The sequence below is a fragment of the Ruegeria sp. CE9 genome, from assembly GCF_056537425.1.
Window position 1 is genome coordinate 1 of sequence record NZ_JBQFRO010000013.1, and the last position, 55,283, is coordinate 55,283.

A 55,283-nucleotide genomic window follows, 5' to 3' on the forward strand; every position below is an offset into this window, starting at 1 on the left:
AATGGATACTGAACAGGCATCTCCCAACCCGCAAAATCAACCAACTTACCACCCAACTCAACATGCAAAGAATGGAGTGGCGTGCGTTTTAGTTCGGTCATCAGACTAACCTTTCAATCAGCGGGATTGGTCGCGAACGACGGTCACGGTGCAGTGTGCGTTCCGCACAACACGGGCCAGGTTCGGGCCAATCTCATAATTCGGGAAATCGCCTTTGGTCGATGCCATGACGATCAGATCGAAGCCTTCCTTATGGGCAAGCTTCAGGATTTCGCGGTAGACACTGCCTTCTTCGACATGAATCGTCACGTCGGAGGCGTCGCCATGATCCAGAATGGCCTGAACCGCACCCCGCACATGGTCTTTGGCACCGGCACCATAGTTGGCAGGCAGGTTCGGCAGCTGGATGATCTCAGGAATGACAGCAACGGCGTGCAGTTCAGCACCGTAGAACTTGGCCTGTTCCAGCGCGAGCGGCAGGGCGTTCTTCCACGAGCGGTCGTCGGTGTGATCAATGGGCAGCAGGATTTTCGTGGCCATCACGTCTCTCCTCGAGAAATGGAATTTGGTTTGAAGCCGGGGGGCCGGGATGGCCCCCCGTATTTTCATCCGAGATTATTCGGCAGGTGTGCCGCCCGGTTCTTCGGATTGACCGCCAGAGGCGAAGAACTCTTTCGTCAGTTTGAAGACGATCGGGCTCAGCAGCGCCAGGGCGATCAAGTTCGGAATGGCCATCATCGCGTTAAGCGTATCTGCCAGCAGCCAGATGAAACCCAGATCCGCTGTCGCACCAAAATAGATCATGACGATCCACAAGACGCGGTAGGGGATCAAGGATTTCACGCCCAGCAAGAACTCGACACATTTCTCGCCATAGAAGGACCAACCCAGGATGGTGGTGAAGGCAAAGATCGACAGAGCGATGGCGATCAGATACCCACCGATACCCGGCAGAGACAGCTCGAACGCGTGGCTGGTCAAGGCTGCACCGGATTCACCCGAAGTCCAAGCACCCGAAGCGATGATTGCCAGACCGGTGATCGAGCAGACGATGATGGTATCGATGAACGTACCCAACATCGCGATCAGGCCTTGGTTGACCGGGCCTTTGGTCTCGGCTGCGGCGTGTGCGATCGGGGCGGACCCTAGACCGGCTTCGTTCGAGAAGACACCACGTGCAACACCAAAGCGGATGGCGGCCCAGACGGCGGCACCCGCAAAACCACCTTCGGCGGCCGATGGAGTGAAGGCGTAGGTGAAGACCAGCGACACCGCGTGGCCGATATTACCAATGTTGATCAACAGAACCAGCAGACCGGCGATGATGTAGGCAACGGCCATGAAGGGAACCAGTTTACCGGCAACCGCACCGATGCGAGTGATGCCACCCAGGATCACGGCTGCGGTCAGAACCATCAGGACAACACCGGTGACCGAGGTGTTCAGACCAAAGTTGGCCTCTAGCACCTGTGCAACACCGTTGGCCTGCACGCCGTTCCCGATGCCGAAGGCAGCGATCGCGCCGAACAGGGCGAATGCCACGCCCAGCCAGGCCCATTTCGCGCCGAGGCCGTTTTTGATGTAGTACATCGGGCCGCCGACATAGTTACCCAGCTCGTCTTTCTCACGGTACTTTACCGCGCAGACGGCTTCGGCATATTTGGTGGCCATGCCCACCAGGGCGGTCATCCACATCCAGAACAAGGCGCCCGGACCGCCCAGGAAGACAGCAGTGGCCACACCGGCGATGTTACCTGTACCGATGGTCGCCGACAGCGAGGTCATCAGCGCGTTGAACGGGCTGATCTGCCCATCGCCCTGACCTTCACGGCCTTTGAACAGCAGGCTAAAGCCTGTGCCCACACGCAGGATCGGCATGAATTTCAGCCCCACCTGCAGGAAGAAGCCAACGCCAAGAATGAGAACCAGCATCAGCGGCCCCCACACGACGCCATTGATGGCCCCTACGATTGAATTTAACGCTTCCATGGATTTCCTCCCATTTGCGTTAGAGTTATGCCCTGTTCGCCAAAGCCCGCTGACGGGCTTGCTTGAGGGCGGCAAAGTCTTCGTCCGCATGGAACGACGAACGGGTCAGCGGGGTGGCCGACACGTGCAAAAAGCCCTTGGAACGTGCGATCTGTTCCAGTTGGGCAAATTCTTCCGGCGACCAGAACCGGTCGATCGGGTGATGTTTCGGGGTCGGTTGCAGATATTGACCAACGGTCAGAAAATCGACATTGGCGGCGCGCAGGTCGTCCATAACCTGCCGGACGTCATTCAGGTTTTCACCCAGCCCGACCATCAAGCCGGATTTAGTAAACAGCTCGGGGTTTGCGCGCTTGGCATCGTCCAGTAGCCGCAATGAGGTGTAATAGCGGGCACCCGGGCGTACCGTCGGATAAAGATGCGGCACAGTTTCCAGATTGTGGTTGAATACATCCGGTGCCGCCTCAAATACGATATCTGAGGCAGTGCCTTTGCCCAGGAAATCCGGTGTCAAAACCTCGACCGTTGTACCAGGGTTCTGGTGGCGGACTGCCCGGATGGTCTGTGCGATATGTTCGGCTCCACCATCAGCCAGATCATCGCGATCGACAGAGGTGATCACCACGTGGCGCAGGCCAAGTTTCTTGACTGCTGCGGCCACCCGACCGGGTTCAAACACATCCAGAGCATCCGGACGGCCTGTTGAGACATTGCAGAACGAACAGCCCCGCGTGCAAACCTCGCCCATGATCATCATGGTGGCGTGGCGCTTGGACCAGCATTCGCCGATATTGGGGCAGGCGGCCTCCTCGCAGACGGTTGCCAGACTATGCTCGCGCATGAGGCGGCGGGTTTCGTAGTATTCTGCGCTATCACCCTTTTTCTTGCGAATCCACTTGGGCTTACGCGGGATGACACTGTCGGCCTTTTTGGCTTTCTCCGGGTGGCGGGGGCGAAGCTGGACGGTCATCTGGCTGGTCTCCCTTAGGCGTGGATCGCGCGGCCCAGGGCGTCGAGGCAGGCCTCTTTGACCGCCTCGCCCATCGCCGGGTGCGCATGGCACGTTGCTGCAACTTCGGACACGGTTGCGCCCTTTGTCATCGCCAGAACCAGTTCTGCGATCAGATCGCCGCCATGGGCACCGCAGATATGTGCGCCTAAAATCTTGCCGCTCGGGTCGGCCAGGACTTTGACCGCACCGTCGGTTTCACCGGTCGAGCGTGCGCGCGAGTTCGCCATGAACGCAAATTTCCCGACGGAATACTCAGCCCCGGCTTCTTTCAGTGCTTCTTCGGTCAAACCGACCGAGGCGACCTCGGGGTCGGTGTACACAACGCCGGGGACGGTGTTGTAGTCGACATGACCGGTTTCGCCTGCCAGCATCTCAACACATGCAACACCATCTTCTTCGGCTTTGTGGGCCAGCATCGGTCCGGGAACGCAGTCGCCGATCGCGTAGATGCCGGGAACGGACGTTTGGAACGTGTCATCGACCTCGACGAAGCCGCGCTGATTTACAGCGACGCCAAGCACCTCCAGACCAAGGCCGCGGGTGACAGGGCGACGCCCGACAGCGATCAGAACCTTGTCGGCCTCGATCACTTCTTCCTTGTCCTTGCCGACGCGATCCACGGTCAGGGTTAGCCCAGCATCAGACTTCTCGACCGATTTCAGCGCGCGGCCCAGTTGGAATTTCAAACCGCGTTTGGACAGGGCGCGCTGCGCCAGTTTGGCAATCTCACCATCGATGCCGGGCAGCACCCGATCCAAATACTCGACAACGGTGACCTTGGCACCCAGTCGCGCCCAGACCTGACCCAGTTCCAGACCGATCACACCTGCACCGATAACCACCATATGTTCCGGCACGGATTCCAGCGCAATAGCGCCGGTTGAGCTGAGGATGTCCTGCTCGTCGATCTGGATTCCCGGCAACGAGGTCGGTTCAGACCCGGTTGCGATCAGGATATTTTTGGCCTCGTGGACAACATCTCCGACCTTGACCTGTCCAGCGGCGGGGATGCTGGCCCAACCTTCGATCAGATCGACACCGTTTTTCTTGAACAGAAAGGCAATGCCCTTGGTCAGATCGCCTACGATCTTGTCCTTGCGGCCCATCATTGCGGGTACATCAATGCTGGCCCCCTCGACCGCAATACCGTGGGAGGAGAGATGTGCAAGTTCGGCATACTTAGCCGAGGAGGTCAGCAACGCTTTGGAGGGTATGCACCCCACATTCAGACAGGTTCCGCCAAGAGCACCACGCCCTTCGACGCAGGCAACTTTCAGCCCCAGTTGTGCTGCGCGGATCGCGGCGACATAACCACCCGGACCGCCCCCGATGACAATAAGATCGTAAGTCATTTGGTATTCTTTCAGTAGATCGGGTGGCTTGCGCAGAGGGCGCGGACCTTTTCACGGGTTTCTTTTTCGACAGCCTCGTCCCCATCCGGCGATTGTGCCAGCGCGTCCAGCACATCCCCGATCATGTGGCCGATCTGCTTGAACTCTTCGGGTCCAAAACCACGGCTACACCCGGCGGCCGTGCCAAGACGGATTCCGCTTGTGACGGTTGGTTTCTCGGGGTCACCCGGAACGCTGTTCTTGTTGCAGGTAAATCCTGCACGCTCCAACGCGGCTTCGGCATCTTTGCCGGTTACACCAACGGGCCGCAGATCGACCAGCATCAGATGGTTTTCAGTGCCGCCCGAAACGATGTCGCATCCGCGCGCCATCATCACATTTGCCAAGGCTGCGGCGCTGTCGACAACGCGTTGCATGTATTCTTTGAATTCGGGCTGCAGCGCCTCGCCAAAGGCGACTGCCTTGCCTGCAATCACGTGCATCAGAGGCCCGCCTTGCAGGCCCGGGAACACAGCCGAGTTGATCTTTTTTGCCAGAGCTTCGTCATTGGTCAGAATGATCCCACCGCGCGGGCCGCGCAAGGTCTTGTGGGTGGTGGACGTCACAATATGCGCGTGTCCGATTGGCGAGGGATGTAGGCCGGTTGCAACCAAGCCGGCGATATGAGCCATGTCCGCCAGCAGCCATGCGCCAACCTCGTCGGCAATGGCGCGGAAGCGTGCAAAATCGATCTTTTGCGAATAGGCCGATGCGCCTGCAATGATCAGCTTGGGCTTCTCGGATTTCGCCAGTTCTGCAACCTGATCATAATCGATCAGCCCGGCCTCGGTCAGACCGTACTGGATCGGGCGGAACCATTTGCCGGATTGGGCAGGCTTCGCGCCGTGGGTCAGGTGGCCGCCCGCATCCAGTGACATGCCAAGGATTGTGTCACCGGGGTTAAGCAGCGCCAGCTTGACAGCGCCATTGGCCTGGGCACCCGAATGTGGCTGGACATTTGCATATTCACAGCCAAACAGTTTCTTCAGCCGGTCGATCGCCTCAACCTCGACCTCGTCGACATATTCACACCCACCATAATAGCGCCGACCGGAATAGCCCTCGGCGTATTTGTTTGTCAGTACGGAACCCTGTGCATCGATCACAGCCTTTGAGACGATGTTCTCAGACGCGATCAGCTCAATCTGCTCGGCCTGGCGTTTTCCTTCGCGCGAGATCGACGCAGCGATGACCGGATCAGCCTCGGTAAGCGGTGTTGTGAACATGATCTCCTCCTGTAATCTCGTTTCCAGTGTACGAAATTTTGTTTCCTATAGTGGAATTCTTGCCCTGAAGGCAACAAAAATCTCATCACAGAAATGTTGTTTGGTTGTGGGGAAATCGGTAAGCTTTGATAAAACAAGGAGATACCCATGTCTGACGACAGCCGGAACGAGGGTGCTGGGCCGGAAGAACAGGACGAAGGGGAGGCTTTGGGCCGCTCGATCCGGGATGCGCGTCGCGCAAAAGGCTGGACTTTGGAAGAGGCCGGGCGCGTTGCGGGAATCGGTCGGTCGACTCTTTCAAAGATTGAAAACAACCAGACTCGCCCAAGTTTCGATATTGTCCGACGGCTGACGCAGGCCCTGGACATGAACACACCTCAGCTGTTCTTGCAGTCCGCACAATCCGGAATTTCAGGGCGGCGTGATTTTACGCCCAGTGGCGAAGGTGAGATCAGAAATACGCCGACCTACATGCACGAGTTGTTGTGTTCCGAGCTGACCAGCAAACGAATGCTGCCCTATATCGCCACGATCAAGGCGCGGGACATATCCGAGTATGAGAACTGGATCCGACACACGGGTGAAGAGTTCATGTACGTCATCAGTGGTGAGCTAACCTTCATATCTGAACATTACCGCCCATTGGCTATGAAACCCGGTGACTCGCTGTACTACGATAGTGGTATGGGGCACGGCTGTATTTCTACCAGCAAAGAAGACGCCAAGGTTTTGTGGGTTTCGCTTGAATAACTGGTTGTGCGATGGCTCAGCAGCGTGGAAGACTGAGCAACAAACAACCAGATTGAACGGAAACACCTCATGGACCGGACTATTTTCACGGGGACGATGCCTGCCCTGATGACCCCTTGCAGAGCTGACCGGACACCGGACTTTGATGCCTTGGTTAAAAAGGGGAAAGAAATGATCGAGGCCGGAATGTCCGGCGTCGTCTATTGTGGCTCGATGGGGGATTGGCCGCTTCTGACCGATGCGCAGCGGATGGAGGGCGTTGAACGGCTGGTTGATGCAGGATTGCCTGTGGTTGTCGGCACCGGTGCTATCAACTCGAAATCCGCCGTCGCACATGCCGCACATGCGCAAAAGGTCGGGGCAGCGGGGCTGATGGTTATTCCAAGGGTGCTGTCGCGCGGTTCGTCTGTTGCCGCGCAGGAGAACCACTTCAAAGCGATCCTGTCCGCCGCACCGGACGTACCTGCGATTATCTACAACAGCCCTGTTTATGGTTTCGCCACACGAGCGGATCTGTTCTTTGCGCTGCGCGCCGAGCATCCAAATCTGGTCGGCTTTAAGGAATTCGGTGGAAAAAGCGATCTACGCTATGCCGCCGAGCACATTACATCGCGGGATAATCAGGTCACATTGATGGTTGGTGTCGATACCGAGGTGTATCATGGGTTTGTAAATTGCGGGGCAACTGGGTCGATCACCGGAATTGGGACCGCGCTGCCCAAAGAGGCGTTGTTGCTTGCGGCGCTGTCGAAGAAGGCTGCAGAAGGGCATGCCGAGGCACGGCTGCGCGCACGCGAGCTTGAAGAGGCCTTTACTGTTTTGGCGAGTTTCGACGAAGGCACCGATCTTGTTCTGTACTACAAACATATACTGGTTCTGAATGGCGAGGATGAATACCGCCTGCACTTCAACGAAACTGACGCATTGACCGACGCGCAAAGAAACTACTGCGAGCAACAATATAGCTTGTTCCGATCCTGGTTCGCTGACTGGATACGTCAGGGTGGGGTCATCGCAGAATGCATGTGATTGACAGCCATACCGGCGGAATGCCCACGCGGGTTATTCTGGACGGGGCTCCTGATCTGGGGTCGGGGACACTGGCTGAACGTGCGCAGCAATTGGCGACCACACATGAAGCATTCTATAAATCTGTTCTGTTAGAGCCTCGCGGGCAACCCGGATTGGTCGGCGCGCTGCTTGTTGAGCCGGACAATTCTGACTGTGCAACCGGGGTTATCTACTTTGACGCCGATGCAGTGCTGGGGATGTGTGGCCATGGAACGATTGGCATTGGCGTAACATTGGCGCATCTGGGACGGATTGATGTCGGAACTCATCGGATCGACACACCTGTGGGTGCAGTCACGATCGATCTTCAGGATGCCAATACCGTTCAGGTCACCAATATCGAAAGCCGCCGCGTTCATAAGTCGGTGACTATCGAGACCATTGAATTTGGCCCATTCACCGGTGACGTTGCATATGGCGGCAACTGGTTCTTTATCATCGACCCCAGTCCGATCCCGGTTGAACCTGGAAATATCCGCCATTTGACTGACGTGGCGATTGCAATTCGAGAGGCCTGTATTGCGCAGAGGGTCGGGGGTGAAAACGGCGAGCCCGTTGATCATGTAATCTTTCAGGGTGTGTCGCCGAATGCAGGTGTCCATAGCCGGAATTTCGTACTGTGCCCCGACAACGACTATGACCGCTCACCCTGCGGCACCGGAAGCTCGGCCCGGTTGGCATGTCTTGCGGCCAGCGGGAGATTGTCTGCCGGGGAAGAGATTGTGCAAGAAAGCATCATCGGCAGCTCGTATCGGTTGTCGTTTCAACCGGGGCAGGGTGGGGGCATTATCCCTCAGCTTACCGGTCAGGCGCATATCATGTCCGAGGGCAAGCTTGTCTTTGCGCCAAATGACCCGTTCCGATGGGGTATCGGTCGCTGACACGTAGGACCTTGAGGATGGGCTGGTTTCATGCACCGTGGTTTGAAGATTGTATCAGGTGGGCAAACCGGCGTTGACACGGCCGCGCTGGAATTTGCCCGCGCGCATGGCATCCCTTACGGGGGTTGGGTACCAAAAGGCAGAACCAATGAGGACGGGTTGATCCCTGACTACTTCAGCGGATTGATGGAATCCGATTCCCAAGATGTGGCAGTACGGACCAAGCTCAACGTGATGTCCAGCGACGCCACGCTGATTTTTGTAGATGGGTCAGCCAGCCCCGGTACGCAGAAAACTGTTGTGTTTGCTGTCGAGGCTCAAAAGCCGCATCTGGTGATCAATGTCAGACAAGGGGTTGCCGATTGCGCGCCACAGCTGCGGGCGTGGTTGGATGCAAACTCGATCGCTGTTCTGAATATTGCTGGCCCGCGCGCGTCCGAGGCCCCTGGAATCGGCCTGCGCGTGAGCGAGATATTGAGCGCCTGTCTGGACAGGTTCGTTCAACCCAAATAGTCGCGCAATGCCTGAGGCGGGTTTTCAAAGAGAGACGCTGTTCCTATCGGCGGGTGCGCGGTTTGATCCGCAACCAACACCGTTTGATCGGTTATTCGAAGAGCATCCTGAGGATCGTGGCTGACCATGAGCAGTGTGGTTTTTGTTTCAACGACCAATTCCGCTACCAAGTCCAACATTTCAGCTTTCAGAGCAGGACCCAAAGCGGCAAAGGGTTCATCCAGCAACAAGACCTGACGCCTTTGCACAAGTATTCTGGCCAGCGCTACGCGGCTTTGTTGACCGCCAGACAATTCTGCTGGTTTTCTGCCGCCCATGTCAGGCAAGCCGACACGTTCAAGAGCCGATTGAACGCGTTGCTGATCGTGTCCAGACATCCTTCCATTCGGGCTCAGCCCCAGCGCGACATTCTGCTCGGTGGTCAAGTGAGGAAACAAGTTCCCGTCTTGAAACAGCATTGACAATGGTCGTTTGCCAGGTGGCAAATCCGTCAGGTCATCTTTCTGCCAGAATATTCGACCGCTTCTTACGTCGCGAAACCCGGCGATGGATTCAAGAAGCGTCGATTTACCCGCCCCAGAGGGGCCAATTATCGCAACGCTTGATCCCGATTTGATCTCAAAATCAGCTCTCAGCAGGAAATTGCCGTTTGCGATAGTGCAGTCGTCAAGCTTCAGCATGCCAGCGCCCTCCTCGATCCAAAATCCAGAACGCACCCATTGACAACACCAGCAAAAGCAGCGAGCCGCCTGCCGCTGCTTGCATCTGATAGGCGCCCATCAGGCGATAAATTTGCAGGGGCAACGTTGCGATCTGAGCATCTGCGAACAAGGCGATCACCCCCAGATCACCCATAGACATCGCGGCGGTCAGCCCAGCAGCAAAGCCGATCTGGGCGCGCAATTGCGGAAGTATGACCCGCATGAAAAAGGACCAGTTGTTCATGTTCAGAGAAAGCGCCAAACGCCCGTGCCGCTCTAACGTATTGCGCGTCGCCGGGACCAGAATTCTCAGCGCAAAGGGCAGAGCCATGATTGCATTCACAATTGCGGTTACGGGCAGCGCAAGGCTGGTTGGATTTGCGAGAGGGCGGATCAGGATGAATAGGCCAGTACCGATGACCAGAGGCGAAGCCGCAAGCCCAAGCAGACCGCAAAGCTCTACGATCCCGAAACGACCTGTTGCGATTGTTGTCGCCATGGGCAGAGCGATAAGCAATAGGATTACCGTGCTGGTCGCCGCAACAAAGATGGATATCAGCGCAGAACGAAATACCAATATTGGCATTTCAAACAATCCTAGGACGCCTGAAATCGTGACCGAAGCCAAGGGCAGCAGAAGGAATGCAGCAGCTGTAATGATCCAGAACGCATCCAGCAATGGTGCTCCGCCGTCCCAACGCCGAATAGCGCGATCAAGCCCTGCGCCGAACCCATCCCCGCGCGAAAACCGCAGGGCCGCTAATGCAGCGGCAGCGGTCAGGACCAATTGCACCGCAGACAAAAGAGCCGCGCGCCCAAGGTCAAAGTCATAGGTGAAGGCCTGATAGATCGCGAGTTCGACCGTTGTTGCCCGAGGCCCACCGCCGAGCGTCAGTGCAACGGCAAAGCTGGTCAGGCAAATTGCAAATATCACCGCCAGCACCCCGGGTAAAATACGGCGCAGCATTGGCAGTTCGATCAGCCTGAACATGGCCATACCGTCACACCCCAGTTGCGCCGCGAGCCGAAAGCGCTCGGCCGGGATTTCCTGCCATCCCTGCAGGATCAGGCGCGTTGCCAGTGGCAGGTTGAAGAATACATGGGCCAGAACGACCCCGTGCAGCCCATAGATCTGAATGGGAGGCAGGCCGACAAGGCCCAACACATCAGATATCCATCCCGCACGCCCAAAGACTTGCAGAAGTCCAAGGATTGCAACGATCACGGGCAGGATGAATGGTGCACCCAACAGCGTGATCAGGGCGCGCCTACCAGTGAACCGGCGGCGGGCCAGTGCACGGGCGACCGGGATGGCCAGACCAGCGCTGAAAACTGCAGATAGCGTCGCCTGCAACAAGGTGAAGCGCAATGCGGCCCAATCGGCCGGGCCAAACCCGCCACCCGTTTCGGCGCGCATCGCCACCATGAATAGGGTTCCCAGTATCAGCGCGGCAACGATGGCTGCCGCGCTAACACCGGGTAATGGGTTTATTGGCTGAGTGCGCCCAACCATTCCGAAAGCGCCTGTTCCCGCGCAATTGCGGCTTCGTCCTGCTCAAACAGCAGAGATTTCTGAGGGGTGATGAGCGTCTCAAAACCTTCGGGCAGACCGGCAGATGGTGTTACCGCCGGGTACATCCAATTGGTCGTTGGGATGATCGACTGGAAGGCGTCAGACACCATGAAGTCCATAAACTGGTCTGCCAGCTCGGGCTGATCGGAATTGGCCAGCTTGGCCGCAACTTCGACCTGCATGTAATGGCCTTCATCAAAGGGTGCTGCCGCCTTGCTGACGTCTTCTTCGGCAATCAAGTGATAAGCTGGCGACGTGGTATAGCTGAGAACCATGTCCGCCTCACCCTCAAGGAACAGCCCATAGGATTCAGACCAGCCCTTGGTCACTGTCACGATGTTGTCTGCAAGACCTGCCCAAATCGCGGGGGCTTCGTCGCCATATGCAGCCTTGACCCACAGCAACAGACCCAGACCCGGCGTCGACGAGCGTGGATCCTGAATGATGATCTTGGTGTCGCTATCCGCCAGTTCACGGAAATTGCTGGGCGCAGGAGCACCGGAATTGTGGACAAACGCGAAATACCCCCAGTCATATGGGGCAAATACGGTGTCGGTCCACTCGATCGGCAATGCATAATCTGCAGTGACTGAGTGGGGGGTGAACAGGCCGGTTTCCTTAGCCGCAGACATCAAGTTTGTGTCCAGACCCAACACAATGTCGGCCTCGCTGTTTTCACCTTCAAGCCGAATGCGTGACAGCAACGCCGCGCCGTCTTCGACGCCGACCAGATTCAGGTCGCAGTCACATTGTGCTTCAAAGGCTTCTTCGACCTTCGGGCCTGGGCCCCAGTCCGAGACGAAGCTGTCATAAGTATAAACGGTCAACGTGGGCTTATCGGCTGCCACAGCCGATGTTGCAGTCAGTATTCCCGCAGCAATTGCCAGATGTTTCATATCATCCTCCAATGCGGCGAGAGGGCAAGGATGGATGAAACCTGTACCTTTCCCTCCGCCGGTTCTAGCCGGTTCAGGTTCAACGGGTTTGCCATTTGGCATCTCAGCGCAATCCTTAGCGCACCCCGAGGTAGGGCTGTGATTAGGGGGATAATGGGACGAATTCAACCGAAATCGTTAGGTTTGGTCCTGAAAAGCCATGATCGACTGACCTTCTTGGTCAGGAAGTATCTTTAGGATATATGCGCATATTTGACGCGCATATTATGTATTGCTATTCTTGGGCACATGGAGGCGAATGCAATATGAATGCTCAACCACGCAAACCCACCAATCTATCACTTGATAGCGCTTTGCTCACCGAGGCCAGAGCGCTTAACGTAAATCTTTCTCGCGCTGCCGAGGAAGGGGTTCGTGCCGCTGTTGCTGCGGCGAAGGCTGAGCAGTGGAAGGTTGAAAATGCCGAGGCCCTGCAAAGCTCCAACTCTTATGTAGAAAAGCACGGGTTGCCTTTGGATGGGTTTCGCCAATTCTGATGCCGAAATACGACGTGTTTCCCAATCCTTCGGGTGAAGGTTATCTGCTGGATGTGCAAACAGATCTTCTGAGTGATCTGAATACAAGAGTGGTCGCTCCGCTATTGCCGGCTGCGCACGCTCCACGACCTGCCGCGCGCTTGAACCCCGAATTTTTGATTGATGGGGAGCCTGTAATTATGGTGACGCAGTTCATGGCAGCGGTTCCAGTAGGAGTTCTCAAATCTCCGGTAGGCAATCTGACGGACGAATTTGAAAAGATCACAATCGCCCTTGATATGCTGATGCAAGGGTTCTGAGCGATCAGCATATGGTCAACCCCTTATGAAAAGGGGTCGAAGACGTGCCTCGTATGCTGAAAGTCGAACTCTTTAGACAATCACGGGAGGGTGCCGTCGCGGAGCGTCATAGCGCTGTTGGGCAAACCAGGTCATTGTCGGTTCGATATCACTCTGCGTATTGCCCCCCTGAAGCGTGTAACCCGCGGCAAGCCAGGTGAATCCGTCGTCAGCAACTTCGGCACAATTGGTGTAGTCACCCCATTTCCCAAGGCCAGGCGTATCCGTGCCGCGTCGGGCAAGGGCCAGGCGCCAGATCAGATCAATGTCGTCGTAGGTGCCGACCACATGACTTGGATGCAGGTTTCCTCCACCTGCAAAGACGGACAGACCCACATCACCAACCCTGTTGACCGCGGTAGATGGGTAGGCAAATGCGATTTGGCCGTTCCAGATATCCGGTTCGTCAATCAGCGACATGGTCGCTTCGTCAATGCGCACGGTTCGAATGAAAGGTCGTGGTCGGTTAGCCTGTCGGTTGGCTGCCCACATAAAACCCAACACACCTCGGCCCAGCCATCCGGCGGTAATGCGTGGATCGGTGCGCGACATCCAGTCCCCACCGGCGGTTTGCGCCGAATAGTTGCCCGCAAACCAAGGCGTGACATCAATATCGAACTCATCCACGTCAGGTGAGTTTTCGAGCCATCTGAAAACGCGGATTTGTGAATTGGTGTTGTGGCTGGCGAAATACATCGCACCACGCGCACCTTGCACGCATCTGAGGGAAAAGTTGTCTTCCGTCTCAAAAATGTCGAAGGACAACGATCCTCCAGCCACCAGTTCGTCCAGCGAAATTCGCAGAATGACCGATCTGGTAAACTGATTGGCCCCGGCCGAAAACACATTTGTGCCCGCGTACACGAAGTTCTCAGAAAGCGATACATGGTTGTAGTCAAACCACTCATTGGTCCAGGCCGGATCTAGGCCTGTTGGCGTGAAATCCCAGATATTCCATGTATCGTTGCCAAGCGTGCGGCCTTGCTTGACCGCGATCCTTAGGGTGTTGGTTCCGCCCTGTTCAATATATTGAAGCAGCCAGATCATCAGATCACGGCTTGGGTCATAGATCGTGGTCTGGTCGCAGCAGAATCCGCCATCCGCAGGGGGAAACAACGTAAATGGACTCATATGCGACCAGCTTTGGCCGCCGTCCAGTGACCGGCTGGCATACCAGTTGCCAGTTGCCAGTATCTGGTTTCCGTTATTGCAGACCGTTGGTTCGCCAACGGTCGATGTCTGGCCGTTTGTGTCGAAATCCGTAAGGTTTACTGTATTGAAAATCCTCGGTTGATGGGTCGAGGGCATGGCGGCCTCCGTAATTTATTCATGTCAAAAAATGAAAACAATTGATCAGTAATCCAGTTCAGTTGGGTCTGCTTCGCTGCCCGAGCGACCCGAGTTATCTTCTTCCAGTTCGGGCCCGCCTTTTTTGCGAACCTGAGAAACGCGCTCATCGCGCTCGCTCAGCATTTGCGGGGTCATTAGACCCGAAGCACCGGCCCGCTCTCCCAAGGCAGAATGGGCGGATGGTTGTGGCCGTACTTTGACTGTTCCCTTGCGGGTACTTCGCTTTCCACGTGCTTGATTTGCCATTCAACTCTCCTATCCGTTCGTAAATAAACGCATCCAAATTTGCAGGTCATCAGATGGTGTTGAATGCAATAGACATAGCAGATTTGAGCCGACTCTTCAATTGAAGCGGCCTTTTGAAGATGCTGATAAGTCTGATTTGGTCTCAGCTACTGGGGAACCATTCGCGACAATCGTCCCGATAGCGGGAACAAACAGGCCTGCAGCGAATGATAGATGTCAGGCTTGCCATCAAAGATAGATGTAACAATTTCGCCGCTCTGATCAACTGCAGGGAACCAACCGCCCTTCTGATGGTCTATCAGTGTTTCGTTGGCGTAGGTCCACAGCTTTCTGTACCAGATTTCATCCTCGGGCTTCTTGTCCAAAGCGATCAAAGCGCCGACCGCTCCGATTGCTTCTGAGACGGGCCACCAGAACCGCGATGCGTTGGCGACTTGGCCTCCAAAATCCAGCGTATAGGCCAAGCCACCATCGGGTAGCCACGCGTCTGCAAGAGCCCTCTCAATCAACCAGCGCGACGTTTCGGGTGCTCTCGAGTTGGGTCGGCCCGACAAATCCCAGTGCTGCAATTGAAGCCGGCCAAGCTCGAACGAATGTCCCGGAGTGGTGCCAGCAGGCCGAAACATGGGGTCGCCCGCATAGTCTCGATCAATCCGCCAGTCAGATGTGTAGTGCTCGGGCAACCGCCAGTTTTCGGTAGGTGCAATCCGGCCGATGAAGAAATCCAGGATGCGACCGGCGCGCGAAAGATAGATCTCATCGCCTGTTGCCTCATAGACCGCAAGCAAGGCTTCGACGCCGTGCATATTCGCGTTCATCCCGCGATAGGTGGAAAACGGGGTCCAATCCCGGTTCCATTCGTCACAGAACAAACCGGCCTCGTCGTCCCAGAAATGCTGATCAAGGATGCCTCGGATCTCGGCCAGCAGCTTGTCTGCATCCGGGTGCCCGGCTTGCTTGGCGCTGGAAGCGGCGAGCAAAACAAACACGTGACCATAGGCGAGCTTACGATCGTCCTTGATCTGATCTCCGTCCAATGCCCAGAGATAACCTGCGTGTTCCTTGTCTTTGTGGTGACTTTCTAAATAGACCATACCGTGATCGATGATCCGCTCAGCACCCTGAAATCCCATCAGGTGCCCCAATGCATAGGAATGCACCAGACGCGTTGTTGTGTGCAGTTCTTGAAGCCGATTGGGCAGGGGGCTGCCATCATAGTCGAGAATGAAAAACCCCGGCTCATCTCGGCAGCTTGTGCTGAAGAACTCTAGCTGACGCTGGGCCTGATCTTGCAGCCAAGCGCGGTGTTCTGGCGTATCAAGCCAGAAATCTGCATTGGAATTCGGGCCGGGTGGCAGCAGCTGATTGGTGTTCATCTTCATCGTCTCGCAAGAGGAATCGTTCGGTGCTTACTGGTACACCAACACAGAGTTGCGTCCACCAACGAATGAAGCAACAAGATCGATTGCGACCGGCAAATCCAGACCCCCTCAACGGTAATTACAATCATGACGCCGGGAAAGAGTGCGCGAACACGATGTTAGACTTGCTTGGTTCGGGGCATTGGTTTGGGACTGGCGGATGCCATGACACATGCTCCTTCGCTTCATGAAAGTGGTTTGCCTGCACTATGTGGCAGACGCGCTGCCGAGCCTAGGGTTCACGCGATTGCAGGATGGTGACAGCGATGATCTGGGTTACGTCTTCGGCGCTGCATCCGCGCGACAAGTCGTTTGCCGGTCTGGCAAGGCCTTGCAGAACAGGGCCGATTGCCAGGTATCCGCCCAGCCGCTCAGTCATCTTGTAGCCGATATTACCGGCATCCAGATTCGGGAAGATTTTGACATTCGACTGACCCGCAACAGAAGAACCAGGCGATTTGCGTTCGCCAATTGCAGGGACAAAAGCGGCATCAAATTGTAACTCTCCATCCACATGCAGTTCCGGATGCTTGGAGCGAAGGATTTCCGTCGCATTGACCACTTTGTCCACTGCAGGGTGTCGCGCGCTGCCTTTGGTCGAAAAGCTTAGCATTGCGATCTTCGGCTCTGCCTGCAGTAATGCACGCGCCGAAATCGCGGATGCGGCGGCGATGTTGGCCAGCTCTTCCGAGGTTGGATCAATCACCAAACCGCAGTCAGAATAGAGCATGGCGCGCGCGCCCTCGGGTGCGGTCTCGGGCGGATACATCAGGAAGAACGACGATACCATTCCTGCATCAGGCTTCATCCCAATGACCTGAATGGCCGTTCTGACCACATCGCCTGTGGTATGGACTGCCCCGCCAACGGTTCCAATCGCATGTCCCAACCGTACCAGCATCGCTGCGTAGACCAGCGGAGTTTCTGCGGCTTTGCGGGCCTTGGCTTCATCCACACCCTTGTGTTCGCGCAGTGTATGATACTCGGCGGCAAACGTATCGGTCAGATCCGACTGCGCAGGGTCATGAATGGCTATCCCGTCCCCGGCTGTTCCGCCTTCTGCCTGCAGTACGGCCTCAACCTCGGCCTCAGGCCCGACGAGGATAATGTCGGCCAATCCTGCCTTGCGGGCGGCCAGACCTCCGGCTACGACGCGCGGATCGGTGCCTTCGCTCAAAGCGACAACAGGGCGGGTTTCCGAGGCGCTGGCTGCCAACAACTCAATCGGTGTTTTTGTCATGCGTCTCGGTTCCTGAACGGCTGTTACACGGTATCAGAACAGGCCACGCTGAGTTTGACGGAGCGTCGTGTTGGTGCTGTCCCGATTTGATTTCTTGATTGCTTGGTTCCAGGTCACCGTCAAGCTATCGCCGATAGGTCCAGATGTGTCATCTGGCTATAGACGGCTGCTGTTCTGGACTTAGTGGCCTTCGGTCAGAATCTTGGTGGGTTCAGTCCAGCCTGAAACCAGTTGATGAACGTGACGATTGAAAAAACCGGCAAACCCGTTGCCTTTTGAATATCCGCTGCGTAAGGACACATATTCGTGCACTCCAGAACGATCGCGCCAAGTTCCGGGTTGCTTGACTGCAACGCCAGTGCCGCTTCGACATTGTCAGCGCGGGCTTTGTCCACATCCAGCGTTAATGCGTTTCCAAGGATGGCGGTCGTGAATTCGCTGCCGCCCTCGGTGCTTCCGATCGGAGTGCCTTCGGGGACGCGTGCCTTTCGCAGGTGCTGGTCGGTGAGAGTTGATGCAGAGATGGTGAGAATTCCGGCTCGTTTTCCGGCGGGAAGAATCCGATTAACCATATCGACCTGCATCATCGAAGATGTCGCAACCGGAACCGGTACTGCCTCGGCCAGCTCGTCCTGAAATAGAGAGAGAAAGCCGCAATTGGTGGTGATCCCATCCACACCGTCTTTGACAAGTTCCCGCGCGGCATCAATGAACGCGCCAAGCATCCCTGCGGCGCCTTGGCGAACCACAAGATTGGGCGAGGCATCACGAACGATGCGATAGAGCACGGGATATGGCCAAGTCTGTGCGTTGCCCATATCGCCGGGAATACGTGGAAACTGTGCGTCCAGCATCAGGATGCCGACAGACGCGCCATAAATGGATTTTCCGCCTTGCGCGATCATGGCTGTGCCTCCTGAATGATCCTGGTCGAGATATCGTCGGACCCATCCATATAAATGCTGGATATCCCATGACGCACTGCGTCCTGCACCTGATCCATCCGCTTGTTGATATGCGCGCCCAAGACCTGCGCAGCCTCATCCGCGTCGCGGTTCATCAAGGCCTGCATGACACGCTTATGTTCGTCTTTTGAGCGTTGAACCCGGTCAAGGCTCATTGAGATCCAGCGGATATAGCGAATACGCTCATTGATCCGTGTCAGGGTCTGCAAAAGCTCTTTGTTGCCGGAGAGTTTGGCAATACCCAGATGGAAGGCCTCGTCTCGGGCCACGGCCTCTTCAACTGTTAACCCGGTGATTTCGATACCAGTCGCGTACAGTTCGTCATGCAGAGTTTGCAGTTGTTCCGACGAGGCTTTGGTGCATGCCGCGCGGACGGCGGCTGTTTCGATAATTTGACGAAGCTCAAACAGGTCGAACACGCTTTGAGCGTCCAGTGGGCGGCAAAAGAAACCCTGTCCAGGACGGAAATCGAACAATCGCTCCGCAACCAGCCGGTTCAGCGCTTCGCGCAATGGGGTGCGGCTGACTCCCAAGTCCTTTGACAGAGCTACCTCGTTCAATCGATCACCGGGACGCAGACGGAATGAAACCGCCATCGCCTTCAACTGATCATAGATGTCATCAACGCGTGGACCCGCCATTGGTGCCGCCTTTGGTTCGTTGATTCACAGGTGCCACAGGCTAGGCTTGAAATCAATATACAAAACTGTATACAGCTCTGTGTGCAATTATAAGCAAAGGAATCGCAGACCATGACGGGAACGAATTACCTGACCGGAGCTGAGGCCATGGTGCGTATGCTTGAGGCGCATGGCGTGAAGCACATGTTTGGCCTTTGCGGAGACACAACTCTGCCATTCTATGACGCTCTGTCGCGCATGGATCACGGCATTCAGCATATTCTGACCCGGGATGAGCGTCATGCAGCCTACATGGCAGATGGCTACGCCCGGGTCACCGGCAAGCCGGGTGTCTGCGAAGGCCCGTCTGGGGGCGGTGCGACTTATATTCTGCCCGGTGTGGTCGAAGCCAACGAAAGCTCGGTCCCTATCTTGGCGATCACCTCAGATGTGGCAACAACCAGCCGGGGGAAATACCCGCTGACCGAACTGGACCAACCCGCGCTGTTCAAGCCTTTGGCCAAGTGGAATGCGTCACTGGACGATGCGACGCGATTGCCCGCCATGGTGCGCGCGGCGTTCCGCGCGATGACGACTGGAACGCCCGGGGCAACACATCTGGCCCTGCCATTTGACACGCAGAAAGCGCAGGTGGACGAGGCCGAGATTTGGGCGGATGCGCGGCACCGCAGCTACCCGGCGGAACGCGCAGGCCCCGATCTCGACGCGATCGAGGCGGCGGCAGAGATATTGTCTAAATCGAAATCCGCAGTTGCTGTTTGCGGCGGAGGCCCGGTCCTGTCAGGAGCCAGCGAGGCGCTGCGCCGGGTTGCAAACCTGTTAGATATGCCAGTCGCCACTACGGTGTCGGGGCAGGGGTCCATTGCCGAGACCGACCCACTGGCCCTAGGGGTCGTAGGATCAAATGGCGGTATACCTGCAACCCGTGCAGTGGTGGATGCAGCAGATGTTGTTCTGTTCATCGGGTGCCGCGCGGGTTCGGTCACGACCGAGCGTTGGAGAAGCCCCGCGCGCAATGCCACGATTATTCACATCGACAGCGATCCAATGGTGATTGGAGCCAACTATCAGACGGAAGTTGCAATATGTGCCGACGCCCGTCTGGCGCTGGAAGCACTTGCAGATGCGCTTGCAGCGCGGCAGGACCTTCCGCAATTGGGTGGTGCGGCCAAAGCCAGCGCAGCATGGGCGGCCAAAATGGCTGCATTCAAGCCACTTGCCGCAAGCCGAGAAACGCCAATCCGACCCGAAGCCGTTATGGCCGCGCTTATGGATATCTTGGATGATGACGCAATTGTTGTCGCTGATCCAGGCACGCCGTGCCCCTATTTCAGCGCGCATTACCGCTGGCAGAAACCGGGGCGGCATTTCATCACCAACCGGGCGCATGGGGCGCTGGGCTATTCTTTGGGTGCAGCTATGGGTGCGCATGTGGGGCTTCCTTCGGTCAAGACGCTGTCTGTTATGGGCGACGGCTCGTTTGGATTTACCTGCGGTGAGTTTGAAACCATGGTTCGGCACAACATGCCGATCACATCGATTGTGTTCTCGAATTCGGTCTTTGGCTGGATCAAGGCCGGTCAGGATGCAGGGTTTGGTCAGCGGTATTACAATGTCGATTTCAACCGCACCGACCACGCGGCCGTCGCAAGCGCCTTTGGTGTGAAATCATGGACCGTCAAAGACCCCGAGGACCTGCCGAAGGTGCTGAAGCAGGCGATTGAGCATGATGGCCCGACGCTGGTCGACATCCATTCACAACAGCTTCACGAGGCTGCGGCTCCGGTTTCGGAATGGGTTGCGTAGGATGCGATTGAGGGGGCCAACTGGGCCAGAAAATCTTGCGCAATCGCGGACAGGGGGCGCCCCTTGGCGGTGATGATTGCGAGGTCCAGCATGACTGCCGGTCGGAACGGGCGGGTTTGATACCCGCTTTCTCCGTCGAAGGTCACGGTGAAGGGGTCGATCATCGCGACCCCCATGCCCTGCTTGACGAAGCTCAGCAGGTTTTCTGACAGATGGGTGTGAATCTGGGTCCGCCATGTGCGCCCCGCAGTCTGGAAGATGTCCCGTGTGCGCCTGTGCGTCTGGTGTTCGGGGCCCATCACGATGAACGGTTCGTTTTCGAGGATTTCGGGCGTAAGCACCTCATATTCTGCCAGCGGGCTGTTTTCCGGAAAGGTTGCGAGCGTTTCGAATTGAAAGACCTCATAGTTCAGTGTGTCGTGTAGGATCGGCATTTCCACGATGCCGATCTCAAACAGGCCAGAAATCACCCACTCTTGAATCTTGGATGAATACTGCGATTGAAAACTGACCGAGAGGTTCGGGCGGCGTTTTGCAAAACGCGCAATCTCACGCGGCATGAAGCCGAAAGATAGCAGATGCGGAGCGGCGACCTGTAGTTGGCCCGGATGCTTGTTCTGCAGATCCGTGACAGCCTGCGCCACATGATCCAGCCCGCGCACGACTGTATCAACCTCGCGATATAAAAGCTCAGCCTCTGGGGTTGGCAGCAACCGACCTTTGTTGCGTTCAAATAACGGCAAACGCGCTTCGCGTTCCAGCTGCGCAAGAAGGTTGCTAATCCCCGGTTGCGATACTCCAAGCACCGATGCCGCGCCTGTTACGGTGCCGGTTTCCATGATGGCGTGAAAAGCCTGAAGCTGACGAAAGCGCAGAGACATCGTTTATACTATCATTTTTTCTGATGACCTCCCGAGAACATAGTATTTGAAATGATAACCCGGTCAAGGCAGGCTTTTGCCATTGGCAGGGGGCGCAATGGGCGATCTGACACAGAAAATCATTGGCTTTGATCTATGGCACCTTGAATTGCCCGTAACGTCCCGCCGTGATCATGGCATCGGGTCTGTTGAAGGATCGTGCGAAGTGGTTGTCCTGCGGCTGCGCTCCGAGGACGGCAGTGAAGGATTTGGCGAAGCCTCTCCCTGGTCTGTTTTCACAGGCACGCCCGAGGCCACTTTTGCTGCCCTTGACCGCTATTTGCGGCCTCTCGTTGTTGGCGCCAGGGTGGGCGATCGTTCAGCGATCATGGCGCAGGCCGCTTATGCCGTGGCTCATTGCACCGAGGCGAAGGCCGCATTGGAGACCGCTCTGCTGGATCTTGCAGGCAGGATCAGTGGGGTTCCGGTTTGGTCTCTTCTCGGTGGCAAGTGTCGGGATACCATTCCTCTCAGCTGCTCGATTGCGAACCCTGATTTTACTCAGGACATTGATTTGCTGGCGCGCTTGCAGGTGGATGGCGTGCGGCTCGTAAAGCTGAAGACCGGGTTCAAGGATCACGACTTCGACATCAAGCGTTTGGAATATCTTGCCCAGAACCATCCGGAAATGTCAGTCCGCGTAGACTACAATCAGGGCCTCAGCATCGAGGACGCTCCGGCGCAGGTGCGCGATGTCGCGCAATTCGCTCCGGATTTCATCGAACAACCCGTCCGCGCCCATCATTTCGGCATGATGGGCAAGTTGCGACAAATGATCGACGTGCCGCTTCTAGCTGATGAAAGTGTCTTTGGCCCGGAAGACATGGAGCGGGCCGCGCGTGAGGGTATCTGTGACGGGGTATCTGTAAAAATAATGAAATCGGGGGGGCTAACGCGCGGACAAACCGTTGCCCGCATTGCCGCAGCGCATGGTCTGACGGCCTATGGCGGCGATATGTTTGAAGCCGGATTGGCGCATCTGGCAGGTACGCATATGATCGCTGCGACCCCTGAGATCACGCTGGGCTGTGAGTTCTATCAGGCGTCTTATTTCCTGAAAGAAGATATTTTGGAACCCCCGTTCCAGGTCAGTGACGGTCAGGTTGTCGTCCCTGACGGGCCCGGGTTAGGCAACAGGCCCGAAATAGCCAAGCTGAACCATTATGCAGCGGCCAAGGCGGTGGCGGCGTGAGCGAGCAGAAGACTATAGCAATCATCGGCGCCGGAATCGTCGGTGTTTCAACGGCAATCTGGCTGCAGCGGGACGGTCACAAAGTCATTCTGATCGACAAGGCGGGACCGGGAGAGGGCACCTCGCACGGCAATGGAGGTGTTCTGGCATCTTGCTCGATCGTTCCGGTGACTGTTCCGGGGCTGCTCAGGAAAGCGCCAAAAATGCTGCTCAGCCCGTCTCAGCCGTTGTTTTTGAAATGGGGGTATCTTCCAAAGCTGGTCCCATGGATGACCCGCTATCTGAGTCACGCAAATGCCTCAGATGTGGAACGCATCGCGTCGGCCCTGACACCTATTGTTGGCGACAGCCTGAATGACCACAAAGCACTGGCCGAGGGTACAGGCGCTGAAAAGTGGATCGTGCCATCTGACTACCTGTTCCTCTACAAAGACCGCGCGCACTTCGAAGACGATGCTTTTGGTTGGGATATTCGGCGCAGGAACGGCTTTACTTGGGACGAATTGGAAGGTTCGAGCTTTCACGCCTATGACCCGGTCTATAGCGAAGATATCGGTTTTGCAGCGAAGCTTTCGGATCACGGCCATATCACCGACCCGGGCTGTTATGTCAAAGATCTGGCGGCCCATGTTGAGGCTCACGGGGGCACAATCCTGCGCGTGGCGGTCGATGATGTGGTTCAGGAAAACGGTCGCGTTACCGGTATACGGGCTGCTGGCGAAACCATCACATGTGATACGGCAATTGTAACCGCGGGCGTGTGGTCTGGGCCTTTGGCCAAGCGTTTGGGCATTACTGTTCCCCTTGAAACCGAACGCGGCTATCATCTTGAATTGGTGGAGCCTTCTGCCATGCCGCGCAGTCCGGTCATGGTGGTCTCGGGCAAGTTTGTCGCCACGCCGATGGATGGCCGCATCCGTCTGGCGGGTATCGTGGAATTTGGCGGGCTTGACGCGCCGCCGTCGCGCGCGCCGTTCGAATTGATGCGCAAGAACGCCCGGATGGCTTTCCCGGGTTTGACATGGAAGGAGGAAGTGGAATGGATGGGGCACCGCCCTGCACCAACAGACTCGATCCCGATCATTGGTGAAGCCCCAGGGATAAGTGGTGCGTATATGGGATTTGGGCACCATCATATTGGTCTGACAGGCGGGCCAAAAACGGGGCGACTTTTGGCCCAGATGATTGCCGGCAGAACCCCGAACACAGACATGAGCGTCTACGCACCCTCGCGTTTCGCAACATAGAAATGACTGGCGGAAAACGCCGGCGTCTCAACATCATAGGGAGAAACATGATGAAAAAATTGACAAGCCTTCTGACAGCAACCGCTCTGACCGCAGCCGCAGCAGCGCCAGTAATGGCGGAGAAATGGGATATGCCGATGGCCTATTCGGCATCGAATTTCCATTCGGCCACTGGCGCGGAGTTTGCCAAATGTGTCACCACAGGAACCGGTGGTGAGATTGAGATCGTCACGCATCCATCGGGTTCGCTGTTCAAAGGCGCCGACATCAAGCGCGCGATTCAGACCGGACAAGCCCCAATTGGTGAGCGTCTGCTGTCTGGTCACCAGAACGAAAACGCACTGTTCGGGTTTGACTCGATCCCGTTCCTGGCCACGTCATTTGATGACAGTGCTAAGCTTTGGGACGCCGCCAAACCTTCGATTGAAAAGCTGTTGGCTGAACAGAACCTGACCCTGCTTTATGCCGTGCCGTGGCCTCCGCAAGGGCTTTATTTCAAGAACGAAGTGAACTCGGTTGCGGATATGGAAGGGATCAAGTTCCGGTCCTACAACAATGCCACCTCACGCCTGGCCGAACTGACTGGGATGCTGCCCGTCACCATCGAGGCGGCTGAGATCAGTCAGGCCTTTGCCACCGGGGTGGCGGATTCCATGGTGTCGTCTGGGTCGACCGGCTATGACCGGAAGGTCTGGGAAAGCCTGAACTACTTCTATGAAGTGGATGCCTGGTTGCCGCGCAACTACGTGATGGTGAACTCGGATGTCTGGGCCGGTGTTTCGGACGCCAATAAGAATGTCATCAAAGGTTGTGCGGAACTGGCCGAGTATGCCGGTAACTGGCGCGCCAAGGAATATACCGGCTTTACGCTTCAGGGTCTGCGCGATGGCGGTATGACCGTTGGTCCCGCGTCCGAGCAGATGACGAATGAGCTGAAAGAGATCGGCGTCACCATGACCAACGAATGGCTTGAGGCCGCTGGTGACGAAGGCAAAGCCATCGTCGACGCGTTCAACTCTCAGTAACCATTCCAATGCGGGCGGCGGTCTAACCTGCCGCCCGCTTCCAATCTACAAAACACAGCGGGGACAGCATGGCGGCAATGCGAGGGCTCAGGTCCGTACTGGATTTCATCTATCTGGCAGCAGGGGTTCTGGCGGCGCTCAGCCTGATTGCCATTCTGGTGCTCATTGTGGTCCAAATGCTGGCCCGTTGGACCGGCGAAGTTTTTCCCGGCGCGCCGGATTATGCAGGATACGCGATGGCTGCTGCGTCGTTTCTGGCCTTCGCCAACGCCCTAAACCGGGGCAGCCATATTCGGGTTTCCATCCTTTTGAACGCGGTTCCCGATGGCTTTCGCCGAATTCTCGAAATCTGGTGCTTTGCCATCGGTTCTGCCGTCATGTGGTATTTCTGCTGGTACGCCTATCGATTTGTGTTCTGGAGTTGGAAGTTCAACGACATAAGCCAGGGGCAGGACAAAACCGCCCTTTGGATACCTCAATCAACCATGCTGATCGGAGCCGTCATTCTGGCCATCGCGCTGACCGATCACCTGTTCCACGTCCTGTTCAAGGGTGATCACCGCATCACCCGTGATCTGGCCGATCAGAGCCACGGAGAGTAAGAGCATGGAAAATATATCCGTCATTATCCTCTTTCTCTTTGTCCTCTTCACACTGCTAGGCACCGGGGTCTGGGTCGGGCTGGCCCTGATGGGCGTTGCCTGGGTCGGGATGGAGCTGTTTACAACGCGCCCTGTGGGCGATGTGATGATCACGACCATCTGGTCGGCGTCGTCATCCTGGACGTTGACCGCCTTGCCGATGTTCATCTGGATGGGCGAAATCCTCTACCGCACGCGATTATCCGAGGACATGTTCAAAGGCCTGTCCCCATGGATGGCGCCTTTACCCGGAGGTTTGGTACACACGAATATTGTCGGGTGTACGGTCTTCGCTGCGGTTTCTGGCTCATCGGCGGCCACTTTGACGACCGTTGGTAAGATGTCGATCCCGGAACTGCGCAAACGCAACTACCCTGAGCGAATGATCATCGGTACGTTGACGGGTGCGGCCACGCTGGGTCTAATGATCCCACCCTCGCTGACATTGATCGTCTATGGGGTGACGATCAATGAATCGATTACCAAGCTGTTCTTTGCAGGCATACTGCCCGGTCTCGTACTGGCAGCGATGTTCATGGGGTATGTCGCGATCTATTCCAAGATCGGTAAAGACTGGAACCCAAATGATGAGGGCAAACTGACCTTCTCCGAGAAGATCAAAAACTCTCGTTTTCTCTTGCCCGTTATCCTGCTGATCGTGGTTGTGATCGGGTCCATGTATCTGGGCTATGCCACGGCGACCGAGGCGGCGGCTTTCGGTGTGATTGGCGGGCTGCTGCTGGCGGCAGGGCAGGGATCTCTGAACTGGAAGACGTTCACTGAAAGCCTGATGGGTGCGACCCGCACGAGCGCCATGATCGCGCTGATCCTTGCAGGTGCTGCGTTCCTGTCGCTTTCGATGGGTTTCACCGGCCTGCCGCGTGGACTTGCGGATTTGATCGCCGGGTGGGAACTGACACGGTTCGAACTGCTGATGGTTCTGCTTGTTTTCTATGTCATTCTGGGTTGCTTCCTTGATGGGATTTCCTCGGTCGTGCTGACCATGGCCGTTGTTGAGCCAATGATCCGTGACGCCGGAATTGATCTGATCTGGTTTGGAATATTCATCGTGGTCGTCGTCGAGATGGCGCAGATTACGCCGCCCATCGGATTCAACCTGTTCGTGATGCAGGGCATGACCAATCATGAGATGAGCTATATCGCGCGCGCTGCGATACCGATGTTCCTGATTATGGTGCTAATGGTGTTTGTTCTGATCTGGTTCCCCGAACTGGCGACATGGCTGCCTGAAAACCTGCGTCAGGGCCCGGGTGGGTAGAGCGCTTTGAACCCACTCCGCCTCGCGGCACGTCACGGCCCCTATGTATTGGTGACGGGATTGGTCGCGGGGTTATTGCTGCCGGGGTTGGCCAAGCCGATGCGGCCATTCCTACCGCCCTTAGTCATGATCTTGTTGTTTCTGACGCTGCTTCGCATGAAGCCTGGTGCCATTGTAGGATCGTTCGCTGATCTTCGACAGGTTGGTGGAACGATTGTTGTTCTTCAACTCATCATGCCCTTGTTGATCGCATCGGTTGCTTTTGCGGGCGGGTGGACCGGCGTCCCGGTTATTCTATCGTTGCTGATTATGACCGCGGCCCCGTCGATTTCCGGTAGCCCCAACATGTGCCTGATGATGGGGTATCCGGCCGAACACGCAATGCGTCTGGTTGTGGTTGGAACCGCTGCTTTACCCGTTACCGCCTTGCCAATCTTTTGGATGATACCTGAACTGGGCGATATGCAGGCCGTCCTGATGACCACCCTGCGTTTGTTTCTTACAATTGTGGTTGCAATTCTAGCCGCAGTGGCATTGCGTAGGACGGTTCTTCGCGCACCGTCAGACGCCACTTTACAGAACCTTGAAGGCGCGGCGACTATCACGCTCGCGGTGTTTGTGGTCGGTTTGATGCCATCACTGAGTGCGACAGCGCTGGTTCATCCCAGAGTGGCGCTGTTCTGGATCGTATTCGCATGTGTGATCAATTTCGGTGCCCAGTTTGTCTCGTTCCGATTGACGCGAAAAAGGCTGGCCCCGGCAAAGGCGACAGCGGTTTCTTTGATCGCCGGAAACCGCAACATCGCAATCTTCTTCGTCGCACTACCGCCCGAAGTGACTGCGCCCATTATGGTATTCATTGGTGCCTATCAAATCCCGATGTATCTTACGCCTTTGATCATGCGCCGACTGTATCGACAGATAGCTTTTACAAATTCGAACTGACATTCCAAGCTGTCGAACCACTAAGCAATTTTATCAGATCATTCATTCAACAATCAGAGATTAAGTGTTCTTTCGCAAAATACTCCAAAGGCAGTTTAGGTAGAGCAGGAGAACCGATTAAGTTCCAACCCCAGCGGCTGTGTTCTGTGATGAGTGCGGGAGTATGAATGACATCCGCGATGGCTCGGACGGAGGCAAATTCTGTTTTTCGTTTTTTTGGCCACAAGTGTTTAAATTCTCGCGTTCCTTTCAAGTTCGTATTCGACATCGCGTGATTAGCCCCGCTTGGGAGGTTCAATTTGTTGGCGCAAAGCCTTTCTGGCTTTCGCTTGTCTCTGATCCGGGCGTCATGCGACTATTGGTAAGCGTTCGCTGCGTCGATCAGTGCCGTTTCAAGGCACGGCGCGCTGGGCGTTCTCGAGACCTGCAGTTTGTGGTGCAAATGGTTGTACAATGAAATCATTTGGAGATCTATTCGTGCAGTCATCCTGCGAAGCAAAGCTAGAACTCGCGCTCGCTGAAGAAAGCGCTTCTGCCGAAAACACTGAAAATTTTTCAGCCACCTGAGCTTTCGCCATGTGCCGGCGATCGCTACTCTGGCAGAGACTGCAATAACAGGTTGTTGCGATGGGTGTTTCCGAGCTTTCTCTGCTTCACGAAACCGAGCGGCTCCGCGCTCAGATCCGGGCTGGTCAGATCACGGGTCCGACTGCTGGGTTGGCCGCCGGTCGGATGCAAGCAAATCTGGTTGTGCTTCCACTAGAATATGCCGGTGCTTTCCGCAATTTCTGCCTTTCCAATCCGCAGCCATGCCCTCTGTTGGCGGTTACAGAACCGGGGCAATTCTCAGTGCCCACCCTTGGCGCAACAATTGATCTGCGCTCGGACCTGCCAGGATATAGGGTTTGGCAGGAAGGTGCGATTGTCGATACACCAACCGATGTAACTACGATATGGCGAGAAGATCTCGTTGCATTTGTGCTGGGATGCTCATTTGGCTTTGAAACCGCCGTGATGGAGGCGGGGATCGAACTGCACCATGTGACTGCCTCCAGAAACGTGCCGATGTATGACTCGAATATTCCGCTGCGTCCGGCCGGTCTGTTTGGAGGCTCCATGGTCGTATCCATGCGCCTCATTCCTGCTGATCGGGTCGAAGACGTTATCAGGATTTCCGGGCGGTTTCCGCAGTGCCATGGCCAACCGGTTCATGTGGGCGAGCCTTCGGAGATCGGAATTGTATCGATTAAGCATCCTGATTATGGCGATCCGCCGGTTGGTGACGGAGTGCCGATGTTCTGGGCGTGTGGAGTGACGCCGCAAGCAGCGCTTCGCCGGGCAAAACCGCCATTTGCCATTACTCACGATCCCGGAAAGATGTTGATCTGCGATGTTCCGGCGACTTGGGACCAAGTGTTGAATCCGGCGACATGAAACGGATCACGCTGGAAACTTTCATCGCGCTGGCGCATCTGCGCCATTTCGGCAAGGTGGCCCGGCAGTTGAACACCACGCAATCCACCGTTTCTGCGCGGATTGCATCGCTGGAGCAAGAACTGGGCGCCTCGTTGTTCACGCGCGCACCGCATTCGGTTTCCTTGACACCCAAAGGTCGCACGCTGCTTGAACACGCCGTGGAAATTGTGGCCAGTATGGACCGAATGTCGATGGCAGTCGGTAAGGACCCAAAGCGTGAAGGTACCCTTCGGTTAGGTGTTTCGGAAACGCTGGTTTCAACGATTGTGCCGTCGTTCTTTGCGTCGTTTTCCAGGAAATACTCGGCCTCCAGTTTAGAGATAATTGTAAACAACACGACATACCAAAGGGATCAGTTGATCGACCGTGGGCTGGATTTGGCGCTGCTGATGGGGCCGGTTTCGAATGCACGGGTCGCAAATATTCCGCTGATCGACTTTCCGATGATCTGGGTGGCGGCTGCGGATCATCCTTTGGCAACTGCGTCAGAGATTACTTTAGACGACCTGACTGAGAACCCTATTCTGAGCTATGCCACCAATTCACGACCTTATATCGAATTAACTGACGCGTTGCGAAAAGCAGACGTCCACGCGCCCCGGCTGTTTTCATCAAACGCCATGGGCGCCAGCGTTGAAATAACCCGCAAAGGGCTTGCGATCTGCACTGTGCCGGGCGTTTATGCCGAACCGTTCATTGCAGACGGATCTCTGGTCGAGCTGGCAATTCCCATTCAGCTGAACCCTATCTCTTTCACAGCCTCTTATCGCACGGAACCCGGGAACGAACTGGCCCGTGAAGCTGCGCAAATGGCAGCAGATACCGCCCGGCAGTGGGAGAGGGATAATCGAAAAAATCGATAGATATTAATATAAAACGACAATTGGTTGCGATTGCGCGCTTGTAGTAGTCTCAAATTGGATGTCGAAAGGGGAGAGACTCTGATGAAGTTGCCAATTCTGTCCACCTGTGCACTGGCCATTGCCGTATTGCCCGCAATTGCAGAAGACCTGCAGGAAACCAAGCTGAATGTCGTGGGGTCATGGGGCATGGTGTCGATGTACACTGATTTTACCCAGCCATTTTTCACTTCCACCCTGCCAGAAGTGTCCGGCGGTGCAATCACTGCTGAAATTCGCCCGTTCAACGAATTGGGTATGGACGGGTCTGAGATCATCCGATTGGTTGAGCAAGGGACCCTGCAATTTGCCGAAACCCCCATGGGCTATCTGATCGGCGACAATGCCCTGAATGGCGGCAACGATCTACCGGGACTTGCGCCTGATATCGAAACGGCGCGCGCCATCTCCGATGCATGGCAACCGGTCATGGCCAAGGAATACCGCGATAGGTACAATGTAGAGCTGTTGGGTGTGTATCCCTACTCCGCTCAGGTCGTCTATTGCCGCGATGAGATGAGCGGGCTTTCGGACCTGACCGATCGCAAGATCCGCGCATCCGGATCGGCCATCGGCGACTTTGTCGAAGCGCTTGGTGCGACTCCGGTTTCGATGAGTTTTGGTGAAGTTGTTCAGGGGCTGCAGACCGGTGTAATCGACTGTGCGATCACCGGCTCAATGTCGGGCTTCAATGCGCGCTGGAACGAAGTGGCCACGCATATCTACGAGCTACCGATAGCATGGTCACCGGTGGTGCTGGTTGCCAATGGCGAGGTTTGGGATGGTCTGGACGGCAAGGTCCGCGATTTCCTGTCCGATCAATTCGCGACCTTCCAGGACTCGGTTTGGGAAGGCGCCGGTTTGGAAACAGCTGAAGGTTTTGCCTGTAACGCCGGCGAGGCTGCATGTACGCGAGAAAACCCAGGCTCAATGACACGCGTCCCGGTTTCAGAAGACGATATCGCCCTGCGTGACAAGATCCTGCGTGAGGTGGTTCTGGCCAATTGGGGTGAACAATGCGGTGAGGACTGCGTCAAAACGTGGAATGATACGGTCGGTTCTGCAACCGGTGTGGCCATTGAATAACCTTAAGGCACGGAAAGCAGGTTGCACGAACAATTTGCTTTCCGATCCTCACAGGATGCATGAATTCTAAGATGTACGCATTTGTCGAACGACTAGCCACCTGGATGGCGCGGGCCTGCGGTTTTGCACTTTTGATGTCGGTCTTGATGATCTCGACCGAGGTCCTCAGTCGCCGTCTGCTGGGCGTCAGCCTCGTTGGCGCAGATGAGCTTGCCGGTTACGTTCTTGCCATCACCGTGACCTGGGGCTGTTCGCTGGCCATTATTCGCCGCGCGCACGTGAGGATCGATATCCTGCATGCACAGTTGCCTCGGGCGGGTCAGGCTGCATTGGATCTTCTGGCGCTGCTGGCGATGGCAGCATTCGCCTTCTTTCTGGCTTGGTTTGCGACTGGCCTTTTTGAAAACTCGTGGCGCACCGGTGCGGTATCCAACAGTCAGATGCAAATCCCGCGCTGGGTTCCGCACGGTCTGTGGGCCGCCGGATTCTGGGTTTTCGGGGCAGTGACCGTTGTCCTGATCCTCGAATATCTCAGGGCGTTACGCAATCGAGACTGGGACCGAGCAAAACTGGTCGCCGGTGTACGGGGGGCCGAGGAAGAAGCGCGGACTGAAACCCGCGACGCAAAGGAAAGACTATAGATTGCTTCTGACAGCTTTGATCCTGCTAGTTGTTCTGATTGCCCTGAGCCTTCCCATCGCGGCTGCTTTGGGTGTGATGGGCGTTATTCTCGACCGGACTTTTGGTTTTCTGCCCCTCTATAAAGCGTCCGGAGAAGTTGCCTGGACAGCCTCGTCCGGATTTCTGCTGATGGCCATCCCGCTTTTCGTGTTGTTGGGAGAGATCATGCTGCGGTCAGGCGTGGCTGATGCCATGTATGATGCTCTGGCCAAATGGCTGGGTTGGTTGCCCGGCGGTGTGATGCACGCCAATGTCGGTGCATGCGCCTTGTTCTCGGCAACCTCAGGATCGTCTGTTGCGACCGCCGCAACAATTGGTACGGTCGCCGTACCCCAGATCGACAGGCACGGATATGGCCCCCGGCTTTTTCTGGGCACGCTTGCAGCGGGCGGCACATTGGGAATTCTGATCCCGCCTTCCGTTAACCTGATCATCTACGGCATCCTGACCAATACTTCGGTGCCTCAATTGTATCTGGCCGGGATTGTACCAGGTCTGATCCTTGCGGCCTTGTTCATGTTCGTGATCATCTTAATCACAGTTCTGCGCCCAGACACAGCAGGTCATCGTGTAGAATATAGTCTGGCGGAACGGTTTCGCGGGACCCTGGGTGTTGTTCCCCCAATATTAGTATTCATCGTCGTCATCGGATCGATCTACGCGGGCTTTGCGACCCCGACCGAAGCTGCGGCATTGGGCGTTGTCGCAGCGCTGATCATTGCAGCAGGTCGGCGTAGGCTGAATTGGAAGATGCTGAACGAAGCGCTGGAGGGAACAGTTGTCACCACTTCGATGATCGTACTTATCATCATTGCGGCGTATATTTTGAACATGATCCTGTCGGGCATCGGGTTAACAGCACGGTTGAACGAATATGTCGCCAGCCTCGGTCTGACGCCGATGCAGATGTTGCTGGTTGTGGTGGTTTTCTATCTGATCCTGGGGTGTTTCATGGAAACGCTTTCGATGATGATCACCACAATCCCGATAATCGCGCCATTAATGTTCAGCCTGGGTTTTGATCCGGTCTGGTACGGCATCGTGATGATGATCCTGATCGAATCGGCTCTGATCACACCTCCGATCGGGCTGAACCTTTACGTAGTTCAGGGTGTCCGTGGGCGCGGCCCGATGACCGATGTCATGATTGGTGCTCTGCCCTTTGTAGGCGCAATGGCTGCAATGGTCGCGCTTTTGGCCGCCGCGCCAGGGTTGGCGACCTGGCTGCCGACAGTTCTGATGCGATAAAGAGAGGACGATGAGACAATGACCGAAATCGCCTTTATCGGACTTGGCACAATGGGTCGACCAATGGCCGAGACATTGCGCCGCGCCGGGTATCACGTTGTCGGAATGGATGTCGACGCCAAAATAAGACAGGAATTTGAGGGCGCGCTTGTACCGTCACCGGACGCGTTGTCTGAGGCTGAAGTCATCGTGACAATGCTACCGGAAGGGCAGCATGTAGCCGACGTACATGAGGCTCTCATCCGACCTGGTGCTGCACCGGGTAGTCTGGTGATAGATTGCTCGACCATCGACGTCGATACCACGCGCGCTCTCGCCGAACAGGCGGAACGGCAGGGGTTGGCAATGTTGGACGCTCCGGTCTCAGGTGGGCCAGCAGGGGCTGAGGAAGGAAGCCTTAGCTTCATGGTCGGAGGTTCAGAATCTGCCCTTGATCGGGCGCAACCAATACTAGAAGCGATGGGGTCCAAGATTATGCATTTTGGCGCGGTCAGTTCAGGCCAGGCTGCCAAGGCGTCGCACAATATGATCTGCGGCATCACCGCGATGGGAGTCATGGAGGGCTTTGCCCTAGCCGACGCGCTCGGGTTGGACCTTAAAAAGTTCTATGCTTTGTGTGCCGGCGCTGCTGCGCAAAGCTGGGCGTTGGAAAATCGCTGCCCAATCCCCGGTATTGTCCCCCACGCGCCATCCTCGAATGATTTTGCACCCGGTTTTGCCGCAGGTCTTATGGCCAAGGATTTGCACCTTGCCCAATCTGCCGCTGCCGCTTGCGGTCAACGCACTCCGTTTGGTGCCGAGGCGGCCCGCGCCTTTTCCAAATTCTGTGAAACATCTGGCGAACGCGATTTTTCGGCATTTTATACAGAACTTCGCAAGTTACCTGAATAGTGGTTTGCTGCGATTCTGTCGCAAATTTCTCTGAGATTTTTCTAGACGAAACTGGAGAGGCGATCGTCCCGCAAGCTGGGTAATCCGCTCTTACATTCCAATGATGCTCTGCCATTAAAAGGTTCGCGATAGAACCTCGCGAAGGCCATTTCGCAAGCTTAACTCTCTTCAAACATCTCGCCGAAGCCGGATTAGCCGCAAACATGATTAAAAGAGCATGCTTCAAGCCATTCAAAGACAATCAAACGCAGCCCGGCAAAGCTATGCGGCCGCAGAAACCCAACTAATCAAGATCTGCGCAGCGAAGCTACATTCAAGGTTGCCTGCGTCACTATAGCTCTACCAATCGTTCCTTGATGGGTGACGATTGTACAATGGATGAGTTTGTCGCGCCGAAAGGTACAAATTGATCGATGACTTTCTCCATTTCAGCGACATCGCGAACATGCGCGCGCGCGACAAAGCAATCCTCGCCTGACACACGATCACAGGCAACGATCTGTGGAATTGCCTGAATTGCATCAACCATATTCTGCATCTCGCCCGGTGATGGGCGCGCCCGGATCAAGATTGTCAGGCCGTAGCCCAGTCGGGCTGGATCGATGCGCGCACAATAGCCGGTGATAACGCCGGTGTCCTCTAACCGCCGGATGCGGTCAGCGATACTTGGGGCTGACAGACCGACCCGGCGCGACAATTCCGAGCGAGAGATACGGGCGTCGTCACTGAGTTCGCGCAATATTGCGGCATCAATCCGATCTATCTGCGCCCCTTTAGTCTGAAGGCTGTTTCTGTATCTTTCCTTCATTTCGTCTATGCTTTCCAAGGTTTCTTGATCCACTGACCATATCATAAGGCGGAAACGCCTTGCAGAATGAAATGATGCAAGATCAGACTTCGGAAATTCCCTCTGCCCAAGATCCAACGGGAACTATGACCCGCATCGCCGAGACTGTCCCGCCTCACACCTGGTTTGGGATATCTGCCGTATTCCATTATCTGGGCCCTGCATTCGCAGTTCTGTTGTTTCCGGTTGTGGGGGTTCTTGGGGTTGCGTGGTTTCGTATCACAACAGCTGCGCTGATCTTTGCGCCGATGACAAAGCCCTGGCGCATATTTGGAACCTGTAGCGGACGGGAACGAGTGCTTTTACTGGCTTTGGGGGGCTGCCTTGCGATCATGAATTGTGCCTTCTATCTGGCTCTGGATAGGCTGCCGATTGCACTGGTCGCGGCAATCGAATTCGTTGGAACCATTGGGATCGCATTGTGGGGATTGCGCACAGGGCGCAACTGCTGGGCATTTGTGCTTGCGGTTTTCGGTGTTGTGTTGCTGATCGACATGCCTTCGATTTTTGGCGCTGACGGTGGCGTGATGACCTCAGATTTGCTCGGCCTGTTTTGGGCTGTACTGAACGGAGGGTTGTTCGTCCTCTACATTGTTCTAGGCCACAAGATTTCCCAACAAGGAGCGTCCGGCGGCATTGAGCGGCTCGGAGCGGCGATGGCTGTTGCTTTCATCTTTGTCATGCCAATTGGGTTTGTTGAGGCACTCAATGCATTTGGTGCACCAATTCTGGTTGCGGCAGGGATCGGCGTTGGCATCTGTTCCTCTGTCATTCCGTATATCTGTGATCAGATGGCCATGTCTCGATTACCTCGTTCCAGCTTTGCACTTTTGTTGGCCTTGTTGCCCGCAACGGCTACAATCATTGGTGTGATTGTCCTTCGCCAGATCCCCAGCGCCATCGAGTTTCTCGGCGTTGCCCTCGTCATGGTCGGGGTCGGAATGCATAAGCCAGCAGACGCCGCCGTAAAAGTAGACTCGGCTGCCGACGGGCGCACCACATGACACTCGGACATAGCGATCGCGCGACCGGCGTCATATTCGGGTTTCTCGGAATGTTGGGGTTCAGCGGCACGTTGGTGGCGACGTGTTTGGCCGTGTCTGATTTCACACCTCTCGAAATCTCCTGCGCGTGTATCGCTATGGCGGGCATACTGGGTGCTGTTTTCCTTAAAGCGACAGGGCAACTTGGCCTTCCCCTGCGTAAGCTATGGCTCTCCATCTTTGTCATGGGGCTTGGGTTGGCTGTCGGCTAAGAGACATAGAGTTCCTTTTCTCGGACTTTACGGACACACGGATGCGGTGTGCGTAAAGATGGTCGTAATGCGGCTTCATTCGACGATGCACCCGGCGCACGCGTTCTGGCGCATCAGCCACTTCGACATACTTGCGCTTTTGCGGGGTTAGGCCCGTCGATTGCGCCAGATTGGCGTGGAATGACCCGCCATCCCACCAGCTGTGCTCGGAAGGGTCACCACCCGCTTCCCAGGTCAGGGCTTCTGGGATAAAGGGAATGCCCACGCTGTCACAGAATGCAGCGATCATGTCATGTGGGTTCTCAAGCAGGTCGTCGCTGTCAACCACGGGCGGCGTTTTGCCGCCGTTCAAAGCGGTCAGCAGATCGAACAGCGCGCGCTGTTCTGGGAAGCCGACTTCAAGCTCATCGAAGTCCGGCCACTTGTTGTACATTGAGGAGATAGTCTTGGCCGGGTCGCGGATCAGGAAAGCGTGTGTGAAATGCGATAGGAACTCAGGGGTCCACATGTGGTTAATGTAGTGCGGGAAATCCTTGATGAACACTGGCCCCCTTTCCGCACGCGCCTTGATATCGTTCCAGACGCTCTCCAGGGTCAGGCCGGGGGTTGTAACCTCGCCCTCGGTAAAGCGCGGCCACATTGGGTCTTCGCCCTGATACCAGGCTTCGCCGAAAGGTTCGTGCAGACAGTCTAGATCGCCGCGCTGGCGCATCATCCATTCGAAGGCGGTCGAGGTCGAGCGTGGGATCGCCCACAAGGCAACAATCTTGTGCATCGGTTCAGGCTTTCAATGAAGAGAGCAAGCTGCCCTGCTGGGTTTCCGGGGTCAGCCCTAGGGATTTGAAAATGCGCCAGTAGAGCGCGGTGTCATGACCGATGACGGGTGTGACCAAAAGGGCTTCCAGCTCGACCTCGTAATGAACGGGACGTTGCGCAATGCCGTCTGACGCGCGGCGATAGTTGCTCATCCCATTTATCAAATATGCATCCACGTTTGGCGCCTTGTCCGCGGTGTAGTCGAAGGATTTATAGATCAACTCTTCGTCAAAGCACCAAATGCACTCGTCGACAGCCTCCTGGCTGTCGAACCAGCCCTGATCAAAGAAGTTCCCGGCCCAAACAACGTCAAACCCCGCTTCTTTCAGAAAATCCACAGTGCCCCGATACCATGTATCTCGGTGATAGCAGGCATTCAGCGCAACCTTTTCCGCGCCGATGTCGCGCAGGGCCTCGACCATGGCGTAGCCGGCCATGTGAAAGGGCGTCTCATACTTGTCGCTGATCATCTCGCAATGCTGGCGGATGCCTTCGACACCCAGGCCGCTGGCATGCACCCAGTTCGACCCGACCTGACCGCAAACATCCGCGCCATTATTGGCCAAGCATTCGACATATTCCTCCAGCAGGCCAAAGTTCTTTTGGCGTTGATCCAGCCGGTGTGCGTAGTCGGGGACATGCAACATTCGCCCGTGCACGCCGACGCTGCGCGGGGCCATGCGCAGAAAATCCGACGGAGCCGCATCAAAGTCATGCGGCGGCGAGGTAAAGCCAACCTGATGCGGGAACAGTTTAACTTTCGGGTTCTTCCAATGGGCGGGCTTTTGATATGTGGACATGTCAGATCGAGAGTTTGGGCAGCTTAAGTTTCCCAAGCGATACTGTCGGCGTAACCGGCGAAACTCCATTGCTTTTGGCTGCAGTCAGTCATATCGAAACGGGTATGACCTCTCGGCGATACTCCTTACCTTCAACCAGTGCGCTAGTTGCCTTTGAAGCGGTGGCTCGGCTGCAAGGCTTTGCGCGTGCCGCGGACGAGTTGAACACCTCTCAACCCGCCATCAGCCGCCATATCCGCAATCTGGAAATTCGTTTTCGAACACAGCTGTTCGACCGCCGTGGGCAGCAGATCAAGTTAACGAGCCAAGGTGCCGAGTTTTATGCGATCGTGCGCCAGTCCGTGGACAACTTACAACAAGGCATCTCAGCCCTTTCCACCCGCAAGCGCGACATCACCATAGCATGTTCGCATTCGGTTTCACATTTGCTGCTGATGCCCCGCTTTGCCCATCTGCGCCGTGCATTGGCCAACCAAGCCGAGTTGCGCCTTCTAACTGTGGACTACAACCTTCTAGGTACCGCCATCGAAATCGGGGCGGATATCATTTTTGAATACACGTCCAGCACACCCAAAGATCCGCATGTCGTGGTATGCCGAGAAGAAATCAAACCAATCGGGTCCGCCGAAATCATCGCGCAAGCGCAGGCTGCCCTGCAGGGCCGTGCGCCCCCACCTCCGTTGATGCGCCTGCAAAAAGCAAACTACGGGTGGATGGATTGGCAGGATTGGTGCGCTGCGCATCCAGTATTCGAGGGATGGCCAGAAGGCGAGGAGTTTGACAGCTATGTCTACCTGCTGGAAGCGGCGGCCCAAGGTGCGGGACTCGCGCTCGGCTGGCGCGGTTTTGTTGATAGATATGTCGACCGAGACGAGCTCGTAGAGCTTGAATGCAACTGGCACAATACCGGGACCTCCATCATCGCGCGCGCGACACCTACCGGTCAAAACCATCCTTCGCTTTCAACGTGTTTGTCGCTATTGGAGATGATCACTGCGGATTAGACGACAATTCTTGTCAAATAGAGACTGATCTCAGACTTTAGTGAACCCTCTACTGCAGCCCAGGCGGCATCCCATCGTGGGCTGAAGAATATGGGCGGTCAATTGGTACTGGGATGTGAGACAGAAGCGAAAGCTAATGCGGATTCTCTGCTATCCGCCCCGATCAGAACGGTCTCGTCAAATTCGGGACTGTCGGGAAACCTACTGACAAGGCCGAAAGATTTTGGAGGGTACTTGTAGTTTCCCAACAAGATCATTCTGGTCTGTCGATTTTGACCAGCATCGTCTTTTGCCATTCGGCAAAGGCGTCATCAGGGTAAAGGTGTCTCCGTTCAGGGGCTGACGGAGCATGGTGCCGATCATGTTTTTTAGTGCTGTCGGAAACTGCTCGATGCAACGCGTAGCTATCGACTATAGTCGGCCCGACGGGCAGGGGACCTTTGTTGGATTGGACGCAATTGATCTGACGATTGACCTGCCTATCAATCAACTGATTGGTCGCGGTTACAGGCTGGATTAAATCGACTCCGCAATTGACGACATGCTGGCCGATCAACTCGGCCGCGATGTCATCTTATCCGACGAGACCAGTAAGATGATCGAGACCGCACTCACGGTCCTCGTAAGATTTGTGGCTGAGGACGCATTGCCCCCAGATCAGATAACCACGGTCATTCTCAGGGACGGTGTGATCGACACGATTGGTTGCATCATCGTGAGAGCCAATAGGGATGAGAGAATTCATGAATGACATTCGGCTGAACTCTACCAGCCGCTATTCACTCTCTGCGCTCTTGAGCGTCAATGACAAAATGCTTGTAACAGCCTCGGGAAAGCATCGTGCTTCATTTGGCTGGTTAGAAAAGAGACGCTTTTGGGATCAGCTATCACATCCAATCAAACTAAAACTTCAAGCTTCGCGCCCGGGAACTGGGACAAGACCGAATTGATCTGCTCAGTCGGTATCAAGCACAGAGTGGTCGACATCCCGTCTGCTATTGCAGCAGTTGGCGCAGAGACCGAAACGGCATGGTGAACCGCCGCAAGAGTTATTGGATCAAAGATATGCACGGACATTTCCGCCATACGCATCGCGCCGGGGACTGAAGTGGCAACGGCGCGGTTGTGCAGTTCAATACTGTTGAGCACTACGTCATTCGGACCAGCCAGACCGACCTGCCAAGATGAACCATCACTTCGGGTGCCCAGACCGGCGATTTCACCCATGTTCACCAACACATTCTGCAGACCGAAGGAACGCAACAAGCTGGCGATGCGGTCTGTGATTTCGCCCTGTGCGATGCCATTCAGTGTCAAGGCTGCGCGACCCGGATTGGGTAACCTGATTGCGTCACGAGTCACCGACACCTTGTGCCAACCAACTGCGTCCTGGGCAGCTTGTAGCTTCAATGCACCAGACCCATTAGCAAGTGCGCTCCACAAAGGCTGAATTGTCGGATCAAATGCGCCGTCTGATGCATCGTGCAGAACGGCGCAGAGGCTGAGCAGGCTCAACAGCTCGGGCGAAGGGTGTTTCAGCAGTCCCGACGTGTTCAGGCGGCTCAATTCAGACCCGGGTCGATAAAGGCTAAAGATCGCCTCTAACCGATCCAACTCAGCTTCAACTGCAGCAAAGATCGGGGCAGCGTCGGTGTTGGTCAAACCTTCAAGCCGCAAGCTGGCCGGTGCACCCAATGTAATACCGTGCCATTGTGCAACAGCACCAGCCGTTGCAGGCATGGCAGCGCAGGCGGCCGAAATGGTCAGGAAGCGGCGGCGTGTGAGAAAGGTCATGCGGGTGTCTCCAGCACAAGGCCGAGATCGACGGGGCCCAGAACTTCGGTATCGGGGATGTCGGACAAGGGCAGGGCCGTGCCGCCATAATCGGCGATGAACGCTTGGGCTGCGGCGGGATCGCCAAAGGGCACCACTTCGCGCGCACCCATGCCACCGGAGACGTTGGCCCCGACCACAAAGCTGGCGTTCTCTGCGTCGATCCAGTTCGAAATCCCCGGTTGCCGCCAACTGGGCGCGACGCTCATGTCGCTGACGTAAACAGCGGTGATCTTGGCATCACGCTCGGGGCTTTTCAGATAGGCCACCATGTCGCGCACCTGCGCAAAGAATAAAGGTGCGGGGTATCCTTCCAGATGGATCTGCCCCTTCGGCCCGCCATGTTCCGCGATGTTCATCTGGCAGAAATAACTCAGCGCATCTGGGGTCAGATCAACCGGGTCGGGGGCCTCGGCGACCTCTTCCTTGCAGGCCGCCAGCGCGACCAATGCGATCAGGGCGAGACGCTTCATGGCTCAACCCTCCGGAACGCTAGCCGCGCAAGGGCAAACGCCAGCACCGGCCAGATCAGAAGGGATGCAGGCGCAGCCCAGACGGGCAGGGCCTGCGCAGCTCCGGTCATGCCTGACGCCATCGCAACGCCTTCGGTTGCGGCGATGTTCCACAGACGGAAAGCGTCGGCCGGGTTGGCCACCATCACCCAAGGAAAGACGGATTGGGTGAAGGTGCCGCCCTTGTCCATGACGACGGCTCCCAACAGCCCAAGATCATAGAGGACGACACAGACCAGCCAGAGCCCGGCCGACAAACCTGCCGCCACCGTGGCCCCCTTTGCCAAAGCGGACAGCAGGTATCCCAGCGCCAGAAACACGGCGCCCAACAGGATAGAAGTGAGGATGAGGCGGACCAGAGCCAACAGGCTCTCTGGCCCCGCGCCGCCGAAGAAGGCGGCCACTGCGCCTGCGGTGCCGAAACCGATGGTCATGGCAAAGGCCAGTGCGGCGAGATGGGCGGTGAACTTGCCCAAAAGGATTTCTCCGCGCCCAGCCGGGTAAGACAGCAGCAGTGACAGGCTGCCGCGATCCACGTCGCCTGCGATGGCGTCAAAGGCAATCATCAGCGCCAGCAGTGGAGCAAGATAAACCGACAGCGTGGTCATAGACGCGACCGAGACGGTCAGCATGTCGACCCCCAGCGTGCCGGTAGGCGCGCTGCCAGCAAAGGTCAGCGCCAAAGCGAACAGAACCATGATCAGCGTCGCAACCAGCAGCCAGCGATTGCGGCGCAGGATCAGCATCTCGGTGCGGGTGATGGCGAGGAAGCGGGTCATTGCAAACCCTCCTGTGCGTAGTGGCGATACAGATCTTCCAGCTTGGGCGGCGTCATTTCCACATCCGCCACCGCATCGCCCAACCCGGCGATCCGGCGCAGCGCCTCCATCTTGTCTTCGGGCGTGCAGAGCAATTCAACGGATGCCCCATTGATCCGGCTGCCGCCCAGTTCAGCGGCCAGCACATCTGGATTGGCGCTGGCGCGTACTTTCAGGCGGATCGGCAGACCGGCCAGCGCCGACAGGTTGGTCAGCGTGTCATCGGCGACCATCCGGCCCTTGCGCATGATGGCGATCCGGTCGGTGCGGGCCTCGACCTCGGTCAGAGCGTGTGAGGCAATCAAAACGGCGGTGCCTCGGGCAGCCAGTTCGTCGATGATAGCGTACAGGTCCTGCCGCGAAATCGGATCGAGCCCGCTTGTCGGTTCATCCAGCAATGCCACTTTCGGCTGACCCAGCAGCACCTGCGCCAGACCCAGACGTTGCCGCATGCCTTTGGAATAGGTGCCGATCCGGCGGTCCAGAGCGTCGCTCAGACCAACGCGCTCCAGCAGGCCGGGCACATCCGCTTTCGTGCTCGAAAGCTGGGCAAACAGGGTCAGTTGTTCGCGACCGGTCAGGGCCGGGTGGAACGACACCGCTTCGGGCAGATAGGCCGTCTCGCGCCGCGCCTGTGCGCTGCCGGGGGTGGCGTCCCCGATCCGAATTCCTCCGCCATGGATCGGTGTCAGGCCGAGGATGGATTTGATTAGGGTCGACTTGCCCGCGCCGTTATGGCCCAACAGCGCAACGCGCTGACCGGGGGCAAGAGACAGGGTGATATCGTCAAGAACACGGGTTTTGCCCCGATCCTTGAGAACATGGTCAATCGTCAGGGCCTTATCCGTCATGAGGCACCTTTTTCATAGCTGGGGGTTCAGGGGCTTCCATCAATGGATTGCTGTCCATCACGCCCCCCGGCAACAGCGCCGGGAAGGCCGATTGCGACCAGCGCACCAGCTGCACGGCGGGTGAGCCGAGCAGCAATTTAGCTGCGGGTTGGGTCCACAGCACATGGTCCATACTGTCATTGGGGCGAAAGGGGGCATCGGCAATACCGTTGCCATCCACATCATAAGCGGCAAAATCGGACCAGTAATTGCCGCGCCCGTCCTCGGACCACTCGACCCATTTGGTCGAGACATATTTCACCTGCGTCCGGTTGCCGACAAAAGCATTGCCAACGATCCGGTTGCGTTCAGACCCAGCGGTAAAGTGGATGCCGATGCCGCAGCCCTGGAACCAGTTATCGGTGAATTCGTTCTTGTTGGAATTATACAGGAAAGTGCATTTTTCCTTGGCACCTTTCACAACGTTGCCAGTGATGACGCTTTTGTTGGCATAGTTCAGCATCACGCCATGTTCACGGTCATCAATCGACACATTGTCGGTGACTTTGACATTCGAGGTGAACATCACCGCATAGCCCAGATCGTTGCCGATCGAGACGTTGTTGCTGACCTCGGAATTGTCGGCATACATATAATGCACTGCAAAGCGTAGGTCGCGGAACAGGTTGCCGGTGAACAAATTCTTCTTCGAAGAATTCACGAAAATCCCGTCGCGGCCAAACTGAATGTCATTGTCAGCGACAACCGCACCCGGCGCGTTCCAGACATAAACTCCATTGCCGCGCGCGTTCATGTGGCGGTCCTGCCGTCCTTCGATCCGGTTGCCCCGGACGATACTGTCCTTGGCCCCGTGGATGTCGATGCCATAGAGATTGCCCAGTAGCACATTGTCCTCGACAACCGGCGCGTGGGCCGTCTTGGTCAGCTGGATGCCGCTGTCGATCCCGTCATGGTCCGAGCCCGAGCCAATAACCGTCAGCCCGCGCACCGTCACACCCGACCCGGTCACGGTGATGACGCTGCCTTCGCCTTGTCCGTCTATGGTGGCCTGTCCCAGCCCGTCAATGGTTACGGGCCGGTCCAGTACCAGTGTTTCGGCGTAAACACCGGGGCTCAGGCGGAGGGTATCTCCATCCGCCGCCTGCGCCAGTATCTCGTTGATGGCCCCCGCCCGGTTGGGCACATCCCAGTCCGCCGCCCAAAGGGGCGAGCCGAGCAGGAGCGGTATGAGCAGGGACCAACGCATCTTATGCGCTCCGCGGCTCAACAAACATCCGGCCGCGCATTTCCATGTGCAGCGCGTGGCAGAACCACTGGCAATAGTACCAGTGCACACCCGGACGATCGGCAATGAACGTGACCGAGGCGGTTGCCTGCGGCCCGATCTCCATTGCGATGCCAAAGTTCGACAGGCACAGCCCGTGGGTCACGTCATCCACATCGTCCAGGTTGGTGACGTAGATGGTCACCTCGTCACCCTGCTTGACGGTGAATTTCTCCATGCTGAACACAGGTGCCACAGATGTCATGTAGACCCGCACCTTGTTGCCATCCCGGATCGGCTCATCCGCGCCATAGTCCAGATCGACTCCGTCGGCTTTGGCCTGTTTGCGCGCATCTTCCCACATCGGGTCGTTGCGATCCCACACATTGACCGGGTTCACCTTGGACCGGTGCACAAGGATCGAGTCATGCGGTTCCGCAAAGGTTGGGCCGTCATGGACCACCTTCATCTTGTCACCCGAAATGTCGATCAACTGCTCGTTTTCAGGCTTCAGCGGACCCACGTTCAGGAAGCGGTCTTTCGAGAACTTGTTCATCGAAATCAGCCATTTGCCGTCGGCTTCCGCAGTCTCACCCATCGAGGTCGAGTTGTGGCCCGGCTGATACTGCACGTCGACCTTATCAAGGATCGGATCAACATCCGCGCCGCCATAAGCCTCGATCGCTTTGGCGATGTCCCATTTCACCACCTGGCTGTCGAGGAACAGGGTGGTGTAGGCGTTGCCCTTGCCATCGAACGCAGTGTGAAGCGGGCCGAGGCCCAGCTGCGGTTCTGCCACGATGGCGGACCGCGGATCGGCGTTGTCGGCAAACAGGGCATCGACCTTCTCGACATCGATCACGGACACGGTCGGCGACAGCTTGCCGTTGATCATGATGTGTTTCTTGTCGGGGGCGGCGTTCACACCATGGGGCGAGTTCGGGATCGGGATGTAACGGGTCAGTTTGCCGCCGGCCTCTTTGCGGCCATCCACGACCTTGACGCCGTTCAGCTCCTGATAGTTGCCCGCAGCAATCGCGTCTTCGATGCCTTTGAGGTTGAACACGACCACATGGTCCAGCTCATTCTCGGTCATCTCGGCAAGGTTCATACCCATTTCCGAGTTATACGAGGTCGAGAACGCGTATTTGCCCTGATAGTCACAGTCGGTGTTGTCTAGGTTGCCCGACACCATCACCTGCCATGCGATCTCCATCGTATCACCGTCAATGGCGGTGAAGATGTTCACGTATTGCGACGGATCGTCGAGGATCTGGCCGTCATTGACCAGAGGTGCTTCGTGTTCACCGTTGGCAAAGACATAACCGGTGCGCGGGTATTTCTGCGGGCGTAGACCGTGGATGTCATGCGCGTTCGGGATCTCGATGATCTTGTCGCATTTCATTACATCGCAACGCACTCGGGCTACCCGGGTGTTGGCCTTGTCGTTCATGAACAGATAGCGGCCGTCATAGGTGCCATCGGTAAAGGACATATGCGGGTGGTGCAGGTCGCCATTGTCATAGGTGACCTTACCGTTTGCGGCCAGGAACTCTTTGGTTTCGGGCAGCAGACCTTCGGTCAAAATCTTCAGCGACTCGTTGGTCTGGCCCCAGCCAGTGGCCGAGCAGCGGTTGAACACCGGCACCCGCATCAGCTCGCGCATCGACGGCACGCCCAAAATGCGCAGCTCGCCGGTTTGGCCGGAAGACCAGAAGCCATAGTATTCGTCCAGCTCGCCCGGCTCCAGATGCGCATTGGCTGCAGCACTTGCTTGGCGCGCGGTCATCAGGGTCGAACCCAGACCGGTCCCGGCAATCACTGCGCCGGTGGCGGTTGCCGCCAGCATCCCGCGGCGTGTAATGTTCAGTTTCTTATCGTGTTCCGACATGATCGTCTCTCCTTTTAGGAAACGGTTTGCGGTTTGGCGTTCGGATGGTTCGCCGGTGGCTGTCCGAGTGGGGTCTTCATCTGGACCGACCCTGTCTTGGCCCGCCGTTTCAGCTGGCGGATAACGACGGGACATTTGTCCTCGGACTGGTAGAGCACCTGACAATGCAGGCAGGTGACGCACTCGTTCGGGTTGATCTCACCAGTTGGGTGGATTGCCTGAACGGGGCATTCGTTTGCGCAGGTCTGACAGGGGCTGCCGCATTCCTTGTAGCGGCGCAGCCAGTCGAACATGCGAATTCGGGCGGGGATCGCCAACGCTCCGCCCAGCGGGCAGAGGTAGCGGCAATAGAACCGTTCGATGAACAGCCCGATCCCCAGCAGGGTCAGCGCAAAGACCACGAAGGGCCAGTCGCGCATGAACTTCAGAATGATCGCGGTCTTGAAGGGCTCGATCTCGGCATAGGTCTCAGCCAGCGGGATCGAGACAAAGCTGAGCCCAAAAAGTCCGAGGAAGATCATGTATTTCGCAGGCCACAGGCGTTCGTTCAGTCCCCATGGCAGCGTCCATTGCGGCACTTTCAGCGCGCGCGCGATCTTGTTGGTCAGTTCCTGCAGCGCACCAAACGGGCACAGCCAGCCGCAATAAGCCCCGCGTCCCCAGAACAGCAGGGCAGCGGCCACGGCAAACCACTGGATGAACACCAGCGGATCCAGCAAGAAGGCATCCCAGCTGAAACCGGAGCGCAGGCTGCCGGCCAGCGCCATCAGATTCACGACGCTCAGCTGTGCGTTGGCATACCAGCCGATGAAGAACAGCGTCAGGGTCAGGTATCCGATGCGGAACCAGTAGAAGACCCGGGCGTTCATTGTGGCGTGGAACTGGAAGAAGAAGGTTGCAGTCAGCACCAGCAGCATGACGCCCAGACCCGCAATCTCGACCGTGCGATCCTTCCAGATTCGTTTCCACAGGGCGGCTTTGGCAGCAGCTTCGCCAGTGGCGTCATCCACAACAGCGGGGGCCGCGACCGGCAGCAGATACTGCTCGGGCAGCTTGTAGCCCAGATCGAAGGTCAGGAAGGTTTTTTCGACCGCACCAACGGCCCGTTGCACCAGCAATTGCAGGCGGAACGGCTCGGCCGGGTTGAATTCGGCATCAGCGGGAATCTTGAAGATATCCAGCTCGGTGAAACTGGGCGCATCGGGGGCTGCAACCGTGCCCAAACGGCGCTGTTGCTTGTCAAAAAACCGCACGGAGCTGTCGCCCTGTATCAGTTGAATCCGGTCAAAAATACCACCGCGCACATAGCCCGAGCCCTTGAAGCTATAGGCCCCGCGACCCAGTACCAGAATGGCCTGCTCACCTTCGTCCAGCCAGCCCACAAGGTTCTGATATTCGGCCTCACCCAACAGCGACTTGCCAATCGACGGCACCGAGACCAGCGCCATGTGCATGTCAATGAAGGTGTCATCGGGTTCCCCCGGTTCTGGCCGCTTGATCGCGCGCTGATCGCCTGTGGCTTCAAAGGCTGCGTTGACCTGGCCGACATCCAGTGTCAGCCGCCGGATCGAGCCGTCACCCGAAAGCGTTGCCCAGTCATAAACGGCGTCCTGCGCCATATCGACTTCGCGCTTTGGCCCGTCTGCCTGCAGCGGAGACAACCCGCCCAGCCCCAGCGCCCGCGCCACCTTGATCCCGCCACGCACAAGGCTGTCGTCGATCACCATGATCGTCACGGTCGCGCCCGAGATGATGTCGAGGTCATGCCCCTCGCCGCCGGTTTCAGCCTCAACCTTCAGATCCAGACCGGCATAGCCTTCGGTCAGCTCAACCATCCGCGAGTTCGGGATGCCGATCAGAACGATGGGTTCCGAGTGTTTGACCAACTGCACGCCGGTCAGCACCGCATCGTCATCGATGGCCGCAACCACATGGATCGGTTTGCCGGAATATCCGGTGGTGCCCACGAAGTCAGAAGTCAGGAAGGCCCAGGCAACGGTCTCGCCACCCTTCAGGACGGGCGCAATCGGCACGTCATCGCGGACCGGGCCAAAGGCATCGGCACCGGGCGCCAGATTGGCGGGTTCAATCTCGGGCAGAAAGCTGGCAAGGCTGTCGGCTTGGGCGCTGATCGCCATTAGGCAAGACAGGGCAAGGGCCAGCAAGAAATGGATTGCGCGACTTACGACCACGGCGCACCTCCGATAACTTGGGTGGACGCCATGGACGCGCGCGGGGCGCGTTCAGTTGTTTCCTGGGTCAGGAATGGGGGTCCTCGGGTCTCGGGCCACAGCTGATCTGACTTGTACAATACGGAAGATTTGCTGTTCTGAACCTGTACAACACAGAAGAGTCCGATTTCTGCGACCTGTGCAAGCTCGGGCACAGGTGCCGCGCTGGTCACCGCACACAGCGCGCAATCCGCGCATTTCGGGCAATACGCGGTCGGGTCCTCGGTGTCCTCATCCAGATCAACCTCGACCCAAACCGCGCCACTTTCCGAGCAGATCTCCACCCAGACACTCTCACCGGGACTCGCCAGCACCGGTGCAAAGGTCTGCAACAAAAGAAGGAGCATGCCTGCCAACCCGGCCGCCGTGCGGATCGCACGGACAGGGAGATTGTGCAAAGGGACCAGGGCAGGCATGGAGACTCCGACTCGGGAAGCTATGCCTGATTTCTAGAGGATTCGGATTCGCGGATACTTGACTTAAGTTAGGTGCAGTGAATTTCTGATTTTATATTTGAAATCAATCACCTGCATCGTCCATCAACCCGCGCACCCAACGGCCCGCCAGCCATGAGGCTGGTATGCCCAATGGGATCGACCACAGGATTGCAGGCACCGGCTCAATGGCGTTAAACCCTGCACTGTGCAGAATCAGACCGAGCAGGAACAGATTGATCGCCACGGTCAGCATCGTGGCTGGATAGAGCAATATGGCCAGTTTCCAGACTGGCCATTTGCCCTCAGTGGCTGGTGCCTTCCGAGAAGGTGATTTTGTTCCAGACATTGTACTTTCCAGACGGTTTGCGCATCGGCAGGCGGCGGACCTCTTCCAGCGTTTGCGCGTCATAGACAATCACCGCGCCGTCATCCTCCCAGATCGACACCAGCGCATGACTTCCATCCTTGGTGAACTCGACATGGGCAACGGTTTTGCCGGGTGCGGGGCGCAGAGTTCTAATGATTTCAAGGCTTTGCTTGTCGATGACATGCATCGCGTCCTTGTTGGGACCGAAGAACACATCGGCCCAGACATAGGGCGAGTTCTCATGGCTGCGCATGAAGAACCCCGGACCTTCGGTCTTGATCCGCTTGACGGTTTCCCATGTCTCCATGTCAATCACCGACACAGTGCCATCAGTCAGATGCGGCGTGGCCATCACGGTCGTATCGCCATATTTCCAAGTAATCCCCGAGCCCAAATGCGGCATCCCGGGCAGGTCCAGTTCGGCCACTTTATGCCCGATCACCAGATCGATCACCTGCCCGCCTTTTCCGTCGCGCGAAGCACCCATGACGTACTCATAGCTCTGGTCAAAGAAGAAATCGTCCAGATAGTCGGGTGTGGTGATTTTACGTACCGGGAAGGGATCGGGGTTCTTGAACTGACCTTCGATGCGGAAATCATGTCCCAGTCCAAATTGCGGCGGGTTCGCCCCATAAAACACCTCCCAAATCTCGGGCACGTCTTTTAGGGCCAGCACAAAGCTTTCCCGCGGCGGGGCCTGATAGACCGCTGAAACGCGACTGGGAACACCTTTTTTGCTTTTGACTTCAATGACTTTCGCCACCGACAAATCATCGGTCGACAGCAGAGTCAGCGCGTTCGGCAAATAGTTCGCTACCGCCACCCATTTACCGTCACCCGACATGGCGATGTTGCGGCTGTTCAAACCCGCGCGCACGCGGCCCACCTGTTCCAATGCCCAGATGTCGTATTTCTGCACCCAGCCATCGCGAGACATGATGAAGACATAGCGACCATCCGGGCTGAACTTAGGCCCGCCATGGACTGCAAAGGGTGTCTCAAACCGGTCCAGAACCTCGAATGTGTCGCCGTCCAGCACGCTGACATGATGATCGCCCGTCTCAACCGCCAGCGTAATGTTCATCGGGTCACTATCCCAGACCGGCGCGTCCACCGGCACATAATCCTCGTCCAGAGTGCGGCTGGCCATGATATCGGCCTCGCCCCATTCAGGGTCGGTTTCCAGCGGCGACTTCAACCACCCTGCCAGCTCCTCGATCTGCAACGCATCCAATTCATGCGAAAACGCAGGCATCTGCGTGGCCGCGCGGCCCTCTGCTATTACGGCGGCCACGCGCGGTCCCCGCATCCGTTTCAACGTCTCGGGGATCAGAGCCGGACCAACGCCACCCAAGCGGTTTTCACCGTGGCACGAGGCACAGTGTTCGGCATAATCCGACAGCGCATCGGCCCAGGCGGCACTCAGGCTCAGGATCGAGCACAAGGCCCCGATCTTCATCTTTTCAAAAATACTCCCGCCGGAGGCTCCCGCCCGCGTCACGAGCGTTGCGATTGAAAGCTTTGCACTTACGGTGTCAAAAGAACTGATGCGCCGGATCATGACGTTTCCCCCGGAATGGCGTGACCTGCAGGCGCTCGCCCGCATCCTCGACGCCGATCTCTTGATTTGACAGATAGCAGGCCGGGTCCTCGGCCCATGGATCGCCAGTCACTTGCAAGGCCCGAATGCGGGTATTGCCGCCGCACACATCCTTCAACTGGCAAGCTCCGCAGCGCCCTTTCAGCGGGCGCGGACGGGTGCGCAGCATGGCGAGCATCGGATCATCTCCGGTCCAAAGCTCTGAAAAGGAACGGGTTTTCACATTTCCTATGGTGTAGTCGGACCAATAAGTGTCGGGGTGTACGCGGCCCAGATTGTCGATATTAGCCACGCCCAACCCGCTGGAGTTCCCGCCCCACGCCGCCAGATGGTCGCGTACATGTGCGGCTTTGGAGTCGTCGAAATGAGCCCGAACCCAGTTCAGGAAATACCCCGCATCGGCGTCGTTATTGCCGGTCACGATGTCAAGCGGACGACCACCCGAAGCAGCCTCCCACGCGCGTTCCAGCAACAAATCCAGTCCTTTAAGGGTGCGCAGATGCGCGGCGTCCTCGCACCGGTTCTTGTCGCCGCGTCCGGCATAGACCAGATGCGACAGGTAAAACTTGTCGACACCTTCATCGTCACACAGCTGCAGCAAATCGGGCAAATTGTGCTGGGTGCCTTCGGTCAGACAGAAACGCAGGCCCACTTTGATGCCGCGCTTCTTGCATTCCCGCACGCCACGCAGGGCGTCGGCAAAGGCGCCTTCGACCCCGCGGAACCAATCATTGGTAGCTCCGATCCCGTCCAGCGAAATGCCGACATAGTTGAACCCCACATTGGCGATCATGTCAGCGGTTTCGTCGTAAATCCGCGTGCCATTGGTCGACAGTGCCAGCATCGGCACCAGATCGCGGGCGCGTTTGGCGATGTCGAAAAAATCGAACCGGTCCAGCGGTTCCCCACCCGAGAGGATCAGAGCCGGGACGCGAAATTGGCCCAGATCCTCAAGGGTTACCATGGCTTGCTCGTGACTGAGCTCACCGGGGAACGCCACATCCGCCGAGACGGTATAGCAATGGCGGCATTTCAGATTACAGCGCCGCGTCAGGTTCCAGATCACCACCGGTTTCACCGGCCCGGGGCGGCGCTTGCGTACCGGGGTCGGGGTGACCAGTTGGTGCATGTATTCGGTCAGGCGGAACATATCTCAGCCTTTCTTTTTCAGGCGCAGCCCGGTCTTTTTTAGGATGCGCGTGGAATAAAGGATATCTTTGGCCCGGCAGGCATCGCCGAGGATGGCGGCAATCTCGGCGCGCTTCTCCTCGACCTCATTCCGGTTAGCGCCATGAACCATGGCGAACAGATTGTAAGGCCAGTCTGGCAAGGCGCGCGGGCGTTCATAACAATGGGTGACAAAGGGCAGGGCACCGATCTGCGATCCGAGTTCGGCAACGCGGCCATCTTCGACATCCCACACAGTCATGCCGTTTGAGGTCATGCCCAGTTTATAGTGGTTGGGGGCCGCAGCGATGCGCCGGATGACACCGCGCGATTTCATATCGGCCAGACGGGACATCAGAGTCTTTTCATCCAGGCCCAAGCCGTCGGCCACCTGGGCGAAGGGGGCGGGCACAAGGGGCAGGCCGCCTTGCAGCGCCTCGATAATCTCTCTGTCTTTTGCGTCGATCATGCCGCCACCCGGAAACCGATGAAGAATTCCTGTAGTTTGGGGAAACGGAGAACCCGTGTCCCCGTTTCCCGTTCGATTGCATCGGCCGTGGCCTCAATCCCCTCGGGCGTTTCGGTGGCCAGCACGAACCACATATTCAGCCGGTGCGTGCGTTCATAATTATGGGCAACCTCGGGGTGCGCATTGACTTTGGTCAGGACGGTTTCGAAATCCTCTGGGGGAACAGCCATCGCGCACAGGCAGAAGGCCCCGCCCATAGCGGCGGCGTCGAAGAATGGGCCGAAACGGGTGATGACGCGGTCCTCTTTCAAGCGCGCCAATCGGCTCAGAAGGTCGGATTCCTCGATCCCCAATTCCTCGGCAATCGCTGCGTAGGGGTGCGAGGTCAGCGGCAGGTCATCCTGCATCCGATTCAGGATCGCGCGGTCGGTGTCGTCGAGCGTCATGCGGCGGCCTCCTTCGGTTGGATCAATGCACCGGTCTGTTTGAAACAGCGGGTCGAGAACAGTACTTTGCGCTGCGCGCCAAATAGTTCGGGCAGGGCGGCGGCCCCGGCCAAAACCTCCATTGCCTCAGGGCGCGAACGCGCATGGATCATGGAATAGAGGCGATAGGGCCAGACATCCTCGACCGGGTTGCGCTCATAGCACAGTGTCACACCTGGATGCGCTGCCAGTGCCGGGCCAGCGCTGCTGACCTGCTCGACCGGCATGTCCCAGACCACCATTGCATTGGCGGACCAGCCCAAAGCGCGGTGGCGTACGATGACCCCCAGGCGAGAGATGATCCCGGCCCGGTGCAAGGCGGCTACGCGATCCATCACGTCGTCTGGGTCGCGGTTCAGGGTTCGGGCCAGCGCCGCATAAGGATCAGAGACCAGCGACAGGCCGGAACTGAGGGCCTGCAACAGGGGTCGGTCGCCTTCTCGCATGGCTGAACGATCCACTTTCCGCGGGCCAGGAGCATTGCGGGTCTCGCCCGACATACGAAAGCCCAGATCAATGTTGAACGGCCGCACCAGCCGCAAATCCAGAACCCGCAGCCCCGAGCGCTGCGAGATCCTTGCGAGGGTGTCGTTCACATGCGCCAGGTCCGGGCCGGTGGCCACGAACCAAAGGTTCCAGTCATCCTCGCGCTGGTAATTGTGGTTCACACCAGTTTCGGCATCGATCAGCGCCGCGACCTCTTCCAGCCGTTCTTCCGGAGCCGCCACAGCCGCCAGCGTACTGGCCGACACCGCGCCGGGTGCGATCGTCGCACCGACCCGCGTTATGCGGCCGGTTTTGCGCATCCGGGCCAGACGGTCGAGCACCTCTGCCTCTTCCAGCCCAAGGGCGTCAGCCAGAACCTGAAACGGGCGCTCTACGATGGGAAAATCACGCTGGAAATCGTCCAGAAGACGGCGGTCGATCGGGTCGGTGATATGCTGCATCGCTCAAAGCCCCGTTCTGTGCGCGCGCGCAGTGAAGAAAATGCCAGAGGGGCTGTCGGCCTCGATCTCGCGCAGCTTTTCAAAGGTCTGGGTGTCGTAAACCATGACTTTGTTGGCATCGCGGACGCTGATCCAGACCTCGTGCCCGCGCGGGGTGAATTCCATATGCAGCACTGCAGGGCCGGGTTTGAACTCATGGATGATTTCTTTGCTCACTGAATCAATGACCTGAATCGTATCGTTCAGCGGGTGGGCAAAGTTCACCCAGACCTGCCGCCCGTCGGGCCGGGCCATGGCAAAGACCGGCTGGCCATGGGTCTGCGTGCGTCCGGTTTCGGTCAAGGTGTGGGCGTCAATCCACAGAACCTCGTGATGGCCGACGGCAGGCAGGACGAACTCGCGCCCTGTCAGCGCCCATCCTTCCAGATGAGGCATCTTGTAGACCGGCATTTCCTCTTGCCCGCGCCCATAATTGGGCAGTACGCGGATGGGTTGTGGCGTCTCGGCCCACAGGTCCAGCGCGGTCAGGCCGTCTTCGCCGAACAGGCCAGTGATATAGGTGCGGCCATTTGCGGTGATCAGCGCGTCATAAGGATTCTTGCCCATGTCAGGGATTTTGGTGATCGCGGGGGAGCCTTTGGTGAAATCGGCAATCCAGGTCTCGCCCGTATCCCACATAGTAAACACAAAACGGCGACCCGGCGCATCGACCAGACCGATGGTTTTGCTGTCGGTGGGGATGTCCGCCACCATCTTCAGCGTATCCGCATCGAAGACACGCACGCCACCGGGTTCATAGTTCGACACGGCGACTAGCATGCCATCGTCCGAAATGGCCCCGCCGATTGCATTTCCCGCCTGTACCACGCGGTTCGCGATCTGACGGGTGACGATATCAACCTTGGTCAGTCCGCCGTCACGTCCGAAGACATAGGCGAAGCGTTGGTCAGGCGAATAGACCAGTGAGGCATGAGACAAATCACCCAGCCCTTCGATCCGGGCCAACGCGGCGCGGTCGGATTGATCGACCAACAGGACCGAGCCTTTGGCGCGCTCAATGACAAGGCCGAGGTCTCCGGTGGCGGTGGGTTCCGCCTGTGCAGTGGTCATCAGCAGGGTGGCGGCAAGGGTGAGGATGAGCTGTTTCATTGTGCCTCCTGTGCCAGCAGATAACGCGCGATCCATTCAGCCTCTTCTTCGCTGATCAAAGGCCGCCATGGGGGCATCGCGGTGTCGGGGATGCCATCGAGAATCACGCCGGTCAGAACGTCCGCGTCGTAGTGCTCCAGCGTCTCGGACCTCAGATCAGGTCCGAGACCGCCTTTCAACGACAGCCCATGGCAAGAGCCGCAGTCCTGATGGACAAGACGTTTCAGCGCGTTGGGGTCAAGAGTGTCGGCGGCGAAGGCGGATGTGGCCACAAGCACAGCCGTTGTCAGTACAGCGCGCACGGTCCAAGCTGGGCCTTTGGCAGCACCATCGGGCAGTGACCGACTGCCCCCAGATCGCCTGGAACCAAACTTAGCCATGCGCCTGCTCCAGAAGTTCAGCCACGGGCCGTTCTGCGTATAGCGATACGACCTTGCCGATGATGAACAGCGTCGGTGCTTTCA

Annotated in this window: 59 protein-coding genes and 1 riboswitch (1 of these 60 running past the window's edge); of the genes, 23 read left to right on the forward strand and 36 right to left on the reverse strand. The window is 57.1% G+C overall.

Annotation, left to right across the window (positions count from 1 at the left end; translation table 11 throughout):
- Positions 1 to 117: 117 nt before the first annotated feature.
- The 5 genes from ACR0B3_RS19885 to glyA all read right to left on the reverse strand — a co-directional run bounded on the left by ACR0B3_RS19885 (position 118) and on the right by glyA (position 5,618).
- Positions 118 to 540 (reverse strand): universal stress protein, encoded by a 423-nt coding sequence (locus ACR0B3_RS19885; RefSeq protein ID WP_170727965.1) that lies wholly within the window; start codon positions 538 to 540, stop codon positions 118 to 120.
- 75 nt (positions 541 to 615) lie between these two features.
- Positions 616 to 1,989, reverse strand: coding sequence for an alanine/glycine:cation symporter family protein (locus ACR0B3_RS19890; protein WP_170685776.1), 1,374 nt, complete (start codon positions 1,987 to 1,989; stop codon positions 616 to 618).
- A 25-nt stretch (positions 1,990 to 2,014) separates the two neighbouring features.
- Positions 2,015 to 2,959 (reverse strand): lipoyl synthase, encoded by a 945-nt coding sequence (lipA, locus tag ACR0B3_RS19895; protein WP_480810553.1) that lies wholly within the window; start codon positions 2,957 to 2,959, stop codon positions 2,015 to 2,017.
- Positions 2,960 to 2,973: 14 nt separating this feature from the next.
- Positions 2,974 to 4,353 (reverse strand): dihydrolipoyl dehydrogenase, encoded by a 1,380-nt coding sequence (lpdA, locus tag ACR0B3_RS19900; RefSeq protein WP_480810554.1) that lies wholly within the window; start codon positions 4,351 to 4,353, stop codon positions 2,974 to 2,976.
- 11 nt (positions 4,354 to 4,364) lie between these two features.
- Positions 4,365 to 5,618: a serine hydroxymethyltransferase gene (glyA, locus tag ACR0B3_RS19905; RefSeq protein ID WP_480810555.1), complete on the reverse strand. Its 1,254-nt coding sequence runs from the start codon at positions 5,616 to 5,618 to the stop codon at positions 4,365 to 4,367.
- Between the two features lie 147 nt (positions 5,619 to 5,765).
- Between glyA and ACR0B3_RS19910 the strand changes: the two genes are divergently transcribed.
- The 4 genes from ACR0B3_RS19910 to ACR0B3_RS19925 all read left to right on the forward strand — a co-directional run bounded on the left by ACR0B3_RS19910 (position 5,766) and on the right by ACR0B3_RS19925 (position 8,833).
- Positions 5,766 to 6,368, forward strand: a complete 603-nt coding sequence (locus ACR0B3_RS19910) for a helix-turn-helix domain-containing protein (protein WP_480810556.1) — start codon at positions 5,766 to 5,768, stop codon at positions 6,366 to 6,368.
- A 69-nt stretch (positions 6,369 to 6,437) separates the two neighbouring features.
- Positions 6,438 to 7,397 carry a dihydrodipicolinate synthase family protein gene (locus ACR0B3_RS19915; RefSeq protein WP_480810557.1) on the forward strand — a complete coding sequence of 320 codons (960 nt, stop codon included), beginning with the start codon at positions 6,438 to 6,440 and terminating at the stop codon, positions 7,395 to 7,397.
- Positions 7,388 to 8,320 carry a 4-hydroxyproline epimerase gene (locus ACR0B3_RS19920; RefSeq protein WP_480810558.1) on the forward strand — a complete coding sequence of 311 codons (933 nt, stop codon included), beginning with the start codon at positions 7,388 to 7,390 and terminating at the stop codon, positions 8,318 to 8,320. The genes ACR0B3_RS19915 and ACR0B3_RS19920 overlap by 10 nt, the downstream gene beginning before the upstream one ends.
- A gap of 30 nt (positions 8,321 to 8,350) precedes the next feature.
- Entirely contained in the window at positions 8,351 to 8,833 is a 483-nt protein-coding gene (locus tag ACR0B3_RS19925; RefSeq protein ID WP_480810559.1) for a putative molybdenum carrier protein, read from the forward strand.
- On the opposite strand, the gene ACR0B3_RS19930 is transcribed toward ACR0B3_RS19925, so the two are convergent.
- Genes ACR0B3_RS19930 through thiB form a run of 3 tightly spaced genes read right to left on the reverse strand, consistent with a single transcriptional unit; the run spans position 8,821 to position 12,003 of the window.
- Complete coding sequence (locus ACR0B3_RS19930; RefSeq protein ID WP_480810560.1) at positions 8,821 to 9,513, reverse strand: thiamine ABC transporter ATP-binding protein; 693 nt, start codon at positions 9,511 to 9,513, stop codon at positions 8,821 to 8,823. The two genes, ACR0B3_RS19925 and ACR0B3_RS19930, sit on opposite strands and share 13 nt — an antisense overlap.
- On the reverse strand, positions 9,500 to 11,047 hold the full coding sequence (locus tag ACR0B3_RS19935; protein WP_480810561.1) for a thiamine/thiamine pyrophosphate ABC transporter permease ThiP: 1,548 nt from the start codon (positions 11,045 to 11,047) through the stop codon (positions 9,500 to 9,502). Before ACR0B3_RS19935 ends, ACR0B3_RS19930 begins: the two co-directional genes overlap by 14 nt.
- Positions 11,023 to 12,003, reverse strand: coding sequence for a thiamine ABC transporter substrate binding subunit (thiB, locus tag ACR0B3_RS19940; RefSeq protein ID WP_480810562.1), 981 nt, complete (start codon positions 12,001 to 12,003; stop codon positions 11,023 to 11,025). The genes ACR0B3_RS19935 and thiB overlap by 25 nt, the downstream gene beginning before the upstream one ends.
- A 32-nt stretch (positions 12,004 to 12,035) precedes the next feature.
- A riboswitch (TPP riboswitch) is annotated at positions 12,036 to 12,141 on the reverse strand.
- Positions 12,142 to 12,308: 167 nt separating this feature from the next.
- Between thiB and ACR0B3_RS19945 the strand changes: the two genes are divergently transcribed.
- Entirely contained in the window at positions 12,309 to 12,539 is a 231-nt protein-coding gene (locus ACR0B3_RS19945) for a type II toxin-antitoxin system CcdA family antitoxin (protein WP_170760059.1), read from the forward strand.
- Positions 12,539 to 12,838, forward strand: a complete 300-nt coding sequence (locus tag ACR0B3_RS19950) for a CcdB family protein (protein WP_170685766.1) — start codon at positions 12,539 to 12,541, stop codon at positions 12,836 to 12,838. The genes ACR0B3_RS19945 and ACR0B3_RS19950 overlap by 1 nt, the downstream gene beginning before the upstream one ends.
- A 72-nt stretch (positions 12,839 to 12,910) precedes the next feature.
- Here the strand turns inward: ACR0B3_RS19950 and ACR0B3_RS19955 are convergent, their stop codons facing one another.
- The 6 genes from ACR0B3_RS19955 to ACR0B3_RS19980 all read right to left on the reverse strand — a co-directional run bounded on the left by ACR0B3_RS19955 (position 12,911) and on the right by ACR0B3_RS19980 (position 18,740).
- A complete protein-coding gene (locus ACR0B3_RS19955) occupies positions 12,911 to 14,185 on the reverse strand; it encodes a hypothetical protein (RefSeq protein WP_480810563.1) in 1,275 nt (424 codons plus the stop codon).
- Positions 14,186 to 14,230: 45 nt separating this feature from the next.
- Positions 14,231 to 14,473, reverse strand: a complete 243-nt coding sequence (locus ACR0B3_RS19960) for a hypothetical protein (protein WP_170727979.1) — start codon at positions 14,471 to 14,473, stop codon at positions 14,231 to 14,233.
- 146 nt (positions 14,474 to 14,619) lie between these two features.
- Positions 14,620 to 15,849 (reverse strand): AGE family epimerase/isomerase, encoded by a 1,230-nt coding sequence (locus ACR0B3_RS19965; protein WP_480810564.1) that lies wholly within the window; start codon positions 15,847 to 15,849, stop codon positions 14,620 to 14,622.
- A gap of 277 nt (positions 15,850 to 16,126) precedes the next feature.
- On the reverse strand, positions 16,127 to 17,134 hold the full coding sequence (pta, locus tag ACR0B3_RS19970; RefSeq protein WP_480810565.1) for a phosphate acetyltransferase: 1,008 nt from the start codon (positions 17,132 to 17,134) through the stop codon (positions 16,127 to 16,129).
- 194 nt (positions 17,135 to 17,328) lie between these two features.
- Positions 17,329 to 18,039: an aspartate/glutamate racemase family protein gene (locus tag ACR0B3_RS19975; protein WP_480810566.1), complete on the reverse strand. Its 711-nt coding sequence runs from the start codon at positions 18,037 to 18,039 to the stop codon at positions 17,329 to 17,331.
- Positions 18,036 to 18,740, reverse strand: coding sequence for a GntR family transcriptional regulator (locus ACR0B3_RS19980; protein WP_480810567.1), 705 nt, complete (start codon positions 18,738 to 18,740; stop codon positions 18,036 to 18,038). The genes ACR0B3_RS19975 and ACR0B3_RS19980 overlap by 4 nt, the downstream gene beginning before the upstream one ends.
- Before the next feature lie 111 nt (positions 18,741 to 18,851).
- Between ACR0B3_RS19980 and ACR0B3_RS19985 the strand changes: the two genes are divergently transcribed.
- A complete protein-coding gene (locus tag ACR0B3_RS19985) occupies positions 18,852 to 20,546 on the forward strand; it encodes a thiamine pyrophosphate-binding protein (protein ID WP_480810568.1) in 1,695 nt (564 codons plus the stop codon).
- Here ACR0B3_RS19985 and ACR0B3_RS19990 read toward each other — a convergent pair.
- Positions 20,507 to 21,427, reverse strand: a complete 921-nt coding sequence (locus ACR0B3_RS19990) for a LysR family transcriptional regulator (protein ID WP_480810569.1) — start codon at positions 21,425 to 21,427, stop codon at positions 20,507 to 20,509. The two genes, ACR0B3_RS19985 and ACR0B3_RS19990, sit on opposite strands and share 40 nt — an antisense overlap.
- 97 nt (positions 21,428 to 21,524) lie before the next feature.
- On the opposite strand from ACR0B3_RS19990, the gene ACR0B3_RS19995 reads away from it, so the two are divergent.
- The 12 genes from ACR0B3_RS19995 (at position 21,525) to ACR0B3_RS20050 (ending at position 34,076) form a co-directional block, all read left to right on the forward strand.
- Positions 21,525 to 22,658, forward strand: coding sequence for an enolase C-terminal domain-like protein (locus ACR0B3_RS19995; RefSeq protein WP_480810570.1), 1,134 nt, complete (start codon positions 21,525 to 21,527; stop codon positions 22,656 to 22,658).
- Positions 22,655 to 23,905 (forward strand): NAD(P)/FAD-dependent oxidoreductase, encoded by a 1,251-nt coding sequence (locus ACR0B3_RS20000; RefSeq protein ID WP_480810571.1) that lies wholly within the window; start codon positions 22,655 to 22,657, stop codon positions 23,903 to 23,905. The genes ACR0B3_RS19995 and ACR0B3_RS20000 overlap by 4 nt, the downstream gene beginning before the upstream one ends.
- 50 nt (positions 23,906 to 23,955) lie before the next feature.
- Positions 23,956 to 24,930 carry a TRAP transporter substrate-binding protein gene (locus ACR0B3_RS20005; RefSeq protein WP_480810572.1) on the forward strand — a complete coding sequence of 325 codons (975 nt, stop codon included), beginning with the start codon at positions 23,956 to 23,958 and terminating at the stop codon, positions 24,928 to 24,930.
- Between the two features lie 68 nt (positions 24,931 to 24,998).
- On the forward strand, positions 24,999 to 25,532 hold the full coding sequence (locus ACR0B3_RS20010; RefSeq protein ID WP_480810573.1) for a TRAP transporter small permease: 534 nt from the start codon (positions 24,999 to 25,001) through the stop codon (positions 25,530 to 25,532).
- Between the two features lie 4 nt (positions 25,533 to 25,536).
- Positions 25,537 to 26,850, forward strand: a complete 1,314-nt coding sequence (locus tag ACR0B3_RS20015) for a TRAP transporter large permease (protein ID WP_480810574.1) — start codon at positions 25,537 to 25,539, stop codon at positions 26,848 to 26,850.
- Positions 26,851 to 26,856: 6 nt separating this feature from the next.
- A complete protein-coding gene (locus ACR0B3_RS20020; RefSeq protein WP_480810575.1) occupies positions 26,857 to 27,795 on the forward strand; it encodes a hypothetical protein in 939 nt (312 codons plus the stop codon).
- Positions 27,796 to 28,422: 627 nt separating this feature from the next.
- Positions 28,423 to 29,229 carry a putative hydro-lyase gene (locus tag ACR0B3_RS20025; protein ID WP_480810576.1) on the forward strand — a complete coding sequence of 269 codons (807 nt, stop codon included), beginning with the start codon at positions 28,423 to 28,425 and terminating at the stop codon, positions 29,227 to 29,229.
- On the forward strand, positions 29,226 to 30,134 hold the full coding sequence (locus ACR0B3_RS20030; RefSeq protein ID WP_480810577.1) for a LysR family transcriptional regulator: 909 nt from the start codon (positions 29,226 to 29,228) through the stop codon (positions 30,132 to 30,134). The genes ACR0B3_RS20025 and ACR0B3_RS20030 overlap by 4 nt, the downstream gene beginning before the upstream one ends.
- An 81-nt stretch (positions 30,135 to 30,215) precedes the next feature.
- Entirely contained in the window at positions 30,216 to 31,256 is a 1,041-nt protein-coding gene (locus ACR0B3_RS20035; RefSeq protein WP_480810578.1) for a TRAP transporter substrate-binding protein, read from the forward strand.
- 71 nt (positions 31,257 to 31,327) lie between these two features.
- On the forward strand, positions 31,328 to 31,897 hold the full coding sequence (locus ACR0B3_RS20040; protein WP_480810579.1) for a TRAP transporter small permease subunit: 570 nt from the start codon (positions 31,328 to 31,330) through the stop codon (positions 31,895 to 31,897).
- A gap of 1 nt (position 31,898) precedes the next feature.
- Positions 31,899 to 33,185, forward strand: coding sequence for a TRAP transporter large permease (locus ACR0B3_RS20045; RefSeq protein WP_480810580.1), 1,287 nt, complete (start codon positions 31,899 to 31,901; stop codon positions 33,183 to 33,185).
- An 18-nt stretch (positions 33,186 to 33,203) separates the two neighbouring features.
- Entirely contained in the window at positions 33,204 to 34,076 is an 873-nt protein-coding gene (locus ACR0B3_RS20050; RefSeq protein WP_480810581.1) for an NAD(P)-dependent oxidoreductase, read from the forward strand.
- 331 nt (positions 34,077 to 34,407) lie between these two features.
- On the opposite strand, the gene ACR0B3_RS20055 is transcribed toward ACR0B3_RS20050, so the two are convergent.
- A complete protein-coding gene (locus ACR0B3_RS20055) occupies positions 34,408 to 34,884 on the reverse strand; it encodes an Lrp/AsnC family transcriptional regulator (protein WP_480810582.1) in 477 nt (158 codons plus the stop codon).
- 71 nt (positions 34,885 to 34,955) lie between these two features.
- Between ACR0B3_RS20055 and ACR0B3_RS20060 the strand changes: the two genes are divergently transcribed.
- Both ACR0B3_RS20060 and ACR0B3_RS20065 read left to right on the forward strand, forming a co-directional pair.
- A complete protein-coding gene (locus tag ACR0B3_RS20060; RefSeq protein ID WP_480810583.1) occupies positions 34,956 to 35,927 on the forward strand; it encodes an EamA family transporter in 972 nt (323 codons plus the stop codon).
- Positions 35,924 to 36,178, forward strand: a complete 255-nt coding sequence (locus ACR0B3_RS20065) for a hypothetical protein (protein ID WP_480810584.1) — start codon at positions 35,924 to 35,926, stop codon at positions 36,176 to 36,178. The genes ACR0B3_RS20060 and ACR0B3_RS20065 overlap by 4 nt, the downstream gene beginning before the upstream one ends.
- On the opposite strand, the gene ACR0B3_RS20070 is transcribed toward ACR0B3_RS20065, so the two are convergent.
- Positions 36,150 to 36,953 carry a sulfotransferase-like domain-containing protein gene (locus tag ACR0B3_RS20070; protein WP_480810585.1) on the reverse strand — a complete coding sequence of 268 codons (804 nt, stop codon included), beginning with the start codon at positions 36,951 to 36,953 and terminating at the stop codon, positions 36,150 to 36,152. The genes ACR0B3_RS20065 and ACR0B3_RS20070 overlap by 29 nt on opposite strands.
- Positions 36,954 to 36,957: 4 nt before the next feature.
- Entirely contained in the window at positions 36,958 to 37,794 is an 837-nt protein-coding gene (locus ACR0B3_RS20075; protein WP_480810586.1) for a hypothetical protein, read from the reverse strand.
- A 14-nt stretch (positions 37,795 to 37,808) separates the two neighbouring features.
- Here ACR0B3_RS20075 and ACR0B3_RS20080 point away from each other — a divergent pair, with 14 nt between their 5' ends.
- Positions 37,809 to 38,798, forward strand: coding sequence for a LysR family transcriptional regulator (locus ACR0B3_RS20080; RefSeq protein WP_480810587.1), 990 nt, complete (start codon positions 37,809 to 37,811; stop codon positions 38,796 to 38,798).
- A gap of 391 nt (positions 38,799 to 39,189) precedes the next feature.
- The gene (locus ACR0B3_RS20085) at positions 39,190 to 39,318 is read left to right on the forward strand and encodes a hypothetical protein (protein WP_480810588.1); all 129 of its coding nucleotides are present in this window, start codon (positions 39,190 to 39,192) and stop codon (positions 39,316 to 39,318) included.
- Positions 39,319 to 39,372: 54 nt separating this feature from the next.
- On the opposite strand, the gene ACR0B3_RS20090 is transcribed toward ACR0B3_RS20085, so the two are convergent.
- The 18 genes from ACR0B3_RS20090 to cobA form a co-directional block, all read right to left on the reverse strand.
- Positions 39,373 to 39,543: a hypothetical protein gene (locus tag ACR0B3_RS20090; RefSeq protein WP_480810589.1), complete on the reverse strand. Its 171-nt coding sequence runs from the start codon at positions 39,541 to 39,543 to the stop codon at positions 39,373 to 39,375.
- 152 nt (positions 39,544 to 39,695) lie between these two features.
- Positions 39,696 to 40,592, reverse strand: a complete 897-nt coding sequence (locus tag ACR0B3_RS20095) for an FAD:protein FMN transferase (protein WP_480810590.1) — start codon at positions 40,590 to 40,592, stop codon at positions 39,696 to 39,698.
- A complete protein-coding gene (locus tag ACR0B3_RS20100; protein ID WP_480810591.1) occupies positions 40,589 to 41,104 on the reverse strand; it encodes a nitrous oxide reductase accessory protein NosL in 516 nt (171 codons plus the stop codon). Before ACR0B3_RS20100 ends, ACR0B3_RS20095 begins: the two co-directional genes overlap by 4 nt.
- The gene (locus ACR0B3_RS20105; RefSeq protein ID WP_480810592.1) at positions 41,101 to 41,922 is read right to left on the reverse strand and encodes an ABC transporter permease; all 822 of its coding nucleotides are present in this window, start codon (positions 41,920 to 41,922) and stop codon (positions 41,101 to 41,103) included. Before ACR0B3_RS20105 ends, ACR0B3_RS20100 begins: the two co-directional genes overlap by 4 nt.
- Positions 41,919 to 42,812 (reverse strand): ABC transporter ATP-binding protein, encoded by an 894-nt coding sequence (locus ACR0B3_RS20110; RefSeq protein WP_480810593.1) that lies wholly within the window; start codon positions 42,810 to 42,812, stop codon positions 41,919 to 41,921. Before ACR0B3_RS20110 ends, ACR0B3_RS20105 begins: the two co-directional genes overlap by 4 nt.
- Positions 42,802 to 44,058 carry a nitrous oxide reductase family maturation protein NosD gene (locus tag ACR0B3_RS20115; protein ID WP_480810594.1) on the reverse strand — a complete coding sequence of 419 codons (1,257 nt, stop codon included), beginning with the start codon at positions 44,056 to 44,058 and terminating at the stop codon, positions 42,802 to 42,804. Before ACR0B3_RS20115 ends, ACR0B3_RS20110 begins: the two co-directional genes overlap by 11 nt.
- 1 nt (position 44,059) lies before the next feature.
- Positions 44,060 to 45,967: a TAT-dependent nitrous-oxide reductase gene (gene nosZ / locus ACR0B3_RS20120; protein WP_480810595.1), complete on the reverse strand. Its 1,908-nt coding sequence runs from the start codon at positions 45,965 to 45,967 to the stop codon at positions 44,060 to 44,062.
- A gap of 14 nt (positions 45,968 to 45,981) precedes the next feature.
- The gene (locus ACR0B3_RS20125; RefSeq protein WP_480810679.1) at positions 45,982 to 48,105 is read right to left on the reverse strand and encodes a 4Fe-4S binding protein; all 2,124 of its coding nucleotides are present in this window, start codon (positions 48,103 to 48,105) and stop codon (positions 45,982 to 45,984) included.
- Positions 48,106 to 48,149: 44 nt separating this feature from the next.
- Positions 48,150 to 48,614, reverse strand: coding sequence for a DUF2946 family protein (locus tag ACR0B3_RS20130; protein WP_480810596.1), 465 nt, complete (start codon positions 48,612 to 48,614; stop codon positions 48,150 to 48,152).
- A 103-nt stretch (positions 48,615 to 48,717) separates the two neighbouring features.
- A complete protein-coding gene (locus ACR0B3_RS20135; RefSeq protein ID WP_480810597.1) occupies positions 48,718 to 48,981 on the reverse strand; it encodes a hypothetical protein in 264 nt (87 codons plus the stop codon).
- Positions 48,938 to 50,563: a cytochrome D1 domain-containing protein gene (locus ACR0B3_RS20140; RefSeq protein ID WP_480810598.1), complete on the reverse strand. Its 1,626-nt coding sequence runs from the start codon at positions 50,561 to 50,563 to the stop codon at positions 48,938 to 48,940. The genes ACR0B3_RS20135 and ACR0B3_RS20140 overlap by 44 nt, the downstream gene beginning before the upstream one ends.
- On the reverse strand, positions 50,538 to 51,752 hold the full coding sequence (gene nirJ, locus ACR0B3_RS20145) for a heme d1 biosynthesis radical SAM protein NirJ (protein ID WP_480810599.1): 1,215 nt from the start codon (positions 51,750 to 51,752) through the stop codon (positions 50,538 to 50,540). Before nirJ ends, ACR0B3_RS20140 begins: the two co-directional genes overlap by 26 nt.
- Before the next feature lie 3 nt (positions 51,753 to 51,755).
- Entirely contained in the window at positions 51,756 to 52,238 is a 483-nt protein-coding gene (gene ahbB / locus ACR0B3_RS20150) for a siroheme decarboxylase subunit beta (protein WP_480810600.1), read from the reverse strand.
- Complete coding sequence (locus ACR0B3_RS20155; RefSeq protein WP_480810601.1) at positions 52,235 to 52,684, reverse strand: Lrp/AsnC family transcriptional regulator; 450 nt, start codon at positions 52,682 to 52,684, stop codon at positions 52,235 to 52,237. The genes ahbB (ACR0B3_RS20150) and ACR0B3_RS20155 overlap by 4 nt, the downstream gene beginning before the upstream one ends.
- Positions 52,681 to 53,670: a siroheme decarboxylase subunit beta gene (gene ahbB, locus ACR0B3_RS20160; RefSeq protein ID WP_480810602.1), complete on the reverse strand. Its 990-nt coding sequence runs from the start codon at positions 53,668 to 53,670 to the stop codon at positions 52,681 to 52,683. The genes ACR0B3_RS20155 and ahbB (ACR0B3_RS20160) overlap by 4 nt, the downstream gene beginning before the upstream one ends.
- Positions 53,671 to 53,673: 3 nt before the next feature.
- Entirely contained in the window at positions 53,674 to 54,819 is a 1,146-nt protein-coding gene (locus ACR0B3_RS20165) for a cytochrome D1 domain-containing protein (RefSeq protein ID WP_480810603.1), read from the reverse strand.
- Positions 54,816 to 55,199, reverse strand: coding sequence for a c-type cytochrome (locus ACR0B3_RS20170; protein WP_480810604.1), 384 nt, complete (start codon positions 55,197 to 55,199; stop codon positions 54,816 to 54,818). Before ACR0B3_RS20170 ends, ACR0B3_RS20165 begins: the two co-directional genes overlap by 4 nt.
- Positions 55,192 to 55,283: the end of a uroporphyrinogen-III C-methyltransferase gene (gene cobA / locus ACR0B3_RS20175; RefSeq protein WP_480810605.1), read on the reverse strand. The gene runs 670 nt beyond the window's last position; 92 of the gene's 762 nt are visible here — the last part of the coding sequence; the start codon falls outside the window, past its right edge — the gene reads right to left on this strand; it ends in the stop codon at positions 55,192 to 55,194. Before cobA ends, ACR0B3_RS20170 begins: the two co-directional genes overlap by 8 nt.

Excerpts from the sequence above, each read along its gene's own strand:
- ACR0B3_RS19980 (WP_480810567.1), bottom strand. The coding sequence starts at position 18,740 with ATGGCGGGTCCACGCGTTGATGACATCTATGATCAGTTGAAGGCGATG.
- ACR0B3_RS20055 (WP_480810582.1), bottom strand. The coding sequence starts at position 34,884 with ATGAAGGAAAGATACAGAAACAGCCTTCAGACTAAAGGGGCGCAGATA.
- pta (WP_480810565.1), bottom strand. The coding sequence starts at position 17,134 with ATGACAAAAACACCGATTGAGTTGTTGGCAGCCAGCGCCTCGGAAACC.
- ACR0B3_RS19920 (WP_480810558.1), top strand. The coding sequence starts at position 7,388 with ATGCATGTGATTGACAGCCATACCGGCGGAATGCCCACGCGGGTTATT.
- ACR0B3_RS20075 (WP_480810586.1), bottom strand. The coding sequence starts at position 37,794 with ATGTCCACATATCAAAAGCCCGCCCATTGGAAGAACCCGAAAGTTAAA.
- ACR0B3_RS19955 (WP_480810563.1), bottom strand. The coding sequence starts at position 14,185 with ATGCCCTCGACCCATCAACCGAGGATTTTCAATACAGTAAACCTTACG.
- ACR0B3_RS20165 (WP_480810603.1), bottom strand. The coding sequence starts at position 54,819 with ATGAAACAGCTCATCCTCACCCTTGCCGCCACCCTGCTGATGACCACT.
- ACR0B3_RS20155 (WP_480810601.1), bottom strand. The coding sequence starts at position 52,684 with ATGACGCTCGACGACACCGACCGCGCGATCCTGAATCGGATGCAGGAT.
- ACR0B3_RS20100 (WP_480810591.1), bottom strand. The coding sequence starts at position 41,104 with ATGAAGCGTCTCGCCCTGATCGCATTGGTCGCGCTGGCGGCCTGCAAG.
- ACR0B3_RS20015 (WP_480810574.1), top strand. The coding sequence starts at position 25,537 with ATGGAAAATATATCCGTCATTATCCTCTTTCTCTTTGTCCTCTTCACA.
- ACR0B3_RS20085 (WP_480810588.1), top strand. The coding sequence starts at position 39,190 with ATGCAACGCGTAGCTATCGACTATAGTCGGCCCGACGGGCAGGGGACC.
- thiB (WP_480810562.1), bottom strand. The coding sequence starts at position 12,003 with ATGAAACATCTGGCAATTGCTGCGGGAATACTGACTGCAACATCGGCT.
- ACR0B3_RS19885 (WP_170727965.1), bottom strand. The coding sequence starts at position 540 with ATGGCCACGAAAATCCTGCTGCCCATTGATCACACCGACGACCGCTCG.
- ACR0B3_RS20090 (WP_480810589.1), bottom strand. The coding sequence starts at position 39,543 with ATGAATTCTCTCATCCCTATTGGCTCTCACGATGATGCAACCAATCGT.
- ACR0B3_RS19945 (WP_170760059.1), top strand. The coding sequence starts at position 12,309 with ATGAATGCTCAACCACGCAAACCCACCAATCTATCACTTGATAGCGCT.
- ACR0B3_RS20065 (WP_480810584.1), top strand. The coding sequence starts at position 35,924 with ATGACACTCGGACATAGCGATCGCGCGACCGGCGTCATATTCGGGTTT.
- ACR0B3_RS19935 (WP_480810561.1), bottom strand. The coding sequence starts at position 11,047 with ATGGTTGGGCGCACTCAGCCAATAAACCCATTACCCGGTGTTAGCGCG.
- ahbB (WP_480810602.1), bottom strand. The coding sequence starts at position 53,670 with ATGCAGCATATCACCGACCCGATCGACCGCCGTCTTCTGGACGATTTC.
- ACR0B3_RS20130 (WP_480810596.1), bottom strand. The coding sequence starts at position 48,614 with ATGCCTGCCCTGGTCCCTTTGCACAATCTCCCTGTCCGTGCGATCCGC.
- ACR0B3_RS20115 (WP_480810594.1), bottom strand. The coding sequence starts at position 44,058 with ATGCGTTGGTCCCTGCTCATACCGCTCCTGCTCGGCTCGCCCCTTTGG.
- nirJ (WP_480810599.1), bottom strand. The coding sequence starts at position 51,752 with ATGTTCCGCCTGACCGAATACATGCACCAACTGGTCACCCCGACCCCG.
- ACR0B3_RS20140 (WP_480810598.1), bottom strand. The coding sequence starts at position 50,563 with ATGATCCGGCGCATCAGTTCTTTTGACACCGTAAGTGCAAAGCTTTCA.
- ACR0B3_RS20095 (WP_480810590.1), bottom strand. The coding sequence starts at position 40,592 with ATGACCTTTCTCACACGCCGCCGCTTCCTGACCATTTCGGCCGCCTGC.
- ACR0B3_RS20010 (WP_480810573.1), top strand. The coding sequence starts at position 24,999 with ATGGCGGCAATGCGAGGGCTCAGGTCCGTACTGGATTTCATCTATCTG.
- ACR0B3_RS20005 (WP_480810572.1), top strand. The coding sequence starts at position 23,956 with ATGAAAAAATTGACAAGCCTTCTGACAGCAACCGCTCTGACCGCAGCC.
- ACR0B3_RS20040 (WP_480810579.1), top strand. The coding sequence starts at position 31,328 with ATGTACGCATTTGTCGAACGACTAGCCACCTGGATGGCGCGGGCCTGC.
- ACR0B3_RS20035 (WP_480810578.1), top strand. The coding sequence starts at position 30,216 with ATGAAGTTGCCAATTCTGTCCACCTGTGCACTGGCCATTGCCGTATTG.
- ACR0B3_RS19975 (WP_480810566.1), bottom strand. The coding sequence starts at position 18,039 with ATGATCGCGCAAGGCGGAAAATCCATTTATGGCGCGTCTGTCGGCATC.
- ACR0B3_RS19925 (WP_480810559.1), top strand. The coding sequence starts at position 8,351 with ATGCACCGTGGTTTGAAGATTGTATCAGGTGGGCAAACCGGCGTTGAC.
- ACR0B3_RS19960 (WP_170727979.1), bottom strand. The coding sequence starts at position 14,473 with ATGGCAAATCAAGCACGTGGAAAGCGAAGTACCCGCAAGGGAACAGTC.
- ACR0B3_RS19910 (WP_480810556.1), top strand. The coding sequence starts at position 5,766 with ATGTCTGACGACAGCCGGAACGAGGGTGCTGGGCCGGAAGAACAGGAC.
- ACR0B3_RS19915 (WP_480810557.1), top strand. The coding sequence starts at position 6,438 with ATGGACCGGACTATTTTCACGGGGACGATGCCTGCCCTGATGACCCCT.
- ACR0B3_RS20105 (WP_480810592.1), bottom strand. The coding sequence starts at position 41,922 with ATGACCCGCTTCCTCGCCATCACCCGCACCGAGATGCTGATCCTGCGC.
- ACR0B3_RS20070 (WP_480810585.1), bottom strand. The coding sequence starts at position 36,953 with ATGCACAAGATTGTTGCCTTGTGGGCGATCCCACGCTCGACCTCGACC.
- ACR0B3_RS20110 (WP_480810593.1), bottom strand. The coding sequence starts at position 42,812 with ATGACGGATAAGGCCCTGACGATTGACCATGTTCTCAAGGATCGGGGC.
- ACR0B3_RS19995 (WP_480810570.1), top strand. The coding sequence starts at position 21,525 with ATGGGCGATCTGACACAGAAAATCATTGGCTTTGATCTATGGCACCTT.
- ahbB (WP_480810600.1), bottom strand. The coding sequence starts at position 52,238 with ATGATCGACGCAAAAGACAGAGAGATTATCGAGGCGCTGCAAGGCGGC.
- ACR0B3_RS20030 (WP_480810577.1), top strand. The coding sequence starts at position 29,226 with ATGAAACGGATCACGCTGGAAACTTTCATCGCGCTGGCGCATCTGCGC.
- ACR0B3_RS19965 (WP_480810564.1), bottom strand. The coding sequence starts at position 15,849 with ATGAACACCAATCAGCTGCTGCCACCCGGCCCGAATTCCAATGCAGAT.
- lipA (WP_480810553.1), bottom strand. The coding sequence starts at position 2,959 with ATGACCGTCCAGCTTCGCCCCCGCCACCCGGAGAAAGCCAAAAAGGCC.
- ACR0B3_RS20170 (WP_480810604.1), bottom strand. The coding sequence starts at position 55,199 with ATGGCTAAGTTTGGTTCCAGGCGATCTGGGGGCAGTCGGTCACTGCCC.
- ACR0B3_RS20135 (WP_480810597.1), bottom strand. The coding sequence starts at position 48,981 with ATGTCTGGAACAAAATCACCTTCTCGGAAGGCACCAGCCACTGAGGGC.
- nosZ (WP_480810595.1), bottom strand. The coding sequence starts at position 45,967 with ATGTCGGAACACGATAAGAAACTGAACATTACACGCCGCGGGATGCTG.
- ACR0B3_RS20060 (WP_480810583.1), top strand. The coding sequence starts at position 34,956 with ATGATGCAAGATCAGACTTCGGAAATTCCCTCTGCCCAAGATCCAACG.
- ACR0B3_RS19890 (WP_170685776.1), bottom strand. The coding sequence starts at position 1,989 with ATGGAAGCGTTAAATTCAATCGTAGGGGCCATCAATGGCGTCGTGTGG.
- ACR0B3_RS19950 (WP_170685766.1), top strand. The coding sequence starts at position 12,539 with ATGCCGAAATACGACGTGTTTCCCAATCCTTCGGGTGAAGGTTATCTG.
- glyA (WP_480810555.1), bottom strand. The coding sequence starts at position 5,618 with ATGTTCACAACACCGCTTACCGAGGCTGATCCGGTCATCGCTGCGTCG.
- ACR0B3_RS20025 (WP_480810576.1), top strand. The coding sequence starts at position 28,423 with ATGGGTGTTTCCGAGCTTTCTCTGCTTCACGAAACCGAGCGGCTCCGC.
- ACR0B3_RS19985 (WP_480810568.1), top strand. The coding sequence starts at position 18,852 with ATGACGGGAACGAATTACCTGACCGGAGCTGAGGCCATGGTGCGTATG.
- ACR0B3_RS20050 (WP_480810581.1), top strand. The coding sequence starts at position 33,204 with ATGACCGAAATCGCCTTTATCGGACTTGGCACAATGGGTCGACCAATG.
- ACR0B3_RS19990 (WP_480810569.1), bottom strand. The coding sequence starts at position 21,427 with ATGTCTCTGCGCTTTCGTCAGCTTCAGGCTTTTCACGCCATCATGGAA.
- ACR0B3_RS20125 (WP_480810679.1), bottom strand. The coding sequence starts at position 48,105 with ATGGCGATCAGCGCCCAAGCCGACAGCCTTGCCAGCTTTCTGCCCGAG.
- lpdA (WP_480810554.1), bottom strand. The coding sequence starts at position 4,353 with ATGACTTACGATCTTATTGTCATCGGGGGCGGTCCGGGTGGTTATGTC.
- ACR0B3_RS19930 (WP_480810560.1), bottom strand. The coding sequence starts at position 9,513 with ATGCTGAAGCTTGACGACTGCACTATCGCAAACGGCAATTTCCTGCTG.